The organism is Enterobacter cloacae complex sp. P12RS (genome assembly GCF_014895875.1).
In the GTDB taxonomy this organism is placed as follows: domain Bacteria; phylum Pseudomonadota; class Gammaproteobacteria; order Enterobacterales; family Enterobacteriaceae; genus Enterobacter; species Enterobacter bugandensis.
On record NZ_JADBQO010000007.1, the window covers coordinates 338787 to 393989 of the forward strand.

General features: G+C 57.9%; 60 protein-coding genes (2 of these 60 running past the window's edge). 35 read left to right on the plus strand and 25 right to left on the minus strand.

Annotated elements, in window-relative coordinates; all coding sequences use genetic code 11:
- Together IM284_RS04580 and IM284_RS04585 are read left to right on the plus strand one after the other, a co-directional pair.
- Window positions 1-44 carry the 3' end of a YnbE family lipoprotein gene (locus IM284_RS04580; protein WP_028013019.1) on the plus strand. The gene continues 142 nt to the left of window position 1, outside the view, so the window shows 44 of its 186 coding nt (coding positions 143-186); its start codon lies off the left edge, out of view; it ends in the stop codon at window positions 42-44.
- A gap of 7 nt (window positions 45-51) precedes the next feature.
- A complete protein-coding gene (locus IM284_RS04585) occupies window positions 52-369 on the plus strand; it encodes a YdbL family protein (RefSeq protein ID WP_028013020.1) in 318 nt (105 codons plus the stop codon).
- On the opposite strand, the gene feaR is transcribed toward IM284_RS04585, so the two are convergent.
- Window positions 370-1278: a transcriptional regulator FeaR gene (feaR, locus tag IM284_RS04590; RefSeq protein WP_047368759.1), complete on the minus strand. Its 909-nt coding sequence runs from the start codon at window positions 1276-1278 to the stop codon at window positions 370-372.
- Between the two features lie 241 nt (window positions 1279-1519).
- On the opposite strand from feaR, the gene IM284_RS04595 reads away from it, so the two are divergent.
- Window positions 1520-3019 (plus strand): aldehyde dehydrogenase family protein, encoded by a 1500-nt coding sequence (locus IM284_RS04595; RefSeq protein ID WP_047368471.1) that lies wholly within the window; start codon window positions 1520-1522, stop codon window positions 3017-3019.
- Window positions 3020-3059: 40 nt separating this feature from the next.
- Here IM284_RS04595 and IM284_RS04600 read toward each other — a convergent pair whose 3' ends face one another.
- The 3 genes from IM284_RS04600 to paaZ all read right to left on the minus strand — a co-directional run bounded on the left by IM284_RS04600 (window position 3060) and on the right by paaZ (window position 8804).
- Window positions 3060-4166 (minus strand): GGDEF domain-containing protein, encoded by a 1107-nt coding sequence (locus tag IM284_RS04600; RefSeq protein ID WP_047368472.1) that lies wholly within the window; start codon window positions 4164-4166, stop codon window positions 3060-3062.
- 118 nt (window positions 4167-4284) lie between these two features.
- Window positions 4285-6558, minus strand: coding sequence for a primary-amine oxidase (tynA, locus tag IM284_RS04605; RefSeq protein WP_047368473.1), 2274 nt, complete (start codon window positions 6556-6558; stop codon window positions 4285-4287).
- A gap of 203 nt (window positions 6559-6761) precedes the next feature.
- Window positions 6762-8804 carry a phenylacetic acid degradation bifunctional protein PaaZ gene (gene paaZ / locus IM284_RS04610; RefSeq protein WP_041910195.1) on the minus strand — a complete coding sequence of 681 codons (2043 nt, stop codon included), beginning with the start codon at window positions 8802-8804 and terminating at the stop codon, window positions 6762-6764.
- A 285-nt stretch (window positions 8805-9089) separates the two neighbouring features.
- Here paaZ and paaA point away from each other — a divergent pair, with 285 nt between their 5' ends.
- From paaA to paaY, 13 genes are all read left to right on the plus strand, one after another.
- The gene (paaA, locus tag IM284_RS04615) at window positions 9090-10019 is read left to right on the plus strand and encodes a 1,2-phenylacetyl-CoA epoxidase subunit PaaA (RefSeq protein ID WP_028013027.1); all 930 of its coding nucleotides are present in this window, start codon (window positions 9090-9092) and stop codon (window positions 10017-10019) included.
- Between the two features lie 12 nt (window positions 10020-10031).
- Window positions 10032-10319, plus strand: coding sequence for a 1,2-phenylacetyl-CoA epoxidase subunit PaaB (gene paaB / locus IM284_RS04620; protein ID WP_003857353.1), 288 nt, complete (start codon window positions 10032-10034; stop codon window positions 10317-10319).
- 8 nt (window positions 10320-10327) lie between these two features.
- The gene (gene paaC, locus IM284_RS04625) at window positions 10328-11074 is read left to right on the plus strand and encodes a 1,2-phenylacetyl-CoA epoxidase subunit PaaC (RefSeq protein ID WP_047368474.1); all 747 of its coding nucleotides are present in this window, start codon (window positions 10328-10330) and stop codon (window positions 11072-11074) included.
- A gap of 11 nt (window positions 11075-11085) precedes the next feature.
- Entirely contained in the window at window positions 11086-11583 is a 498-nt protein-coding gene (gene paaD / locus IM284_RS04630; RefSeq protein ID WP_047368475.1) for a 1,2-phenylacetyl-CoA epoxidase subunit PaaD, read from the plus strand.
- Between the two features lie 7 nt (window positions 11584-11590).
- Window positions 11591-12661, plus strand: a complete 1071-nt coding sequence (gene paaE / locus IM284_RS04635) for a 1,2-phenylacetyl-CoA epoxidase subunit PaaE (protein WP_193055735.1) — start codon at window positions 11591-11593, stop codon at window positions 12659-12661.
- Window positions 12658-13425 carry a 2,3-dehydroadipyl-CoA hydratase PaaF gene (gene paaF / locus IM284_RS04640; protein WP_047368477.1) on the plus strand — a complete coding sequence of 256 codons (768 nt, stop codon included), beginning with the start codon at window positions 12658-12660 and terminating at the stop codon, window positions 13423-13425. The genes paaE and paaF overlap by 4 nt, the downstream gene beginning before the upstream one ends.
- Window positions 13425-14213 (plus strand): 2-(1,2-epoxy-1,2-dihydrophenyl)acetyl-CoA isomerase PaaG, encoded by a 789-nt coding sequence (paaG, locus tag IM284_RS04645; RefSeq protein WP_041910183.1) that lies wholly within the window; start codon window positions 13425-13427, stop codon window positions 14211-14213. The genes paaF and paaG overlap by 1 nt, the downstream gene beginning before the upstream one ends.
- Window position 14214: 1 nt before the next feature.
- The gene (gene paaH, locus IM284_RS04650; RefSeq protein ID WP_047368478.1) at window positions 14215-15639 is read left to right on the plus strand and encodes a 3-hydroxyacyl-CoA dehydrogenase PaaH; all 1425 of its coding nucleotides are present in this window, start codon (window positions 14215-14217) and stop codon (window positions 15637-15639) included.
- Window positions 15629-16051, plus strand: coding sequence for a hydroxyphenylacetyl-CoA thioesterase PaaI (gene paaI / locus IM284_RS04655; RefSeq protein ID WP_028013034.1), 423 nt, complete (start codon window positions 15629-15631; stop codon window positions 16049-16051). Before paaH ends, paaI begins: the two co-directional genes overlap by 11 nt.
- A complete protein-coding gene (pcaF, locus tag IM284_RS04660) occupies window positions 16051-17256 on the plus strand; it encodes a 3-oxoadipyl-CoA thiolase (RefSeq protein WP_193055736.1) in 1206 nt (401 codons plus the stop codon). Before paaI ends, pcaF begins: the two co-directional genes overlap by 1 nt.
- A 27-nt stretch (window positions 17257-17283) precedes the next feature.
- Entirely contained in the window at window positions 17284-18600 is a 1317-nt protein-coding gene (gene paaK, locus IM284_RS04665) for a phenylacetate--CoA ligase PaaK (protein ID WP_045261420.1), read from the plus strand.
- Window positions 18601-18684: 84 nt separating this feature from the next.
- A complete protein-coding gene (gene paaX, locus IM284_RS04670) occupies window positions 18685-19620 on the plus strand; it encodes a phenylacetic acid degradation operon negative regulatory protein PaaX (protein ID WP_021241337.1) in 936 nt (311 codons plus the stop codon).
- Window positions 19621-19629: 9 nt separating this feature from the next.
- Window positions 19630-20226 carry a phenylacetic acid degradation protein PaaY gene (gene paaY, locus IM284_RS04675; protein WP_028013037.1) on the plus strand — a complete coding sequence of 199 codons (597 nt, stop codon included), beginning with the start codon at window positions 19630-19632 and terminating at the stop codon, window positions 20224-20226.
- On the opposite strand, the gene IM284_RS04680 is transcribed toward paaY, so the two are convergent.
- The gene (locus tag IM284_RS04680) at window positions 20135-21406 is read right to left on the minus strand and encodes a serine hydrolase (RefSeq protein ID WP_047368480.1); all 1272 of its coding nucleotides are present in this window, start codon (window positions 21404-21406) and stop codon (window positions 20135-20137) included. The genes paaY and IM284_RS04680 overlap by 92 nt on opposite strands.
- A 136-nt stretch (window positions 21407-21542) precedes the next feature.
- Here IM284_RS04680 and IM284_RS04685 point away from each other — a divergent pair, with 136 nt between their 5' ends.
- Window positions 21543-22025 carry a glutathione peroxidase gene (locus tag IM284_RS04685; protein WP_028013039.1) on the plus strand — a complete coding sequence of 161 codons (483 nt, stop codon included), beginning with the start codon at window positions 21543-21545 and terminating at the stop codon, window positions 22023-22025.
- Between the two features lie 117 nt (window positions 22026-22142).
- On the opposite strand, the gene IM284_RS04690 is transcribed toward IM284_RS04685, so the two are convergent.
- The gene (locus IM284_RS04690) at window positions 22143-22934 is read right to left on the minus strand and encodes a sulfite exporter TauE/SafE family protein (RefSeq protein ID WP_047368481.1); all 792 of its coding nucleotides are present in this window, start codon (window positions 22932-22934) and stop codon (window positions 22143-22145) included.
- 109 nt (window positions 22935-23043) lie between these two features.
- Between IM284_RS04690 and IM284_RS04695 the strand changes: the two genes are divergently transcribed.
- Window positions 23044-23838 (plus strand): helix-turn-helix domain-containing protein, encoded by a 795-nt coding sequence (locus IM284_RS04695; protein WP_047368482.1) that lies wholly within the window; start codon window positions 23044-23046, stop codon window positions 23836-23838.
- A gap of 53 nt (window positions 23839-23891) precedes the next feature.
- On the opposite strand, the gene IM284_RS04700 is transcribed toward IM284_RS04695, so the two are convergent.
- Together IM284_RS04700 and IM284_RS04705 are read right to left on the minus strand one after the other, a co-directional pair.
- Complete coding sequence (locus IM284_RS04700) at window positions 23892-24512, minus strand: LysE family translocator (RefSeq protein WP_047368483.1); 621 nt, start codon at window positions 24510-24512, stop codon at window positions 23892-23894.
- A gap of 127 nt (window positions 24513-24639) precedes the next feature.
- Entirely contained in the window at window positions 24640-25242 is a 603-nt protein-coding gene (locus IM284_RS04705) for an XRE family transcriptional regulator (RefSeq protein WP_047368484.1), read from the minus strand.
- A 43-nt stretch (window positions 25243-25285) separates the two neighbouring features.
- Between IM284_RS04705 and IM284_RS04710 the strand changes: the two genes are divergently transcribed.
- Window positions 25286-25981, plus strand: coding sequence for a B3/4 domain-containing protein (locus IM284_RS04710; RefSeq protein ID WP_028013044.1), 696 nt, complete (start codon window positions 25286-25288; stop codon window positions 25979-25981).
- 21 nt (window positions 25982-26002) lie between these two features.
- Complete coding sequence (locus IM284_RS04715; protein WP_047368485.1) at window positions 26003-26896, plus strand: dihydrodipicolinate synthase family protein; 894 nt, start codon at window positions 26003-26005, stop codon at window positions 26894-26896.
- Between the two features lie 45 nt (window positions 26897-26941).
- Here the strand turns inward: IM284_RS04715 and IM284_RS04720 are convergent, their stop codons facing one another.
- The gene (locus tag IM284_RS04720; protein ID WP_052954328.1) at window positions 26942-27379 is read right to left on the minus strand and encodes a VOC family protein; all 438 of its coding nucleotides are present in this window, start codon (window positions 27377-27379) and stop codon (window positions 26942-26944) included.
- A gap of 186 nt (window positions 27380-27565) precedes the next feature.
- On the opposite strand from IM284_RS04720, the gene IM284_RS04725 reads away from it, so the two are divergent.
- Entirely contained in the window at window positions 27566-28492 is a 927-nt protein-coding gene (locus IM284_RS04725; protein WP_193055737.1) for a LysR substrate-binding domain-containing protein, read from the plus strand.
- Between the two features lie 42 nt (window positions 28493-28534).
- On the opposite strand, the gene IM284_RS04730 is transcribed toward IM284_RS04725, so the two are convergent.
- A complete protein-coding gene (locus tag IM284_RS04730; RefSeq protein WP_047368488.1) occupies window positions 28535-29005 on the minus strand; it encodes a hypothetical protein in 471 nt (156 codons plus the stop codon).
- Window positions 29006-29298: 293 nt separating this feature from the next.
- Between IM284_RS04730 and IM284_RS04735 the strand changes: the two genes are divergently transcribed.
- Window positions 29299-29775: a WbuC family cupin fold metalloprotein gene (locus IM284_RS04735; protein WP_028013049.1), complete on the plus strand. Its 477-nt coding sequence runs from the start codon at window positions 29299-29301 to the stop codon at window positions 29773-29775.
- A 51-nt stretch (window positions 29776-29826) separates the two neighbouring features.
- On the opposite strand, the gene IM284_RS04740 is transcribed toward IM284_RS04735, so the two are convergent.
- The 7 genes from IM284_RS04740 to IM284_RS04770 all read right to left on the minus strand — a co-directional run bounded on the left by IM284_RS04740 (window position 29827) and on the right by IM284_RS04770 (window position 37076).
- The gene (locus IM284_RS04740) at window positions 29827-30426 is read right to left on the minus strand and encodes an NAD(P)H-dependent oxidoreductase (RefSeq protein WP_047368489.1); all 600 of its coding nucleotides are present in this window, start codon (window positions 30424-30426) and stop codon (window positions 29827-29829) included.
- A 74-nt stretch (window positions 30427-30500) separates the two neighbouring features.
- Window positions 30501-31094 carry a TetR/AcrR family transcriptional regulator gene (locus IM284_RS04745; RefSeq protein ID WP_028013051.1) on the minus strand — a complete coding sequence of 198 codons (594 nt, stop codon included), beginning with the start codon at window positions 31092-31094 and terminating at the stop codon, window positions 30501-30503.
- A gap of 34 nt (window positions 31095-31128) precedes the next feature.
- Complete coding sequence (locus tag IM284_RS04750) at window positions 31129-34218, minus strand: efflux RND transporter permease subunit (RefSeq protein ID WP_047368490.1); 3090 nt, start codon at window positions 34216-34218, stop codon at window positions 31129-31131.
- The gene (locus tag IM284_RS04755) at window positions 34215-35324 is read right to left on the minus strand and encodes an efflux RND transporter periplasmic adaptor subunit (RefSeq protein ID WP_047368491.1); all 1110 of its coding nucleotides are present in this window, start codon (window positions 35322-35324) and stop codon (window positions 34215-34217) included. The genes IM284_RS04750 and IM284_RS04755 overlap by 4 nt, the downstream gene beginning before the upstream one ends.
- Before the next feature lie 74 nt (window positions 35325-35398).
- Window positions 35399-36013 carry a TetR/AcrR family transcriptional regulator gene (locus IM284_RS04760; RefSeq protein WP_047368492.1) on the minus strand — a complete coding sequence of 205 codons (615 nt, stop codon included), beginning with the start codon at window positions 36011-36013 and terminating at the stop codon, window positions 35399-35401.
- A gap of 196 nt (window positions 36014-36209) precedes the next feature.
- The gene (locus tag IM284_RS04765) at window positions 36210-36524 is read right to left on the minus strand and encodes a PTS sugar transporter subunit IIB (RefSeq protein WP_047365488.1); all 315 of its coding nucleotides are present in this window, start codon (window positions 36522-36524) and stop codon (window positions 36210-36212) included.
- An 84-nt stretch (window positions 36525-36608) separates the two neighbouring features.
- Window positions 36609-37076 (minus strand): nuclear transport factor 2 family protein, encoded by a 468-nt coding sequence (locus IM284_RS04770; RefSeq protein ID WP_047368493.1) that lies wholly within the window; start codon window positions 37074-37076, stop codon window positions 36609-36611.
- Window positions 37077-37177: 101 nt separating this feature from the next.
- On the opposite strand from IM284_RS04770, the gene IM284_RS04775 reads away from it, so the two are divergent.
- Both IM284_RS04775 and IM284_RS04780 read left to right on the plus strand, forming a co-directional pair.
- Window positions 37178-37759: a TetR/AcrR family transcriptional regulator gene (locus tag IM284_RS04775; RefSeq protein WP_047368494.1), complete on the plus strand. Its 582-nt coding sequence runs from the start codon at window positions 37178-37180 to the stop codon at window positions 37757-37759.
- 99 nt (window positions 37760-37858) lie between these two features.
- Entirely contained in the window at window positions 37859-38260 is a 402-nt protein-coding gene (locus tag IM284_RS04780; RefSeq protein ID WP_028013054.1) for a VOC family protein, read from the plus strand.
- Between the two features lie 67 nt (window positions 38261-38327).
- On the opposite strand, the gene IM284_RS04785 is transcribed toward IM284_RS04780, so the two are convergent.
- Together IM284_RS04785 and IM284_RS04790 are read right to left on the minus strand one after the other, a co-directional pair.
- On the minus strand, window positions 38328-39104 hold the full coding sequence (locus tag IM284_RS04785; protein WP_045261405.1) for a hypothetical protein: 777 nt from the start codon (window positions 39102-39104) through the stop codon (window positions 38328-38330).
- 1 nt (window position 39105) lies between these two features.
- Window positions 39106-39303 (minus strand): hypothetical protein, encoded by a 198-nt coding sequence (locus IM284_RS04790; protein ID WP_008502331.1) that lies wholly within the window; start codon window positions 39301-39303, stop codon window positions 39106-39108.
- Between the two features lie 257 nt (window positions 39304-39560).
- Here IM284_RS04790 and IM284_RS04795 point away from each other — a divergent pair, with 257 nt between their 5' ends.
- The 8 genes from IM284_RS04795 to IM284_RS04830 are packed head-to-tail and all read left to right on the plus strand — an operon-like array spanning window position 39561 to window position 45441.
- Complete coding sequence (locus IM284_RS04795) at window positions 39561-39995, plus strand: nuclear transport factor 2 family protein (RefSeq protein WP_041910128.1); 435 nt, start codon at window positions 39561-39563, stop codon at window positions 39993-39995.
- Window positions 39992-40711 carry an SDR family NAD(P)-dependent oxidoreductase gene (locus tag IM284_RS04800; protein ID WP_047368495.1) on the plus strand — a complete coding sequence of 240 codons (720 nt, stop codon included), beginning with the start codon at window positions 39992-39994 and terminating at the stop codon, window positions 40709-40711. The genes IM284_RS04795 and IM284_RS04800 overlap by 4 nt, the downstream gene beginning before the upstream one ends.
- On the plus strand, window positions 40708-41967 hold the full coding sequence (locus IM284_RS04805) for an NAD(P)/FAD-dependent oxidoreductase (protein ID WP_047368496.1): 1260 nt from the start codon (window positions 40708-40710) through the stop codon (window positions 41965-41967). The genes IM284_RS04800 and IM284_RS04805 overlap by 4 nt, the downstream gene beginning before the upstream one ends.
- Window position 41968: 1 nt before the next feature.
- Window positions 41969-42691 carry a DUF1365 domain-containing protein gene (locus IM284_RS04810; protein WP_045630379.1) on the plus strand — a complete coding sequence of 241 codons (723 nt, stop codon included), beginning with the start codon at window positions 41969-41971 and terminating at the stop codon, window positions 42689-42691.
- Window positions 42688-43908 (plus strand): cyclopropane-fatty-acyl-phospholipid synthase family protein, encoded by a 1221-nt coding sequence (locus tag IM284_RS04815; RefSeq protein ID WP_047368497.1) that lies wholly within the window; start codon window positions 42688-42690, stop codon window positions 43906-43908. The genes IM284_RS04810 and IM284_RS04815 overlap by 4 nt, the downstream gene beginning before the upstream one ends.
- Window positions 43905-44390 (plus strand): DUF2878 domain-containing protein, encoded by a 486-nt coding sequence (locus IM284_RS04820; protein ID WP_028013061.1) that lies wholly within the window; start codon window positions 43905-43907, stop codon window positions 44388-44390. The genes IM284_RS04815 and IM284_RS04820 overlap by 4 nt, the downstream gene beginning before the upstream one ends.
- Window positions 44387-44911, plus strand: a complete 525-nt coding sequence (locus tag IM284_RS04825; RefSeq protein ID WP_047368498.1) for a hypothetical protein — start codon at window positions 44387-44389, stop codon at window positions 44909-44911. The genes IM284_RS04820 and IM284_RS04825 overlap by 4 nt, the downstream gene beginning before the upstream one ends.
- Complete coding sequence (locus IM284_RS04830) at window positions 44908-45441, plus strand: DUF3833 domain-containing protein (RefSeq protein ID WP_028013063.1); 534 nt, start codon at window positions 44908-44910, stop codon at window positions 45439-45441. Before IM284_RS04825 ends, IM284_RS04830 begins: the two co-directional genes overlap by 4 nt.
- Here the strand turns inward: IM284_RS04830 and IM284_RS04835 are convergent.
- Complete coding sequence (locus IM284_RS04835; protein ID WP_028013064.1) at window positions 45438-45896, minus strand: DMT family transporter; 459 nt, start codon at window positions 45894-45896, stop codon at window positions 45438-45440. The genes IM284_RS04830 and IM284_RS04835 overlap by 4 nt on opposite strands.
- Before the next feature lie 4 nt (window positions 45897-45900).
- Window positions 45901-46335, minus strand: a complete 435-nt coding sequence (locus IM284_RS04840) for a DMT family transporter (protein WP_028013065.1) — start codon at window positions 46333-46335, stop codon at window positions 45901-45903.
- Window positions 46336-46430: 95 nt separating this feature from the next.
- On the opposite strand from IM284_RS04840, the gene IM284_RS04845 reads away from it, so the two are divergent.
- Complete coding sequence (locus tag IM284_RS04845) at window positions 46431-47363, plus strand: LysR family transcriptional regulator (RefSeq protein WP_193055738.1); 933 nt, start codon at window positions 46431-46433, stop codon at window positions 47361-47363.
- A 5-nt stretch (window positions 47364-47368) separates the two neighbouring features.
- Here IM284_RS04845 and IM284_RS04850 read toward each other — a convergent pair whose 3' ends face one another.
- Together IM284_RS04850 and IM284_RS04855 are read right to left on the minus strand one after the other, a co-directional pair.
- Window positions 47369-48397, minus strand: a complete 1029-nt coding sequence (locus IM284_RS04850) for a methionine synthase (RefSeq protein ID WP_047368499.1) — start codon at window positions 48395-48397, stop codon at window positions 47369-47371.
- Window positions 48398-48420: 23 nt separating this feature from the next.
- On the minus strand, window positions 48421-49395 hold the full coding sequence (locus tag IM284_RS04855; RefSeq protein WP_047368500.1) for a DUF1852 domain-containing protein: 975 nt from the start codon (window positions 49393-49395) through the stop codon (window positions 48421-48423).
- Window positions 49396-49649: 254 nt separating this feature from the next.
- Between IM284_RS04855 and IM284_RS04860 the strand changes: the two genes are divergently transcribed.
- A complete protein-coding gene (locus IM284_RS04860; protein ID WP_028013071.1) occupies window positions 49650-50189 on the plus strand; it encodes a DUF2058 domain-containing protein in 540 nt (179 codons plus the stop codon).
- 7 nt (window positions 50190-50196) lie between these two features.
- Here the strand turns inward: IM284_RS04860 and IM284_RS04865 are convergent, their stop codons facing one another.
- Together IM284_RS04865 and azoR are read right to left on the minus strand one after the other, a co-directional pair.
- Complete coding sequence (locus tag IM284_RS04865) at window positions 50197-50883, minus strand: RluA family pseudouridine synthase (RefSeq protein ID WP_047368502.1); 687 nt, start codon at window positions 50881-50883, stop codon at window positions 50197-50199.
- An 89-nt stretch (window positions 50884-50972) separates the two neighbouring features.
- The gene (gene azoR / locus IM284_RS04870; RefSeq protein ID WP_047368503.1) at window positions 50973-51578 is read right to left on the minus strand and encodes an FMN-dependent NADH-azoreductase; all 606 of its coding nucleotides are present in this window, start codon (window positions 51576-51578) and stop codon (window positions 50973-50975) included.
- 205 nt (window positions 51579-51783) lie between these two features.
- Here azoR and hrpA point away from each other — a divergent pair, with 205 nt between their 5' ends.
- Window positions 51784-55203: the 5' portion of an ATP-dependent RNA helicase HrpA gene (gene hrpA / locus IM284_RS04875; RefSeq protein ID WP_193055739.1), read on the plus strand. 483 nt of this gene lie beyond the right edge of the window; only the first 3420 of its 3903 coding nucleotides appear in the window; the start codon lies at window positions 51784-51786; its stop codon lies off the right edge, out of view.

Consider the following 55203-nt stretch of genomic DNA (forward strand, 5'->3'; position numbering starts at 1 on the left):
AAGACGTTGAAGCCCTGCTGAAATCGCGCAGCGATCTGTTCTGAGGATGCCATGAAACGATTAGCGTTGATTTTACTGGCCCTGAGTATAAACGTGCAGGCGGCTGCGCTGACCTTAAACGATGCCCGCGCGCAGGGGCGCGTGGGGGAAACCCTGAGCGGCTATCTTGCTCCGATCCAACAGGATGCCGAAACGCTGGAGCTGGTGAATCGCATTAACGCAGCGCGCACGGAGAGCTATCAGAAGCTGGCTGACAGCAATAATTTGCCGGTTGATGAAGTGGCGAAAATGGCGGGGCAAAAGCTGGTGGCCCGCGCGCAGCCGGGCGAGTACGTGAAGGGCATTAACGGTAAGTGGCTGAAAAAATAGCTAGCGGTAGCGCTTGCGGTATTCACCCGGCGAGACGCCAAAACGCTGCTTAAAGGCCGTTGAAAAGTGGCTATGGTCGGTGAATCCCCAGCTGTAGCCAATGCCCGCCAGCTTTTCATCGTCGCCGGTTGACTGCAATTCCTGCGCGCAGAGATCCAGACGACGGTTTTTAATGTACTGCGCCACTACCAGCCCCTTCTCGGCAAACATGCGGTAGAGGCTGCGTACGGACATTCCGCTCTCGGCGGCAATCCATTCCGGACGCAGCGATTCAGACTGAATATGGTTGTCAATCAGCGCCACAACGTGCTGGAACTGGCGCTCCTTGCGCGGCTGAATCACGTCGCGCTGCTGGAACGCGGGGCGCAGCAGGCAGACCATCGCCTCAAGCGCCGCTTCACTCTCCCGGTCACTCAGGTCGCGGTTGTTCATACTCTCCATCAGCAGGCGATGGCTCAGCTGGACCGTGGGTAAGGTGCGGGAAAGGGCGAGCGCGCAGCTTATTTCCTGAAAGCGGCACTGCTGCTCGATAATCTGACGGGGAACCAGCAGCGAAATCTGGCGGGACTTTTCCTGCCAGTTGATCGAGCAGGGACGAGAGGCGTCAATCAGCGTAATATCCCCGGTTCTGAGCACCGCGCGATGGTCATCCTGCTCAATTTCCGCACTCCCTTCGAGCTGAAACACGGTATAGAACCAGGCATCGTTACTCTGCTTAATCTCATGACGGGAGCGGAACAGGTTGACGCCTCCGGCGGTGACGGTACTGAGCTTCAGGCTGCGCGCATAGCTGGTCTCCAGCTCGCCGTAGAACTTTCCCTCGGTGGGCTGGGCGTTAAAACGCCCGCAAACCTGGTTAATTTGCGCCAGCCACTGCTGATACTGTTCCTGCTCGCTTGCACACGCCATCGTTTCTCTCGCTGCGCCGTCAACGTTTTCGCATTGTTGCATTTGTGTTGCATTTTGTCAGAGCTATGAGGCTGACTATAGGAAAGAACACTCACCGGTAACAGCGATATAAGCGGCGATTATCGCGATTTGCGGCACCTGTCACAGGTGGCAAAGCGAATGTCACAGAGACAAAAGCGAGAATGCAAAACCCCACATAGACTGGATGAACACCCTGCGAAGAATAACGAAGGAGTATCCTATGTCTGAATCACAGGTGGCTGTTCTGCCTGCCGTGCAGCAGTTTTTAGACCGACACCACGGCCTGTGGATTGAAGGGCGTCAGGCCGCGTCGGACAGTGAAAAACGGCTGAACGTCTACAACCCGGCCACGGGCGAGGTGATTGCCTCGACCGCCGATGCCAGCGTCGATGACGTTGACCGGGCCGTTATGTCCGGCTGGCGCGCGTTTGTCGCCCGCAGCTGGGCCGGAAAATTACCGGCGGAGCGCGAGCGGATCCTGCTCCATTTCGCCGATCTGGTCGAACAGCACGGCGAGGAGCTGGCCCAGCTTGAAACGCTGGAACAGGGCAAATCAATTAACATCTCCCGGGCTTTTGAAGTGGGCTGCACCCTCAACTGGATGCGCTATACCGCCGGGCTGACCACCAAAATTGCGGGCAAAACCCTCGATCTTTCCATCCCGCTGCCGCAGGGTGCGCGCTACCAGGCGTGGACGCGTAAGGAGCCGGTTGGTGTGGTGGCCGGGATTGTGCCCTGGAACTTCCCGCTGATGATCGGGATGTGGAAAGTGATGCCTGCGCTGGCCGCGGGCTGCTCAATTGTCATTAAGCCGTCTGAAACCACGCCGCTGACCATGCTGCGCGTGGCGGAGCTGGCCAGTGAAGCGGGCATCCCGGACGGGGTGTTCAACGTGGTAACCGGGAGCGGCGCAGTCTGTGGCGCGGCGCTGACCTCACACCCGCATATTGCAAAGGTGAGCTTCACCGGCTCAACGGCGACGGGTAAGCAGATTGCCCGTGCGGCGGCGGACACGCTAACCGGGGTGACCCTGGAGCTGGGCGGGAAAAACCCGGCCATCGTGCTGAAGGATGCGGACCCCGCGTGGGTGATAGAAGGATTAATGACCGGCAGCTTCCTGAACCAGGGGCAGGTGTGCGCGGCGAGCTCACGCATCTACATTGAAGCGCCGCTGTTTGACACGCTGGTGAGCGGGTTCGAACAGGCGGTTAAATCCCTGAGCGTCGGGCCGGGCATGTCGCCGGAGGCGTTTATCAACCCGCTGGTGTCGCGCGCCCACTGCGATAAGGTGCAGACCTTCCTCGACGAGGCGACGTCGCGCAATGCGGAGCTGATCGTCGGTAATCGCGGCCCGGAGGGCAAAGGCTATTACGTGTCGCCTACGCTGGTGGTGAACCCGGATGCCGCGCTGCGGTTAACCCGAGAAGAGGTGTTTGGTCCGGTGGTCAACCTGGTGCGGGTATCCGACGGAGAAGAGGCGCTCCAGCTGGCAAACGACACCGAATATGGCCTGACGGCCAGCGTCTGGACGCAGAATATCAGCAAGGCGCTGGAGTACACCGATCGGCTGCAGGCGGGCACCGTGTGGGTGAACAGCCATACGCTGATTGACGCCAACCTGCCGTTCGGCGGGATGAAGCAGTCCGGCACCGGACGTGATTTTGGCCCGGACTGGCTGGACGGCTGGTGCGAAACCAAGTCGGTTTGCGTGCGGTATTAAAAAACAAGCCGGGTAAGGCGTAGCCGCCACCCGGCTTTATTTACAGCGACCACCGATCCCGTCCGGCCTCTTTCGCCCGGTACAGCGCCGCATCGGCGCGGGCAATAATCTCGGTACCCGCAAGCCCCTCGACCATACCCGCAATCCCCATACTCACGGTGACACGATCGCTGACGGATGACGCGCTGTGCGGTATCGACTCCGCGCGCAGGCCGTCCTGAATGCGTACCGCAACTTTTTCCGCGATATTTTCCGGGCAGTTAAACAGGATCACCACAAACTCCTCGCCGCCGTAACGTGACACCACATCGTCGGGCGTTCGCACTGACTGCTTTAACACCCGCGCCACCCGCGTCAGACAGTCGTCACCCGCCTGGTGACCGTAGGTGTCGTTGTAGCGTTTGAAATAGTCAATATCCAGCATAATCAGCGAGAACGGTTTCTTCTGCTCAACCGCGTTCTCCAGCACCACTTCCATCTTCCGGCGGTTGGCGGTTGTGGTTAACGGATCCTGATGCGCCAGCGCATCCAGTCGTGAGATCAGCAGCTGGTTTTGCTGGTTACGTCGCCAGGCCTCATCAAACCAGCTTAAGAGGATGAATCGCCCGCAGATCAGGATCAGCGAAAAGACGCTCCAGATGATAACGAAGTGAAGATTAAGGCCATCATTCAGTGCCCAGCTTGCAATCGGCAGGGTTATCCAGAGCGGGAGCACGAAGGCGAGCAACCCCACAGGGTAAAAGTAGAGGGCCGTTAACCCAGCGAGTAATAAAATAACGCACAGCGGCCAGACGTGGGGCAGCAGTAAATCAGTGATGAACCAGAAGCACGCTATCGACCAGATAGCACTACAGATACACAGCACTACGCTGATACCGGCGATGCGCCGCCAGCCCATAAGGATCAGTGCAGCCGAGAGGATAATAATGCCGAGCATCGAAGCGTCGACCATTTTCATCATATGCGGCAAGTGGGGATAAAGGGGATCGCTGGCGTTAAGCAGAACATGGCGCAGCAGAATCATCACGGCGAAGCTGATGTTGACGAAAGCCAGCCAGGGCAGGTTCATCGCCAGCCCGTGCATAACCATGGCGTGGCGCGTCGGCCAGGTTGCTCGTTCCAGCGTCGGTTTTTTTCTTTTTTCCATAAAGCCCTTTCCCGTCCGGGGGAAAAATCATGCAGGTGAGATATCAGTAACTATAAGCAAGCCAGGACGATCATCAAACGTCAGGGTAAAAAAAACCGGGCAATTGCCCGGCGGGTGGTTATTTTTCGTCTTTTTTCTTCCCGAGCGTTGGCGTCTCGTCGAAGAAGTTCCACGGTTTAAGCAGGGTATGCACCCATTCCGTCGGCATGATCGGCCACTCTTCCGCGCGTGCGACGTGGGTGGTGCCGGTGGTCATCCAGACCACGTCGTCCTGGTCGTTGAGCGACTCGTTATCCTTGCTGTACTGGCCCAGACCCGTATCGTGGATAGAGCGGTTCGGGAATTTCCCTTCCGGATACAGCTCGTCCGGGTGGTAACGCGTCACCCACAGCTGTTTATCCATAAAGCTCAGACGATGGTAGATCCACTCGTCCGGGGCAAATTTCGCGCCTGTCGCCACCGGATGGGTACCGCCCGCGTAAGGGATAATCTGGTACGAGACCGGGTTGCCCATGCGGTTCTCCTTGCTGGTGTTGCTCAGCAGTCGGATGGTGCCCGGGTCAAACTTCTGTGCCGCCTGCTGTTCGGTATCAATATCGTACTGATTGACCTGCATGGTGCTGGTGCGCGGGCCGCCGGCGGTATTCGGCTTCACTTCCGGGTCCATCGCCACCAGCTTGTTGTTGATGCCGTCCACGTCCATATCAAGACGGAAGTTATAGATGTGCTGGTGCGTGGTGCCCACGATATTATGATCGATCAGCGTGCCGTACTTTGTGTCGTCTTTGGCGGTGGCATCATGCATGGTTTTTGCCTGCACGCCTTTCACCGCCTCGATACCCGTTGCACCGGCGTCAATGCCGATGGTGCCGTTTTCGTGGAACACCCAGTCGAAGATGTAATCGTAGTTGCCCACGGTACTCACCCAGCGCACCACCAGCTCGCGGCGTTCGGCGCTGACGTTCGGCTTGCCCATCTCCTGATGTTTATATTCTGGCCCCGCGTAGCGTTCGAAAATGGCGATCGCGCGCGGGATCTCCATCGGCGTGCCGGTGTAGTCCGGGATGGTTTCGTTGAGCATCACGGCGTTGGACGGCACGTCTTTACCGCGCACCAGTGGCGAGGTCAGGGTGCCCATGCCGTAGTCGCCGGAGTCGAGATAGGCCTTGAAGTACCAGCCCACGTCCGGATCGCCGTACGGGACAATCATGCCGCCGAGCGATCCCTGATACATCACCTGACGCTTTTTCCCGTTGTCGTTGTAAGTGACGGTCGAAATCATCGGGCCGACGCGGGAATCCAGGCTCAGGTGGAAATCCCAGTTCTGCCAGTGCACCATATCGCCGGTAATGGTGTAGTTCTTGCCTTCCGGCTCAATGATGTCGAGCGGCTTTTTCGGCGTCTCGACACGGTCGCGGCCGTCATAGGGGCGCGGAGTCATCGGAACCGGCACAACAGCACCTTCTTCAATCTTCTGGATTTTTTTCTGCTCAAGATCGACCACGGCCACGAGGTTCTCGATCGGGTGCGCCCAGTAGTTGCCGTCGCCGACGTCCAGATAGCTCACCACCTTAAGCAGGCGGTCTTCCTGCTTCAGGCCGTCTTTACCGTCGAAGTAGCCGACGGTAAGCGGCGTGGTGATCACTTTTTTCGGGTCGGTGATGCCGTGTTTTTTAAGCACCTCGGCAAACTCCGGGCTCTCGTTAATGATCTGCTGAACCGCGGTGAAATCATCCAGCAGCACCATGCCGTGCGCGTCCTTCACCGGCTCCCAGCGCAGGATTTTTTTATCCTTCAGGTCCACTACGCTTTCGATAACGTGCTTGCCGTCGAGCATGACGATCTTCGCCTGGCGAGGGGCGTCCACTGCCGTACCGTTGAGCACAAAGTCCCACACTTTGGCTTTCTCTGGTTGCGCAAGGGCGATCTGGGTAAAGCGGGTATTGGGTTTAAAATCCGCCGAGGCTTTCACAATCCCGACAGCCTGCTTAATTTCGTCCGCCGTGAGCGCGTTTAGCGGGTGAGGACGTTTTTCAACCTGGAAGGTCTGGTCAAGACCAGACTGGAAAACATCGTTGATGAAGGTCTCTGAGATAAAGGCTTTTTTGTCCTTCATCACTACCGGCACTTCAAGCTTGAGGGGGTGACCGTTGACGATGGCCGTCTTTGCGCCCGGTTTGACCTTCACGAAGGCGCCGTCTTTCGCAATGGTGAACATCTGTGCGTAATCATCCCACTGAACGTCCGCGCCAAAATCCTGCAGTGTTTTGTCCATCGGGACCATATGCGCCTCGCTGCCGTGGGCGAAAGCAGGGGATTGCCAGGCGCAACAGAGCGCAACGGCCATGGCCAGTGCCGTTCTACGGGCAGAAAAAGAAGAATTGCTTCCCATCGTAGACCTCATCTTGTTGTGTTTTTAGGGTTTATTGTGTTGTGACAGCCTTATCCTGACAGGCGCCTGAGAAAAGCGTTTGCCTGCATCTGCCAGGTTATTTGTTGGTCTTGCCAGGTTAAAAAAGGCGCTGAGATAAATCACAGGTCGTGCAGAGCGATCTCCTCTCCCCGTTGGGGAGAGGGGCAGGATGAGGGCGAACGTTAGCTGAAATCACCCCGCTGGCGCGCCACCAGCGTCAGAATGGAGTAGAGCGCCACGGCCTGCTGGTGCTGGTTGAAAATCTCTACCGCCCATTCCACCACGCCGGTCGGTTTTTCCTCGGCAGTACGCTGTTTCTTCAGCGTTTTGCGCTTGCAGGTCAGACGCACCTGGATGGTGTCGCCCGGCTTGACCGGCTCGATAAAGCGCAGGTTTTCCATGCCGTAGTTGGCAATCACCGGCCCGACGCCTGCATCAACGAACAGTCCCGCCGCGGCGGAGATCAGGAAGTAGCCGTGAACCACGCGCTCGCCAAAGATCGACTCTGCCGCCCCGATCTTGTCCATATGGGCGTAGAAGTGGTCACCGCTCAGGCAGGCAAAATTGACGATGTCCGCCTCCGTCAGCGTGCGGCGCGGCGTCAGCAGGCTGTCGCCCGGCTGCAGTTCCTCAAAGTATTTACGGAACGGATGGACGCGATCTTCCTGCACCGCTGCGCCACGCACCCACTGTTTGCCGATGGCGGCCAGCATCGTCGGGCTACCCTGAATTGCGGTGCGCTGCAGGTAGTGCTTCACCGCGCGCAGGCCGCCCAGCTCTTCGCCGCCGCCCGCGCGGCCAGGGCCGCCGTGCATTAGCTGAGGAAGCGGGGAGCCGTGGCCGGTAGATTCTTTTGATGATTCTTCGTTAAGGATCTGAATTCGCCCGTGGGCGCGTGCCGCGCCGGCAATAAACTGGCGGGCAATGTTCAGGTCTGCGGTGACAAGCGTCCCCGCCAGGCTGCCGCCGCCCGCGCGGGCAAGCTGCATGGCGTGCTCTGCACTGCGATACGGCATCAACGTGGCGACCGGGCCGAAGGCTTCGGTATCGTGCACCGCCGGGGTTTCATCCGGCTGCGGGCAGAACAGCAGGGTCGGCGGGAAGAACGCCCCCGCGGCCTGCAAATCCGCTTTGCCGCCCAGACGGATCTGGCAGCCTGCGGCGACCAGCCGATCCACTTTCTCCTGCACGTCTGCGCGCTGTTCAGCGTTGACCAGTGCTCCCATCTTCACCCCTTCCTGCGCCGGGTCGCCCATCACCACCTTTTCCAGACGGGCAATCAGCGCCTGGCTGACGGCATCAACCTGGCTTTGCGGGACGATAATCCGGCGAATGGCGGTACATTTCTGCCCGGCCTTGGCGGTCATTTCGCGGACCACCTCCCGAATGAACAGGGCAAACTCCGGCTGCTCCGGCGTGACGTCTTCACCTAACACGCAGCAGTTCAGGGAGTCGGCTTCCATGGTGAACGGAATCGAATTCGCCACAATATTCGGGTGTACGCGCAGGCTTTGCCCGGTGCTGGCGGAGCCGGTAAAGGTCACCACGTCCTGGCTGTCGAGCTGGTCGAGCAGATCGCCCGCGCCGCCGCAAATCAGGCTGATGGCGCCGTCCGGCACCAGTCCGCTGTCCACGATGGATTTGACCATCGCCTGCGTCACCTGCGCGGTAGCGGTGGCGGGCTTGATGATGGCGGGCATCCCGGCAAGCCAGGTCGGCGCGAGTTTTTCCAGCATTCCCCAGCAGGGGAAGTTGAAGGCGTTGATGTGTACCGCCACGCCGGATTTCGAGGTCAGAACGTGGCGCGCCGCAAAGCCGCCTTCTTTCGACAGCGGGATTAGCTCATCTTCCGGCCACAGCGTGTCGTCCGGCAGCTCGCGGCTGCCCAGGCTGGCGTAAGTGAAGAGGGTGCCGATGCCGCCTTCAATATCGACCCAGCTGTCCGCCTTCGTCGCGCCCGTCTGGGCGGACAGGGCATAAAACGCCTCTTTTTCGCCGAGCAGGTGTTTCGCCACCGCTTTCAGCATGGCGGCACGTTCAATAAAGGTCATGGCGCGCAATGCCTCGCCCCCATGCTCAATGGCATAGCGACGGGCGGCCGCCATGTCCAGTCCTTCGCTGGTCACTTCCCAGAGTGCTTCGCCGCTGATGGCGTGATGAATCGCGCGTTCGCGGCCCCGGCCAGACTGCCAGGTACCGGACAAGAAGCTGGCTAACTGCTGCATCGCTTATCTCCAAATGTTTCGTGATTTCACTATTAATAGTTTGATCGCGAATCATAAAAATCAAGCTGTGTTTTTAATGAATTGTTAACGTTGTGATCTGGCTGGACGAATCGCGTCGCGTAAAGGCGCTTTGCAAAAGGCCTGGCGTAAAAGCCTTGCGAGCAGCATCACAAAACCGGGAAACAATTCTTGGGGTTATATTTAACCTTTGTGTAACTTTTAAAAAACAAAGTGATTCAACATTTCGCTTTAATTTGCAAACTAACGAATCATAAAGGTGATGACGTGACGCAAGAACAACGGTTTGAGCAGCGCATAGCGCAGGAGACGGCGATTGAGCCTCAGGACTGGATGCCGGAAGCCTACCGTAAAACGCTGATCCGCCAGATTGGTCAGCACGCGCACTCCGAAATTGTCGGCATGCTCCCGGAAGGGAACTGGATAGCCCGCGCGCCGACGCTGCGCCGAAAAGCGATCCTGCTGGCGAAAGTGCAGGACGAAGCCGGACACGGCCTTTACCTCTACAGCGCGGCGGAAACGCTGGGCTGCGCGCGGGAAGACATCTACCAGAAGATGCTCGACGGCAAGATGAAATACTCCTCCATCTTCAACTATCCGACCCTGAGCTGGGCCGATATCGGCGTGATCGGCTGGCTGGTGGACGGGGCGGCCATCGTCAACCAGGTGGCGCTGTGCCGTACCTCCTACGGCCCGTATGCCCGGGCGATGGTGAAAATCTGTAAAGAAGAGAGCTTCCACCAGCGTCAGGGCTTTGAGGCCTGCATGGCGCTGGCGCAGGGCAGTGAGGCCCAGCGTCAGATGCTGCAGGACGCCATCAACCGCTTCTGGTGGCCGGCGCTGATGATGTTCGGGCCGAACGACGACAACTCGCCTAACAGCGCCCGCAGCCTGGCCTGGAAAATCAAACGTTTCGGTAACGACGAGCTGCGCCAGCGCTTTGTCGACAACACGGTGCCGCAGGTGGAGATGCTCGGCATGACGGTGCCGGATCCGGACCTGCGTTTCGATGAAGAGAGCGGCCACTACCGCTTCGGCGAGATCGACTGGCAGGAGTTTGACGAGGTCATTAACGGGCGCGGCATCTGTAACCACGAACGTCTGGCCGCGAAACGCAAAGCCTGGGACGACGGGGCGTGGGTGCGGGAAGCCGCGCTGGCGCACGCCGAAAAACAACGTACCCGTCAGGCCGCATAAGAGGAAATAACCATGAGCAATGTCTACTGGCCGCTGTACGAAGTGTTCGTACGCAGCAAACAAGGGTTATCCCACCGTCATGTGGGCAGCCTGCATGCCGCCGACGATCGCATGGCGCTGGAAAATGCCCGTGATGCCTACACCCGCCGCAGCGAAGGGTGTTCTATCTGGGTGGTGAAGGCGAGTGAAATTGTGGCCTCCCAGCCAGAAGAGAGCGGCGAGTTCTTCGACCCGGCGGAAAGCAAGGTTTACCGCCATCCGACGTTCTACACCATCCCTGACGGCATCGAGCATATGTGAGGCAAAGAATGAACTCAGTGACTGCCTATGCCCTGCGTCTGGGCGACAACGGTCTGGTGCTCTCCCAGCGTCTCGGCGCCTGGTGCGGCCACGCGCCGGAGCTGGAAATCGACCTCGCGCTCGCCAATATCGGCCTCGACCTGCTGGGGCAGGCGCGCAATTTCCTGACCTATGCCGCGGAATTAGAAGGCCAGGGCGATGAAGACACGCTGGCGTTTGGCCGCGACGAGCGCCAGTTCCGCAACGTCCTGCTGGTGGAGCAGCCGAACGGCAGCTTCGCCGACACGATTGCACGCCAGTACCTGATGGATGCCTGGAACGTGGCGCTGTACGAACGCCTGACACAGAGCAGCGACGGCCAGCTTGCTGCCATCGCCGCCAAAGCGATCAAAGAGGCGCGCTACCATCTGCGCTTTAGCCGCGGCTGGCTGGTGCGGCTGGGCGACGGAACAGAAACCTCCGCGCAAAAAATGCAGCAGGCCATCGACAACCTGTGGCGTTTTACGGCGGAGCTGTTTGACGCCGATGAGGTCGAGCTTGAGCTGATTGACGCCGGCGTGGCGGTGGATCCGCGAACCCTGCGCCAGCCGTGGGAAAGCGAAGTGTTTGCTGGTCTGAAAGAAGCCTGTCTGCAGGTTCCCGCAGAGGTGGCGTACCGCACCGGGGGCAAGCAGGGGCTGCATACCGAACATCTGGGTCCGATGCTGGCGGAAATGCAGTATCTCCAGCGCGCGTATCCCGGTCAGCAGTGGTAAAGGAGAACGCTATGCAACGCCTCGTCGACATCGCGCCTGCGCAAATTCCGCAGATCTGGTCGCTGTTAAGCCAGATCCCCGATCCGGAAGTGCCGGTATTAACCATCACCGATTTAGGCATGGTGCGCAGCGTGAAAGCGCAGGGGGAAGGCTGGGTGATTGGCTTCACGCCCACCTACTCGGGCTGCCCGGCAACCGAACACCTGCTGGGGGCGATCCGCGAGGCGATGATCGCGCATGGCTTCACTCCCGTGCACATCGTGCTCCAGCTTGAACCTGCCTGGACCACCGACTGGATGACCGCCGACGCGCGCGAGCGCCTGCGGGCGTATGGCATCAGCCCACCCGTGGGGCATAGCTGCCACGCGCACGCCCCGGCAGAGGTGAGCTGCCCGCGCTGCGCCAGCACCGACACCTCCCTTATCAGTGAATTTGGCTCGACGGCCTGCAAAGCGCTCTACCGCTGCAATACCTGCCGCGAGCCCTTCGACTATTTCAAATGTATTTGAGGCTGCCATGACAACGTTTCATTCATTAACAGTGGCAAAAGTGGAACCTGAAACCCGCGACGCGGTAACCATCACCTTCGCGGTGCCGCAGGCGTTGCAGGAGGCCTACCGCTTCCGCCCCGGCCAGCACCTGACCCTGAAAACGACGCTGGGCGAAGATGAGCTGCGCCGCTGCTACTCCATCTGCCGCAGCACCGCGCCGGGTGAGATCAGCGTGGCGGTCAAAGCGATTGAGGGCGGGCGCTTTTCCCGCTACGCCCGGGATGAGATCAAAGCCGGCATGGCGCTGGAGGTGATGGTTCCTCAAGGGCAGTTTGGCTACCAGCCGCAGGCTGAACGTGAAGGCCACTACCTGGCAATTGCCGCAGGCTCCGGGATCACCCCGATGCTGGCGATTATCTCCGCCACGCTTTCAACCGAATCCAACAGCCATTTCACCCTGATCTACGGCAATCGCAGCAGCCAGAGCATGATGTTCCGCCAGGCGCTGGCGGACCTGAAGGACAAATACCCGCAGCGGCTGCAGCTGGTCTCCATCTTCAGCCAGGAGCGGCTGGACAGCGACCTGCTCTTTGGCCGCATCGATGGGGAAAAGCTTCAGGCGCTGGCGAAAACCCTGATCAACTTCCGCCAGTATGACGAGGCCTTTATCTGCGGCCCGTCGGCGATGATGGACGACGCCGAAGCGACGCTGAAAGCGCTGGGGATGCCGGAAAAATCCATTCACCTTGAGCGCTTTAACACCTCCGGAATCACCGTTAAGCGCGCGGTGCACGTGCAGGCGGAAGGACACAAAGTGACCGTGCGCCAGGACGGGCGCGACCGTGAAATCACCCTGACGGCGGACGACGAAAGCATTCTTGATGCTGCCCTGCGTCAGGGAGCGGATCTGCCGTATGCCTGCAAGGGCGGGGTGTGCGCCACCTGCAAATGCAAAGTGCTGCGCGGCAAGGTGGACATGGCAACCAACTACAGCCTGGAGCCGGACGAGCTGGCCGCCGGGTACGTACTGAGCTGTCAGTCGCTGCCGTTAACCGCCGACGTGTTTGTCGACTTTGACGCGAAGGGGATGGCATGAGCGAGCTGATTGTTACCCGTCATGGCCGCGTGCTGCAGCTGACGCTGAACCGTCCGGCGGCGCGCAACGCCCTTAACAATGCGCTGCTGGCGCAGCTTGCGGAACAGCTTGAGGCTGCCGCCGTGGATGCCGACATCGCCGTCTGCGTGATTTACGGCAGCGAGCGCTGCTTTGCCGCCGGGGCCGATCTCAACGAAATGGCGGAGAAGGACCTGCCCGCCACACTGAACGATATCCGTCCGCAGCTGTGGGCGCGCATTAACGCGTTTAACAAACCGCTGATTGCCGCCGTGAACGGCTTCGCGCTGGGCGCAGGCTGCGAGCTGGCGCTGCTGTGCGACGTGATCATTGCTGGCGATAACGCCCGTTTCGGCCTGCCGGAAATCACGCTGGGCATCATGCCCGGCGCGGGCGGCACCCAGCGTCTTATCCGCAGCGTCGGTAAATCCCTTGCCAGCAAAATGGTGCTGACCGGCGAGAGCATTACCGCAGAGCAGGCGCTGGGCGCCGGGCTGGTGAGCGATCTCTTCCCGGCGTCTCTGACACTGGAGTACGCCCTCAAGCAGGCGGCGCTGATGGCGCGCCACTCTCCGCTGGCGCTGCAGGCGGCGAAGCAGGCGCTGCGCCAGTCCCAGGAGGTGCCGCTGCAGGCCGGGCTCGCGCAGGAGCGCCAGCTGTTTACGCTGCTTGCCGCCACCGAAGACCGCCGGGAAGGTATCGACGCCTTCTTACAAAAACGCACCCCCGACTTTAAAGGACGCTAATTGTGGAATTTATTCTCAGTCACGTAGAACAGGGCGTAATGACCATTACGCTGAACCGTCCGGAGCGTCTGAACAGCTTTAACGACGTGATGCACCAGCAGCTTGCCGAGTGCCTGAAGCAGGCCGAACGCGATGATGCCATCCGCTGCCTGCTGATCACCGGGGCAGGACGCGGGTTCTGCGCCGGTCAGGATCTGAACGACCGTAACGTCGACCCCAACGGCCCGGCGCCGGATCTGGGGATGTCTGTCGAAACCTTCTACAACCCGCTGGTGCGCCGCCTGGCAAAGCTGCCGAAGCCGGTCATCTGCGCGGTTAACGGGGTGGCGGCTGGCGCGGGAGCTACGCTGGCGCTCGGCTGTGACATGGTGATTGCCGCCCGGTCGGCCAACTTCGTGATGGCCTTCAGCAAGCTCGGCCTGGTGCCGGACTGCGGCGGCACCTGGCTGCTGCCGCGCGTGGCCGGACGCGCCCGCGCCATGGGGCTGGCGCTGCTCGGGGACAAACTCAGCGCCGAGCAGGCGCAGGCATGGGGGATGATCTGGCAGGTGGTGGACGACGACCAGCTCTCCGCCACGGCGCAGCAGATGGCGCTGCACTTTGCCTCGCAGCCGACCTTCGGCCTGGGCCTGATCAAGCAGGCGATCAATGCTGCGGAAACCAACACCCTCGACGCGCAGCTTGACCTGGAGCGCGACTATCAGCGTCTGGCCGGTCGCAGCGACGACTACCGCGAGGGCGTCAGCGCTTTCCTCGCGAAGCGCGCGCCTAACTTTACGGGGAAATAAGATGCTCAACATACGGACTGTCGCCGTGATTGGCAGCGGCACGATGGGCGCGGGGATTGCAGAAGTGGCGGCCAGCCACGGGCATCAGGTGCTGCTCTACGATATTTCCAGCGATGCGATATCCCGCGCTATCGACGGGATCCGCCAGCGTCTGGCCTCCCGGGTGACGCGCGGAAAACTTTCCGCCGATGCCGGGAGCCAGATCCTCGCCCGGCTGCTTCCCGTCACGGATATCGACGCGCTCTCCGCGGCCGAACTGGTGATTGAAGCGGCCTCGGAACGGCTGGAGGTTAAAAAGGCGCTGTTTTCGCAGCTGGCGGAAATCTGCCCGCCGCAGACGGTGCTGACGAGCAATACCTCTTCGATCTCCGTCACGGCGATTGCTGCGGACATCCACCATCCGGAGCGCGTCGCCGGGCTGCACTTCTTCAACCCGGCGCCGGTTATGAAGCTGGTGGAGGTGGTCAGCGGGCTGGCGACCTCCCCGGAAGTGGCCGACGCGCTGTGCGAGCTGGCGCTGAACTGGGGCAAGCAGCCCGTGCGCTGCCAGTCGACGCCGGGGTTCATCGTCAACCGCGTCGCCCGTCCGTTCTATTCCGAGGCCTGGCGCGCGCTGGAAGAGCAGGTGGCCGCGCCGGAGGTGATTGACGCCGCCCTGCGCGAAGGCGGCGGCTTCCCGATGGGGCCGCTGGAGCTGACCGACATGATTGGTCAGGACGTTAACTTCGCGGTGACCTGCTCGGTATTTAACGCCTTCTGGCAGGAGCGTCGTTTTCTGCCCTCGCTGGTGCAGCAGGAGCTGGTACTGGCTGGCAGGCTGGGCAAAAAAAGCGGGAAGGGCGTTTATGACTGGCAGGGCGACAGGCCCGGGGTGCGCTGGGCTGATACCGTGAACGACAGCTACAGCCCGATGCGCGTGGAAAAAAGACGTGACGGTGTCACGGAAATTGATGATGTGTACCTGATTGAAACGCAGGGCGAAACCGCGCAGGCCCTGGCGCTGCGGCTTAACGGCCCGGTGGTGGTGGTGGACCGCATCGAGCGCGACGTCGCGGTCATCGCCGCAGCCGCCAGCAACCCGCATACGGCGACGCAAAAGGCCATCCGCTACCTGCAGCAGCAGGGGCTTCGGGTGGTGCAGATTGCCGATTATCCCGGCCTGCTGGTCTGGCGCACAGTGGCGATGATTGCCAACGAAGCGCTGGATGCTCTGCAAAAAGGGGTCGCCAGCGAGAAGGACATCGATACCGCCATGCGCCTGGGCGTCAACTACCCGAGCGGGCCGATCGCCTGGGGCGAGCGTCTGGGCTGGCAGCGCCTGCTGACGCTGCTGGAGAACCTGCAGCGCCATTACGGCGAAGAACGCTATCGCCCCTGTTCCCTGCTGCGCCAGCGCGCGCTTCTGGAGAGTAGCTATGAGTCATAACGCCTGGCACAACGCCCGCGCCATGTACGAACGGGACGCCTGCGCGCAGGCGATGGGGATGGACATTGTCGATATGGACGACGGCTACGCGGTGGTGTCCATGACCATCACCCCGCAGATGCTCAACGGCCACCAAACCTGCCACGGCGGACAGCTGTTTTCGCTGGCAGACACCGCCTTTGCCTACGCCTGCAACAGTCAGGGGCTGGCGGCGGTGGCCTCCGGCTGTTCGATTGACTTTCTGCGTCCGGGCTTTGCCGGGGACACGCTCACCGCCACCGCGCGGGTCAAGCATCAGGGCAGGCTGACCGGCGTGTACGACATTGAAATTCAGAACCAGCAACAGAAAACCGTCGCCCTTTTTCGCGGAAAATCTCACCGCATCGGCGGCAATGTGACAGGAGAGGCCTGATGCGTGACGCATTTATTTGTGATGGCGTTCGAACCCCGGTGGGGCGCTATGGCGGGGCGCTTTCCGCCGTTCGGACTGACGATCTCGGTGCCGTGCCGCTCCGCGCGCTGCTGGCACGCTATCCGCAGCTCGATCTGGAGCGGATTGCCGACGTGATCTTCGGCTGCGCGAACCAGGCGGGTGAAGATAACCGCAACGTGGCGCGTATGTCGTCGCTGCTGGCCGGGCTGCCGCAGACGGTGTCCGGAACCACCATTAACCGCCTGTGCGGGTCGGGGCTGGACGCGATTGGTTTTGCCGCACGCGCCATTAAGGCGGGCGACGGCGACCTGCTGATTGCGGGCGGCGTGGAGTCCATGTCCCGCGCGCCGTTTGTGATGGGCAAAGCCACCGCCGCGTTCCAGCGACAGGCGGAGATCTTCGATACCACCATCGGCTGGCGATTTGTGAATCCGCTCATGCATCAGCAATTCGGAACTGACAGCATGCCGGAAACGGCAGAGAATGTAGCTGAATTGTTAAATATCAGCCGTGCCGATCAGGACGCGTTCGCGCTGCGCAGCCAGCAGCGTACCGCGCAGGCGCAGCAGAACGGCATTCTGGCGCAGGAGATTGTGTCGGTGCAGGTGCCGGGGAAAAAAGGGGCGGTCAACGAGTTCAGCGAGGATGAACATCCCCGCGCGGACACCACGCTTGAGCAGCTTGCCGGGCTAAAAACGCCGTTCCGCAGGAACGGGGTGGTCACGGCGGGAAATGCCTCCGGCGTCAACGACGGCGCAGCGGCGCTGATCGTCGCCAGCGAGCAGATGGCGCTGGCGCAGGGGCTGGTCCCGCGCACGCGGATCGTGGCGATGGCGACGGCAGGCGTGGAGCCACGTCTGATGGGGCTCGGTCCGGTCCCGGCCACGCGCAAGGTGCTGGAGCGCGCCGGACTCAGCATTAACGAGATGGACGTGATCGAGCTTAACGAAGCTTTCGCCGCGCAGGCACTGGGCGTGCTGCGTCAGCTGGGATTGCCGGATGATGCCGCGCACGTCAACCCGAACGGTGGCGCGATAGCGATTGGTCACCCGCTGGGGATGAGCGGCGCCAGACTGGCGCTGGCCGCGAGTAATGAACTGCACCGACGCGGCGGGCGCTACGCGCTGTGTACGATGTGCATCGGTGTGGGTCAGGGCATTGCCATGATCCTTGAGCGTGTTTGAGCATAAAAACAATGTGAGTACCCTACAATGACAAATACAACAAAGCTTGATCCGATTGAAACGGCCTCCCTTGACGAACTGCAGGCGCTGCAGACCGCGCGTCTGAAATGGACGCTGCACCACGCCTATAACAACGTGCCGATGTACAAACGCAAGTTTGACGCTGCGGGCGTTCACCCTGACGATTTCAACGAGCTGGCGGATATTCGCAAATTCCCGTGCACCACCAAGCAGGACCTGCGGGACAACTACCCGTTTGATACCTTTGCCGTGCCGATGGAGCAGGTGGTGCGCATTCACGCGTCATCCGGCACCACCGGCAAACCGACGGTTGTCGGCTACACGCAGGGCGACATCGACAACTGGGCCAACCTGGTGGCGCGCTCCCTGCGCGCGGCGGGCGGCAGCGCGAAGGACAAAATTCACGTGGCCTATGGCTATGGCCTGTTTACCGGCGGGCTGGGCGCGCACTACGGCGCCGAGCGTTTGGGGGCGACGGTGATCCCGATGTCCGGCGGCCAGACAGAGAAACAGGCGCAGCTGATCCGTGATTTCCAGCCGGACATGATTATGGTGACGCCATCCTACTGTCTCAACCTGATTGAGGAGCTGGAGCGCCAGATGGGCGGCGACGCCAGCACCTGCTCACTGCGCGTTGGCGTTTTCGGCGCGGAGCCGTGGACGCAGGCCATGCGTCGCGAAATCGAAAAACGCTTAGGCATTACGGCGCTGGATATTTATGGCCTCTCCGAGGTGATGGGGCCGGGCGTGGCGATGGAGTGTATCGAAACCGCCGACGGCCCAACCATCTGGGAAGATCATTTCTACCCGGAGATCGTCAACCCGAACGACGGCACGCCGCTGGATGACGGCCAGCAGGGCGAACTGCTGTTCACCACGCTGACCAAAGAGGCGCTGCCGGTGATCCGCTACCGCACCCGCGACCTGACGCGTCTGCTGCCGGCAACCGCGCGCAGCATGCGGCGCATGGACCGGATCAGCGGCCGCAGCGACGATATGCTGATCATCCGCGGCGTCAACGTTTTCCCGTCGCAGCTGGAAGAGGAGATCGTGAAGTTCGAACACCTTTCTCCGCACTATCAGCTGGAGGTGAACCGGCGTGGGCATCTTGATTCACTTTCCGTGAAGGTGGAGCTGAAAGAGAGCAGCTTAACGCTGACGCACGAGCAGCGTTGCCAGGTGTGCCACCAGCTGCGCCACCGCATAAAGTCGATGGTCGGGATTTCCACCGACGTGATGATTGTGAACTGCGGCAGCATCCCGCGCTCGGAGGGGAAAGCCTGCCGGGTGTTTGATCTGCGTAAAGCGGCGGCGAACGGTTAAAACACCTGACCCTCTCCCCTTTAGGGAGAGGGCCAGGGTGAGGGGCTTATGCTATGATTCATCCAGGCCAAAAATAACAACAGAATGAATCACATGAATAAACTCGACGCCTTTATCCAGCACGCGGTCAGCTCGGTTCCCGTCAGCGGAACGTCGCTTATCTCCTCGTTATACGGTGACGCACTTTCCCACCGCGGCGGCGAGATTTGGCTCGGCAGCCTGGCCGCTTTACTGGAAGGCATGGGATTTGGCGAGCGCTTCGTGCGCACCGCGCTGTTTCGCCTCAACAAAGAGGGCTGGCTGGACGTCTCCCGCATCGGGCGACGCAGCTTTTACCGCCTGAGCGATAAGGGGCTGCGGCTGACGCGTCGCGCGGAGAATAAGATCTATCGCGCAGAGCTGCCCGCCTGGGACGGCAAATGGCTGCTGCTGCTTTCCGAAGGGCTGGATAAAACTACGCTCGCGGATGTGAAAAAACAGCTCATCTGGCAAGGATTTGGCACGCTGGCACCGAGCCTGATGGCCTCGCCGTCCCAGCATCTGGCGGACGTGCAGTCCCTGCTTCACGATGCCGGCGTGGCGGAAAACGTGATCTTCTTCGAAGCCCACTCGCCGCTGGCGCTCTCCCGCGCCGCGCTGCGTTCGCGGGTGGAAGAGTGCTGGCAGTTAACCGAGCAAAACGCGATGTACGAGTCGTTTATCAACTCGTTCCGCCCGCTACTGCCGCTGCTGAAGGAGGCCGCGCCGGAGGAGCTGACGCCGGAGCGCTGCTTCCAGATCCAGCTGCTGCTGATTCACTTTTATCGCCGCGTGGTGCTGAAAGACCCACTGTTGCCGGAGGAGCTACTGCCCGCGCACTGGGCGGGGCAAAGCGCCCGACAGCTCTGCATTAATATCTATCAGCGTGTCGCGCCGGGGGCGCTGGCGTTTGTCAGCGAGAAGGGCGAAACCTCCGTGGGCGAACTGCCCGTGCCCGGCACGCTCTATTATCAACGCTTTGGTGGTCTTACAAGCGCATAAGGAGTGAAGATGCCAGTTTATCAAATTGACGGTCTGACGCCGGTGGTACCTGACGAGAGCTATGTTCACCCAACGGCGGTGCTGATTGGCGACGTAATTCTGGGTAAAGGCGTTTATGTTGGTCCGAATGCCAGCCTGCGCGGTGATTTTGGCCGTATCGTGGTGAAAGATGGCGCGAACATTCAGGATAATTGCGTGATGCACGGTTTCCCGGAGCAGGACACGGTGGTGGAGGAGGAGGGGCATATCGGCCACAGCGCCATCCTGCACGGCTGTATCATCCGCCGCAACGCGCTGGTGGGTATGAACGCGGTGGTGATGGACGGGGCAGTGATTGGTGAAAACAGCATCGTCGGCGCGGCGGCGTTCGTGAAGGCGAAAGCGGAGATGCCTGCCAACCACTTGATTATCGGCAGCCCGGCCAAAGCGATTCGCGAGCTGAGCGAGCAGGAGATGGCGTGGAAGCGGCAGGGCACGCGGGAGTATCAAGTGCTGGTGGAGCGCTGCAAGCTAACTATGCACCAGGTTGAGCCGCTGCGCGAGGCTGAGCCTGACCGGAAACGGCTGGCGTTTGACGAGAACTTAAGGCCGAAGTCGGCGATGTAGCGGTAAGGCCGTCTTTTTTCGCCATATCCATCAGTAGCGCGATGCCAATATAGTTGCTCCAGTTAAAGATATTTTGCAGCACCACCACCGCATTGCCTTTCTCTTTGTCATAGCCGATGAAGCTGGAGTAGCCGCCGATATAGCCGACCTGATAGGTGATTTTTTCCAGACCGATAAAGTCGGTGGTCCAGGCAATGCCCTGCACCCCGTCGGGGCGTTGAATATCGGTATTTCTGACTTCGTCAAAGACGCTGTCCAGCAAGGGATTGTGGGTCGTAGAGACGTGATAGCGGGCATAGGCCGCCAGATCTTCGGCGTTACTGTAAAGGCTTGCCGCCGCCACCATGTTGTTGGAAAAATGCCAGTCTGGCGTCAGTTGCCCGCGCGGGATGAATTTTGGTTGATCGCCCGCGTGGCCAAGCGCCCGCTGGGGGTATCCTTTGAGCTTCTGGGGCGTAAAGCTGCTGTTAGCCATATGCAGCGGACGGAAAATATAGCGCGAGGCTAAACTCTGAATATCTTCGCCGGTTTTGTGCTTCAGGATATAGCCAATCAGGGCGTAGCCGGTATTGGAGTATTGCGGCGTTTTATTTCTCGGCGCGCGCCAGTTCGCCAGATAACGCAGCACATTATCGCTGTCCAGTTCACCGTAGAAATTATCACCCGTGCCTAAGTAGCGGATGAATTTTCCGAGCATCGGAACATCCATATTCTGGCGCGGAAGGCCGGAGGTGTGGGTTACCAGCTCCAGCAGGGTGATTTTTTGTGCATCCTTACTTAGCGGTGTTCCCGGCGGTAGCAATGTCGCCAGGCTGTCGTTCCAGTTCAGTTGCCCCTCACTCACCAGACAGGCCACCACTTCCGCCGTGATCCCTTTGCTGAGCGAGCCGAGCGCAAACAGGGTATCGGGCCTGACCGGGTAGCGGTTGACCGCATCGGTAACGCCCCAGGTGTAAAACTGAGGCGAGCCGTGATTATGGATTACCGCGACCGTCATTCCTGGAACGGACTTTTGCGCCATGTAGTGGCGCACCACGCTGTCAACGTCGCCATCCAGCGATTCATGGGTGAGGAGTTCCTGGGTACCTTCCGGGGAGGACATTTGCGAGAGCGTGCCACAACCGCTGAGTAATGGGATAGCAAGCAGAAGCCAGCGAATTTTTTTTGTGATGTTCTGCATACCTGATAGCGAGTGTGGTGGTCATTGGCGCGGCGGGAATGTATCACACTTAGCCTGTTTGAATGTAAACTTTCTGTACGGAGGCCGCCGCGTGGGTGGTCATAGCAGCTTTTCGGCCTGCTTTGAGGATTTCAGCATGACACGCTTTCATCAGCTAACCGCCACCCGCCTGGATGGCAGTCTTATCTCAATGGCCGACTATGCGGGGAAGGTGGTTTTGGTCGTCAATACCGCCAGCCAGTGCGGCTTTACGCCCCAGTATGCGGGTCTCGAAGCGCTGTACAAGAAATACGCCGAGCAAGGGTTAGTGGTGCTGGGCTTCCCCTGCAACCAGTTCGGTAAGCAGGAACCCGGCGACGCCGATGAAATCTCAAAGACCTGTTACATTAACTACGGCGTCAGTTTTCCCATGTTCGGGAAAGTTGAGGTCAATGGCGCTGAAGCACATCCGATGTTTCGTTATCTGAAAAGCGAATTGCCTGGCGTGCTGGGTGGGCGGATCAAGTGGAACTTTACCAAGTTCCTGGTCGGACGCGACGGAAAGCCGCTCAAGCGTTTTGCACCGATGACGACGCCAGAGAAAATGGAGGGGGCAATTGTTGCGGCACTGGGAAGGTGAGTGTTTTTGTCGCCAGAGCCATCCATTTGCCGGGTATAGCCGAAATTCATTATGTCCGCTCTGTGCCAGGAGCGGACGTTGGTACAGGTAGCCCAGTAGTCGCCGCGATGGATGAGTTTACTGGAGCAGCATCGCCAGTAGCACCAGGCACAGCAGTATTACATAGATTCGTGCGTGCCATATGTCAGGTAAAGCAGGTATAACCCGACGGCTAAAAACTATTCCAGCCCAGCCCGTCAGTACCAACAGGCCTAAAATTTTCAGGCTGATAAAACCGAGAAATCCGTTCACCGGAATATTTTGCCAACCAATGACCGCATACGTCACGGCACCACACAGCGCGACAGGCAGAGAAAGCGGGTTAGAAGCGCTAATACATTCACCCATCGCATAGCCGTGTCGCCGTAATAATGGCACTGTCATCACGCTGCCACCCACGCCCAGCAATGCGGCTATCATGCCGATGATCACTCCGCCGCCCGTTACCACAGAAAGTGACAAGCGACGCGGGGAACTGCAGCTAAAAAAACCTTTGCGCAACAAACAATCGCCAATGGTTACCAACATATAAAGAATGAACAGTGCGCGAACAATATTCTCGCTGAAGACTCCCGCCAGACAGGAACCCACGACAGCCCCGATGGCGATAAACCATAATAATGGGAACAATGTCTGCGCTGAAAGTTTGCCGGCGCGCCAGTTTCGATAGCTGACCCAGCCCGCGTTAAATATCATCACCGCCGTTGAGGTAGCAACCGCGATATGCATGGCGTTTCCTGCCAGCTCAGACTGCCGCAGCATCAGTTGATAAACAAATGGCACCACGACAAAACCGCCCCCAAAACCAAAGAGCACCGTGGTGATACCGGTAGTAAAGCCTGCCAGTGCAATAATTGCGATATCGTTCAAAAGAATATCCCCGACCTGAAAATGAGCGAGCAGCTTATACCGGTAGCATCCTGCTTCCCATTTGCGCAGCGCTCAATTACCTTTGTAAATCGTTCAGACGGAGACCGGTGTGCGCAACGTAAAAATTGAAGATGTCGATAAGCTCGATCGTGAAGTGGTGGCGTTAGGCAATGACTATGCGCAGGGATTTATACTGCCACAACACCAACATCGCCGCGCGCAGCTGCTGTATGGCGCAACGGGTCTCATGTACGTCTCAACCTGTAACGGAGAGTGGGTTGTTCCCCCACAACATGCAGTATGGATCCCACCCGAAACCCCTCACGCTGTCCGGTTTGTAGGCGTGACCACGCGTAGCTTATATATTGAACCAACATGCGTGACGGGATCGATTAAGTATCAACACTGTAAGGTGATCAGCGTATCGCCATTGTTACGTCAGTTGTTGCTTGATGCCGTGGATTTGCCGCTGATGTATGACAGCGCACGCGATCGTGCGCTGGTAAATTTGCTGTTACTGGAACTGGCGGAAATGCCGGTTCGCGAATTCGATATTCCGCTGCCACAACATCCGGCTCTGTTGGCTCTTTGTCAGGCGTTTTTACTCAACCCCTCAATCCATGATCCTGCTGAGCGCTGGGCCAGTACGCTGTTTATGAGCGCCAGTACCTTTCGTCGACTTTTCTTACGGCAAACCGGCATGTCATTTTCTGCATGGCGACAGCGAGCCTGTGTCGTCAGTGCACTGACGTTGCTGATAACAGGTAAACCGGTGAATGAAGTGGCACTCACTCTCGGATACGACAATGCATCATCTTTCGCCACGATGTTCCGCCGTGTCACGGGACAGCCGCCTTCGTATTATCGGCTTGATTTCAAAAGCTTCACAGGGCACCGTTCATAACGTCAGTTATGTGACCACAGCGGACGTTCTGAGCTGTGTTAGCGTTAATCAGGTTATCTTGTGCTGAGTGCAAGTTTAGCCGCAAAGCACAAAAACAATCCTCCTGTAGCTCTGTCCATTCCCCTGACAACACTGCTTTTCTTCAGTATGGCTGATGCAAAGTGAGTGGATAAAATGAGCGTGACTGACCACATTGTCCCTATTGCGACATGAATGCTGACAAGTATAAAAGTCCATACAAAAGGGGAATACCCGGCAGGTATGAATTGAGGTAAAAAAGAGACATAGAAAATACCCATTTTAGGATTGAGTACATTTCCCAGCATTCCTTTTATAAACCAGTTCCCCGCTGAAGGATTAACGCCATCGCCGTGATTGAAAGATGAACGTGGCCGCCTCAGCAGTTGTAAACCCAGCCAGCAAAGGTAAGTCGCACCACAAATTTTCAGCATGGTATAAGCGAGCTCTGACACCGCCAGCAGCGCTCCCAGTCCCAGCGCAACAAGTGCGCCCCAGATAAAACAGCCAGTATCAATTCCAAGAGCTGCCTGAAAAGCCTTCTTTCCACCTTCAGCACATGCCGTTCGTAGAATGAGTGCCGTATCCAGGCCCGGAGTAAGGGTGAGCAGTAGTGCAGCGAGAGAGAAGGCAAGGAGAGAATCAGTAACAGACATTTTCTTTATCCGAAAGAGTGGATGTTACCCCCTTACTTTGCGCCAATCAATTAGACAAAGGCAGTTATGTGAATAAATTGTAAATTGCTTTAATGAGACAAGCCCTGCTGGCATACCGGGCTACAACTCAGGACGCTTTCTCATGCACTGTCATGATGAATACCAATGGGTGCTTCTCCCGGTTTTCATAGAAATGAGGAACGTCCGTTCTGGCAGTTGCCGAACAACCAGTTTTTACACGATACACGTGATCCTGTACGCCGAGTGTAAGCGTGCCCGACTGAACATAAAACAGTTCAAGCGTTCCTTCCGCGTGGCCGGGTGACGCAAACTTTTCCCCGGGCTGCATTTCCCACATCCAGAGCTCGGTCATATCAGGGCCACCCGACCCTGCGAGCAATCTCGCTCTCCCGCCTGTTTCACCTTGCCACAATTCTGGGATCTCATCTTCAGCAATGAGATGCACGGTCGGTTTGGCACTGACATCCACAAAATCAGCCACCGAAACCCCCATCGCGGCAGCCAGGCGACATAACAGGGCAATGCTGGGATTCGCCCGGCATCCCTCTATCTCAACCAACGCTCCCTTACTTACACCCGCCTGACGCGAGAGTTCATCAAGGGAGATTTTCTTTTGCTTACGATACAGTTTAATTCGCTGCGATACGGCTTCATTCACGGAGCTGGCGATCGAATTTGCATCGGTCATTAAATTGACTTTTTTGGTCATTGGTCATTATCATGGAATAAATTGGTCATTACAGGATTATCACGTGTTAACAGTATCTCCGTCAATTTCTCCTGAAATTTATCGTATTGCTCCCGGTTTTCGGGCGCTCAGTATCCGCGTAAAAGCTGCGCCAGTGCTTAATCCCGGCACTGGAGAAACGGCGCTGCGAGAAGCCTGTGAGGCGGTTCTGGCCGGTGAGCCTGCCTGGGCGGAATCTCATCTGGCGGCATGGGCCGACGTTTTTCAAAAATTTGGGGCTAAACCTAAACGCACCCCTTGCTCAGCGGATGCGTTACGCAAGCGCGTCTTACGTGACGGAACGATGCCAGCGCTCGATCCTGTCGTTGATCTTTATAATGCCGTCAGTCTCCGCTATGCCGTTCCGGTTGGTGGAGAGGATCTCTCTGCCTATCAGGGGGCGCCGCGTCTGACTGTGGCAAAAGGAACAGAACCTTTTGATACGGTCAAAGAGGGAGAGAGCGCCGTTGAGTATCCTTCACAAGGCGAGGTTATCTGGTGTGATGATATCGGCGTGACCTGCCGTCGCTGGAACTGGCGACAGGGGATCAGAACCCGCTTAGGCGTGGAAGCGCAGCAAATGTGGTTCATTCTGGAGAGTCTCCCGCAGATGCCGCTGGAGACGCTTCACGAAGCCGGAAAAATGCTGACCGACGGCCTGGAAAAAATGATGCCCGGTCTGTGGTTTGACGTTGCTCTCATCGAAGAACAACAGCAGTAATATCCTTCAGGAGAAACATGTATGTTTACCGGCTTGTCGGCATTTCCATTAACCCCAGTCACAGCCAGCGGCGTGGATGAAAAGGGTTTCAGCCATATCCTTTCCCGTCTTACAGACGCTCGGGTTGATTCTATGGGCATCCTGGGGTCAACCGGAAGCTACGCCTATCTGACCCGGGAGCAGCGCAAGCGCGTAGCAACGCTGGCCAAACAGCATGCAGGGAACATCCCCGTGATGGTGTGTGTGGGAGCGGTCAGTACCGATGCCATTCTGCATCTGGCAGATGATGCACAGGCCGCTGGTGCAAATGCGCTGTTACTCCCGGCGGTCAGCTACCAGCCACTCCGTGACGAAGAAGTCTTCTCACTCTTTGAGACCGTTACCCGGCACGTGTCTGTACCGGTGTGTATCTATGATAATCCGGGCACGACGCATTTTACCTTTACGGATGAACTCCACGGTCGTCTCTCATCACTTGAGGGTGTTCGCTCGGTCAAGATCCCTGGCGTCCCGAATAGCCCTGCTGCAGCAACTGAGCGGGTGAAGGCGTTACGTCAACATCTGCAACCTGGCGTAACAATCGGTATCAGTGGCGACGCTTATGCGGGACTGGGACTTAACGCCGGTTGTGAAGTGTGGTATTCCGTGTGTGGCGGTCTGTTCCCTGAGATGGCGAAACAAATCACTGAAGCCGCGGCGGCAAACGATCGTCAACGCGTTACAGCCCTGACAACCCGCCTTGAGCCATTGTGGTCGCTGTTCCGTAAACATGGCGGCAGTATTCGCGTTATTGCCGCTGCTGCTGGCGTGCTTGGTCTTACCGACATGGATTGCCTGCCTCGCCCTCTGCAACCATTGTCAGCTGGCGACATCGCGGATATTGCCCATGTGATAAGCACGCTGGAGCTGAAGTGATCTCCGCAGGACTGGGTGTCTACCGGTCCTTACAGCAAAATTTTATTATTGAAGTGACTCTTCTTCGCCTGATAGCTTATCTGCATCAGGAGAATAATGCTGGCAAACGCACGCCAGTTTATGTCCGTCAGGATCGCGCAGATAGGCAACATAAAAGTCGGGGCCGTAGGCGGTTCGTGTACCGGGCACGCCTTCATTTTTCCCACCCGCACGGAGGCCCGCTGCATGGAAGCGTCTGACAATGTCCGCGTTATCTGCTCTGAAAGCGAACATTGTCCCGTTTCCCGCCGTCGCGGATTGCTGGTCAAAAGGAGGACAAATGCAGAAGCTAAATTCGTCATCCGGATGATTTTCGTTTCCCCACATTGCCCAGCTATCAGTCCAGGCGGGCAGACGTGTATAGCCCAGCACGTTAAAAATAGCGTCATAAAAGTTCACGGCGCGCTGAAAGTCATTTGTCCCAATCGTGATATAAGCCAGCACTTTAAACATCCTCTTTTCCGTCAGTCTGAACAGAGATTATCGCAAAGTAGCTATCTTCATCACCACCCAGGCCAGGATCATCGGCATGCCTCAGCAGGACGCCTCGGCGATAAAAAATGTTGGCTGACGTCATCGTGTGCCGATAATACAAAAACTGTATGATTACACCTTCCAAAAAGGGAACGTATGTCTTTACCGCCACTGTATGCGCTGCGCGCGTTCGAAGTTGCCGCACGGCTGAACTCGTTCAGCAAAGCGGCTGAAGTCCTGAATATCACGCCGGGGGCGGTCAGCAGGCATGTCCGCACGCTTGAGATGTGGTTCGACTGCGAGCTGTTTAAACGGCAGGGACCGAGAGTGGAGGTCAGCGACGCCGGGCGTATTCTGGCCGGGCAGCTTAGCGAAAGTTTCTCGAATATTGAGTGGGCCTGTCGCGCATTCAAAAGTGAAAACCACCTTCTGCGCCTCAAGGCCCCCAGCACACTGACGATGCGATGGCTTCTCAATGTGCTTAAATCCTTTCGGGAGAATCATGCGAAGCCGAAAATCGAAATCGCCAGCGTCTGGATGGACTTCGACACCGTTGACTTCAGCCGCGAGCCCTACGATTGTGCGATCCTCCTCGGTAACGGCTATCTCGGCGAGTCAACGGAGAGCAGGCTACTGTTCAGTGAATGGCTTATTCCGGTTTGTACGCCGTCTTTGCTGGAGTCTGCCCGGCATCAGCTTCCAGAATGCGATCTTATTCATCCGTCACCGGACCGACGGGACTGGAAGCGCTGGCTGAAAAGGACGGGCTTATTCCCCGGCCTCGACATGAGCGGCGGGATCGTGTTCGACACCCTGGAGCAGGGAAGCCTTGCGGCCATGCACGGACACGGCGTGGCGATGGCCGATCTCCGGCTCACGCTCGACGCGCTGAAAAGCGGCTTGCTCGCGCTGCCCTTCCGGGAGGCGATAGCAACAGGGGACGGATACTATCTTGTCTGGCCGAAAAATTCGCTCAGAGGACAGAGTATTGAACGGTTGCTGGCCTGGCTAAACCTCAATTCGCCGGTCGTTCCTTCGCTGGATATCGTCTGTCTTGAGTATAATGAAAATCGGCTGTCTTAAAGTAAACAGGATATTCCTTACGGACTATCCTGTTTAATAAGTTTACGCGTAGGGTATATTCGCCATCTTCTTATATTTTTCCGGCAGTGCGCTATTCAGGTTAAGTAATTTATCCAGAATATAAAGCGCTGGCGTCCCCTTTGCGCGCTCTTCGTCGATCAGCGAAGAACGTAGCACATTGGCAGCCGAGGTCATTTTACGAAAATACTCTTCTGATTCCGGCGTCTGTACTTCACCGGACTCGGCGTAACGCACCCGTGGCCAGTCCGCGAAGTCAGGCTGGGGGGAAAGTCCGTCGTCTTTTGTAATATGTGCTGAGAGTAGCTCCTCGGCATTGCCAGGAGCGTTCTGGGCAAATGAGAGCAGGTGCAGTCGATGTATAAATGGCGAAAGCGCTTCTGAACGATGACTTTCTGAGGAAAGTAAGGTGATTAGCGCAGGTATTTTTTCATCAGCGGTGCTTTTTTCTGGTGAGAGGGTTTTCAATAAATGGAATAAAACATCGAGTGTCATAGGTGCTCCATATCCGCACATTATTATTTATTGTTTTTACGTCGCTATCTGTTTTTGACAGCGGTATACCAGGGGTAAATGGATGGTATTTCAGTGCGGTTATGTTTGAAAAACGATAAATAGTTGGCATTAATGTGAGTTTTACTCAATGTGGCGCTCTGGGCTCCAACATTGCAGATCCTCTCACGGCAGCGTTTTGTTTCACAAATGCCTTAGCTTATCGGCTTTTCAGGATGGTATAACGTCGTGCAGCAATCGGCTTGCCGTTAATCGCCACATTCTCAAAGGCTTATATGAAACAAATTACTTTTAGTGACCTGCAACAGCAAAGCGAGCAGGCCGCACATTCTCCTCGCTTACGCGCACACCGTAATTTACACCCTGACCTGAGCGACCCGGTGCAGCGCCTGGCCATTGCAATGGAACCCGGTACCTATGTCCGCCCCCATCGCCATCCGCACACGTTTGAACTGCTGACGGCGCTGAGCGGCCGCTTTCTGGTGCTGAATTTTGACGACAGCGGAAACGTGACCCGGCGCGTGGTGTTAGGCGAAGAGTGTAAAGTCCTGGAGATGGATGCCGGAACCTGGCATGCCGTGCTGTCGCTGGATAAAGGCGGCGTCATTTTTGAGGTAAAACACGGGGCGTATCAGCCCGTGCCTGAGCACGATACCGCCCCGTGGTCGCCTGCTGAGAACGCGCCAGGTACTGTAGAGTTGATGAAATGGTACGCCCAGGCGCAGGTGGGTGATAGGCGTTTTACCCTGTAATTTTCCTGTAGTGTTCCCGGCGCGCAGAAAAGCGCGCCAGCACCGTATGGTTTACTGGATGTCGCCGAGTCTTTGCAGGAATTCCTCAACCTGCTCAGGCGTAGCCGTGTCTGCCTGGTAAAGGATTTCGAGCTTAACGTTCTTCAACCCGCAGAAGCCAAATACCCCTTCGATTATCTGCGTCTGAATCGCCGTCGAATAGCCGTGTTTGTCGAACCCGGTAAGATCGCTACCGCCGGTGGCAATCAGGCGGACGGGAACATCACGTAAGTTGCCCACAATCCGGCCGTCGTCGGCCACCTTATACGCCCAGTTCAGGGTTAACACGCGATCGAACCAGCCTTTCAACAGCGCGGGAACCGACCACCAGTACACCGGGAAGACGAATACCAGCATATCCGCGCGCTCGACGCGCTTTTGCTCGCGCAGAATATCGTCGGGGAGGGCGCTCGGATCGCCGTGATACAAACCGAGATCGGCGCGGGTCATCGCCGGATTAAACCCTTCAGCATGCAGATCGGCGATCTCAATCTGCGTACCTTCCTCGCGTAATTTCCCGGCAATACGGGCTGCCAGCGTATGGGATAACGAATTGTCGATCGGGTGTGCCGTCACGATCAGCGCGTTTTTAATGGCATGGGTTGCAGACATAGCGACCTCCAGATGGGGGAGAAGTGATGCCTATATTACTATTGGTAACTTAGGTGTCAATCCGCCCCCGGCGATCATTTTGTGCTATTCGCGTAGGTCTCAAGCACCCCGGTCATGGCGCCGCAGAGCATATCTTCTGCCACATTCCGGGCGAGCACGCCGTTGCCCGCCGAGGTGCTGAGGGCCTCCGCCGCGCCAATGATGGCCGTCAGTACCGCTTCTCCCTGAACACCTTTTAAGACGATAAAAGGAGAAAGCGCGGTGCGCAGGCAGTCGGCGCATTCGGCCACGCATGCTTCCCGAAACGTCTGCAGCGCCCGGGAACCGGACAGCGCCGCGGCGATTGGCCCGGTTTCAGGCCCGGCGGCAATGGCACAGTCGATATAGGCCGCGCTGAAAAAGCGGATCGTCTTCTCCAGCGTTTTGCTGTCTACCGCCAGCGTCTCGCGGAATTTCGCCAGCTGCCGATCGCTATAGTCCTGATACAGTGCCATCAGCAGCCCCTCACGATCGCCAAAGTGGTCGTAGGGGATAGGCTTGGTCACGTTGGCCCGTTCTGCCAGATAGCCAAGGGTCAACGCCTCCGTGCCTTGCTGACGCACGATCCCTCGCGCAACCTCCAGCAGCTGCACGCGGCGGTCCTCTTTTCTTAAGCGCTTAACAACCATGCTTGCCTCAGGTCAGTTATCTACTGATGGTAGTTTACACGTTTTCCGTGGCATGCTGCACACGTTGTTCAGCCGGGCGGATCTGGAACCAGATCGCATACATCGCAGGCAGGAAGACGAGCGTAATGATCGTCCCGCCCAGCGTGCCGCCGATCAGCGTCCAGGCCAGCGTGCCCCAGAATACCGAATGCGTCAGGGGAATGAACGCCAGCACGGCCGCCATGGCGGTGAGTAAGACCGGCCGCGCTCGCTGTACCGTCGCCTCGACCACCGCCTGGAACGGATCGAGGCCGTCCCTCTGGTTATGATCGATTTGACCGATCAGGATCAGCGTATTGCGCATCAGAATGCCAGAAAGGGCGATCAGGCCGACCAGAGCGTTGATGCCAAACGGCTGATTAAATATCAGCAGGGTCGGCACAACGCCAATCAGCCCCAGCGGCGCGGTTAAGAACACCATGACCATCGCGGAGAGTGAGCGCACCTGCAAAATGATGATCAGCAGCGTCAGGGCAATCATGATCGGGAACAGCGGTAACATGGCCTGCGTGGCTTTGCCCGACTCCTCAATCGACCCCGCCATGTCAATGCGGTAGCCGACCGGCAGCGTATCAACGATCGGCTGGAGCTGCTTCATGATGGCGACCGACACGTCCGGCGGCTGAAGATTGTCGGCGATATCGCCCCGTACGGTAATCGTGGGGGTGCGATCGCGACGGCGAAGGACCGGGTCTTCCATGCCGACCTCTATCTTGCCAATTTGAGACAGTGGCACGCGCTGTCCCGCATTGCCGACCAGGGTAAATCCTTCGATTTTTGCCGGGTCAAGGCGGATATCACCCGCCGCGCGGGCAACGACCTCTACCGATCGAATATCTTCCCGCACGGAGGTGACAGGCACGCCTGAGAGCAGGAACTGAAGCTGCCCGGCAACGGCGCTGGAAGTTAAGCCGGTCGCCTGCAGGCGGTTCTGATCGAGAGTGAAATGGAGCACCGGAACGCGCGAGCCCCAGTCGGTGTTAACGGTTCGCATCATCGGGCTTGCCTGAAGCACGGCTTTCACCCGTTCGGCGATGTCCTGCACCTGTTTGACATCCGGCCCTGACACGCGCCAGGCAACCGGGAAAGGCGAGTAGGGGCCAAACACCAGCTGCGTCACCCGCACGCGGGCTTCGGGGGCAAGGCCGCTGGCGACGGCCTCCCTGAGCCTGAACTTGAGCGCCTCGCGTGACGTCTCGCTGTCCGTCAGGATCACGATTTTCGCAAAAGAGGGATCGGGCAGCTCGGGGGCCATTGCCAGATAGAAACGGGGCGAGCCCTGACCAATATAGGCCGTGACGATTTTGGCTTCTGGCTGCTTGCCCAGCCACGCTTCTATTTTTGCAGTAGCGGCGCTGGTTTGCGCAATCGAGGTACCATAAGGCATCTGTACTTCAACCAGCACTTCCGGGCGATCGGAGGTCGGGAAGAACTGTTTTTTTACCAGCCCCATGCCGAGCACGGCCAGAATGAAAATGGCGACCACGGACCCGGCCACACGCCATTTTCTGGCGATAACGCGGCCAAGCAGCTGGCGAAAACGGTTATAGCGAGGCGTGTTATAGATGGCGGCATGGCCGCCTTCCACTTTGGGGATCGCCGGCAGGATCTTCACCCCCAGATACGGCGTGAACACCACCGCAACAAACCATGAGGCAATCAGGGCGAGGCCGACAATCCAGAACATATTGCTGGTGTATTCCCCGGCGGTCGACTGGGCAAACCCATTCGGCATAAAGCCAATCGCCGTCACCAGGGTACCGGCCAGCATCGGCGCGGCGGTGTGGCTCCAGGCGTAGGCTGAGGCTTTGATTCTGTCGTAACCTTCCTCCATCTTCACCACCATCATTTCGATGGCGATAATGGCATCGTCAACCAGCAGGCCGAGGGCGAGGATCAGGGAGCCCAGCGTGACGCGGTCAAAGTTTATTCCCGCGGCCTCCATCACCACGAAGACGACCGCCAGCGTCAGCGGGACCGCCGCCGCGACTACCACGCCCACGCGCCAGCCCATGCTGATAAAACAGACCACCATAACCACGAGCAGGGCGACGAAGAATTTGATCATAAACTCATCGACCGACGAGCGGATATTCACGGACTGGTCGGTGACCTTGGTCAGGGTCATGCCAAGCGGCAGGCTATCATTGATTTTCGCCGTCTCCGCATCCAGCGCTTTACCCAGCGCCAGGCCATTCCAGCCCTCACGCATGACAACACCCAGCAGCAGGGCGGGTTCATGCTGATTGCGTATCAGCATCGTCGGGGGATCTTCATAGCCTCGTTCAACCGTTGCCACATCCGACAGCGTGAGCGTTTTGCCCTGAGCGACTAAAGGCGTATCGCGGATTTTCTGCAGTTCATCGAACGCGCCGTCCAGGCGGATAAAAATCTGCGCGCCCCGGGTCTCAATGGCGCCCGCCGCGGCCAGGGCATTCTGGTCGTTGAGGGCATTGAAAATATCCTGCGGTGAGAGGCCCATCGTCGCCAGACGGTCATGGGAGAAGGCGATATAAATCCGCTCGGCCTGTTCACCGATGATATTCACTTTTTTGACCCCTGGAACGTGCAGAAGCTGCTGGCGCAGACCTTCGGCATCGCGTACCAGCTGCCGCTGCGGTTCGCCTTTTGCTTTCAGAGCAAAGAGGGCAAAGGTGACATCCGAGAATTCGTCATTGATCATCGGGCCGATGACGCCCGCCGGGAGACGCTGGGATTCATCCCCAAGCTTTTTACGCGCCTGATAGAACTCCTCCTGCACCTCAGAAGGCGGGGTTTTGTCCTGCAGTGACAGGGTGATAAACGCCATGCCGGGGCGGGTATAGGTTTCCGTACGGTCATACCATTTGAGTTCCTGCAGGCGCTTTTCCAGCGGTTCGGCCACCTGATCCTGGATCTCCTGCGCGGTTGCGCCCGGCCAGACGACAATTGCCGTCATCTGCTTCACGGTGAAGGGCGGATCTTCCGCGCGTCCCAGTCCAAAAAAAGCGTAAATACCGGCAATCGTCACCAGAACGATCAGAAACAGCGTGACGGAACGCTCGCGGACGGCCAGCGCGGACAGGTTGAAGCGACTTTGGCTCATGGCGCGTTCTCCGCCGGAGCGGCATGGCGTTGTTCTGCCAGCCTGACAACTTCACCTTCGTGCAGAAGATGGGCGCCTAACGCAACAATTTTCTCCCCGGGCTTCACGCCGCCCGTGACCTGGACCGCATCTTCTCCCACGCTCAGCACCTTAACCGGCGTCCATGTGACCTTTGCCGGCTGGGCGGAAATACGCCAGACGCCGGGCCCTTTACCCGCATCATAGAGTGAGGCCAGCGGGACCTGCATGGCCTGACCTTCCGCTTTCGGGTCTTCAAGGCTGAGCGTGACGGTCGCCCCCAGCGGCGCGTTCGCCAGCTGGCCAGCCAGCACGTAGCGTGCTTCATACGTCCGGGTTGTGGCATCCGCGGAGTCAGACAGCAGGCGCAACGTGGCGGTGATCGGGTGTTGTTCACGGCCATAAAGCGTGGCTCGTGCTTCGCTGCCGACGGCAGGGCGCAGCGTCTCCGGAAGCTGCACGAGCGCTTCGCGCTGTCCCGCTCTGGCAAGGCGGATCGCCACCTGCCCGGCGCTGACCACCTGACCGGGTTCGGCAAGCGTCTCCATCACCACGCCGTCTGAATCCGCCAGCAGGACGGCATAGCCCGTGGCGTTTTGCGCCACGTTGGCCTGCGCCCGGGCGGCGCTGAGATCCGCCCTGGCCGTATCGGCCGCCGCTTTAATCTGATCGTACTCCGCGGCGGACACCGCGCCGGATGCCACCAGACCGCGATAACGCGCCTCATCGCTGGTGGCTTTTCTCGCCCGCGCCTGGGCAGCATCCACCGCGCGCTGCTGCGCCTGAGCCTGTAATTTCAGGTCAACCGGATCCAGGCGCAGTAAGGGCTGGCCCTGTTTGACAGTCTGCCCGGTATCCACCAGACGTTCGAGGATTTTACCCTGAACCCTGAAGCCCAGGTCGCTTTGCGTTCTTGCCACCACCACGCCCGTAAAGGTGCGAGCCGCTGGATTCGCCATCTCGACGGAGGCGGATCTGACAAGCGGTGGCCTGGTGCGCGGATCGTCACTCGCGGAAATATCGCCGCATGCCGCGAGGGCAAACGGCAGAAGACATATGGCAAGGCGGGCTGAAGTGAGCCTGAGCATGGGAAACCCTTTTGAAGTAACAGGACAGTTTCCGCATTCTGTGATTAGTGACCAATAAAGTCAATGGTCACTAATCAGGGGGCCAGGCTTCTTAAAATCAGTGAGGAGAGGAGTACCGCTGCCGTTGGGGCAGTTTCAAGGTTGTACTGCAGCTGAACGGGGTTAATGTAAGGGCACATCACCATGTAAACGGCGCAGGTGACCTCATCCAGCGGCGTCTTCCTTTCGAACTCTCCAGCCTGTCTGCCTTCGATAATGATGCTCTCAATCAGCTTCAGGAGGCTTTCGGTATACCTTTCCGTCGAAGGCCACTTCTCCCGTGACGCGACGGCGGCGATGTCGTAGAGCTTGCGATCGTGGAAAAACAGCTCGCTTCCGGCCTCGGTAAGTGCTTTGAAGAGACGGCGGATTTTTTCGCTGGCTGACGGCGCATCCGCAATGGCGGAAAGCACGGCCGTCATGATCAGCTCCAGGCGGTTAGCGCAGATCACCTCGCCGATAGCCTGCTTGGAATCGAAGAACTTATAAATGTAGGATTTTGAAAAACCGATAGATTTCGCCAGCTCGGCGACGGTGGTTTTTTCATAGCCGTAGTGACCGAAGTGCTCAAAGGCCGCTTCGACGATTTGCTCTCTGACAGAATGGTCAAGTGGACCACGTATTGATGGGGCGTTCATAGTTTTAGTCATTATGTAAGCTTAGCGTGACGAGCTACGATTGACAACGAGTGACCATTTCGTATTTTGGTTACATCCGTTTTCGTCGTGAGCCGTTCAGACGGGACGATCAACCAGGTGGGGTAAGTGTATCACTGTTTTTCGCGCGCTATGGCATCTATCTGTCTGCGGGGGCGAGGAGGCCGCAATAGCGATGCGGCCTTGTCTGTCAGGCAGCCAGTTCAGGCATTTGCTCCTTTACGAAATTCAACACCTTCTTCGCGTCCAGAGACGCGTAGGGAAGACTCTCAATGATAGCGATTGAACGTGTATTGCCCACCGTTGCGTGTATCTCGTCGAGTTTGTACTGAATGTGCGGCGCGATAAGAAAACCGTCGAAAGCGGGGGCGACGCTGGCGAAGTTATCCAGCCCAACGGCGCTAATCATCAGTGGATAGCCTTCTTGTTCTGCCAGGGACTGCATTTTTTTGGCAAGAGCGTTTGCGGTATTACCGAACAAACAACATATCAGAAGCTTTTTCATATTTTGTTCCTCCTGAAAACCGCTCATAAGGTAGTCCTGAGGTGGTCACCGAAATGCGCGCTATCTCTGATTTTGGTGACAAAACTATAACCCCAGATCGCTCAATGAGGGATGATCGTCCGGGCGTCTACCCAACGGCCAGTGGAACAGTCGCTCGGATTCTTTTATCGGCATATCGTTAACGCAGGCAAAACGGCGCTTCATCAGTCCGTCCGGTGCAAACTCCCAGTTTTCATTGCCGTACGAGCGGAACCAGTTGCCGGAATCATCATGCCATTCATAGGCATAGCGAACGGCGATGCGGTTATCCGTAAACGCCCAGAGCTCTTTAATCAGACGATAGTCGAGCTCTTTTTTCCATTTCCGCGCCAGAAACGCCTGGGCTTCTTCACGGCCATTGGCGAATTCCGCACGGTTGCGCCACTGGGTATCCAGCGAATAGGCCAGCGCGACTTTCGCCGGATCCCGACTGTTCCAGCCATCTTCTGCCAGTCTGACCTTTTCGATCGCGCTTTCACGGGTGAAGGGCGGTAAGGGTGGGCGTGTGTTCATGGCGATTACCTCTGTATGATGAAGTAGACAGGTCTGTCTACTTGCGCTAATCTATGCCTGAAAAATAACGCTGTCAACATCCGTTTTGAGGCTACCGAAAAGTGAAAACCGAGCACGCAGGCAACGAAGCAAAAATCAGCGTCAGGGATAAAATATTACTGACGGCGCACGATCTTTTTTATTCCAATGGCTTCAGGGCGACGGGGGTGGATACGCTGATTAAAGAGGCGAAGGTGACCAAGGTGACGTTTTATCGCCATTTTCCGAGTAAAAGTTTACTGATTCTCGCCTACCTGCACTATCGACATGAAATATGGATTAACTGGTTTGAGACCACGCTGCGTCGACATCTTGATGAAGGCGAAATACCTTCTGATGCGATATCTGCAACCCTTTATGAATGGTTTATTTCGCCCGAGTTCCACGGCTGCGCGTTTATTAATGCCAGCGCAGAAGCCAAATCCGAAGATATAGAAAACGAAATAAAAGCGATATGCCGCGATCATAAAATCGAAACTAAAAATATGATTGCGTCGCTGACGAAGATCGCTGATGAGCGCGTCGTCAATGAAATCACGCTGCTTATTGACGGCGCCATTATTCATGCACAGATGGGCATGGATTCAGAGACGGTAATAAATGTGTTAAAAAGTGGGTTAGAGGCGTTGACCGGTCAGAAATAAATCCTGAATCTGCCGCAAGCGGCGTGGAGCAAGTATTACGGTAGCTGGAATATCGACTCACCGAATCGGTAAGCTATTTATGCAAAGGAAACGAAAAATATGAGAACGCAGAAACGATGCCTGGGATGCGTGGCTATCGTGGTTGATGACTACGATCGCGCCATTGAATACTACACCGACAGGCTGGGTTTTACCCTCGTAGAGGATACGCCCCAACCGGGGAAACGCTGGGTCGTCGTCTCACCCAACCCGGAAAGCGACTGCAATATCCTGCTGGCTCGTGCCTCTAACGAAAGGCAGGAAGGTTTTATCGGTAATCAAAGCGGTGGCAGAGTTTTCCTGTTCCTTCAGACGGATGACTTTTGGCGCGATTACCATGCCATGAAAGCAAAAGGCGTTCATTTCTGCGAAGAACCTCGTGAGGAAGAGTACGGTACGGTGGTGGTGTTTGAAGATATTTACGGCAACCGCTGGGATCTTTATCAAAATGCGCAACCGTGAACATCACCGTAAATGATGTGTCATTCGCCTTTCGTCGTGCACGCTTCCCAGCAGAGCGTACTCAAAATTATGGGGACGTCTGGCTCTCGTCCCGCTGTGCCAGCGACAGCGCGCTGGCGCTGGCAGGATCGAACAGCGAGATGCTCTCAATCTGATTAAGCAAAATCACCTTGCGGAATGACATGGCGCTGCGGGGTTCAGAGTCGAGCGTAATGTCATGCTCCGCATACCACCTGCTGTAATTATTCTCGATACGCAGATTCATCGTCTTCGCATCCCGGTACCCGCTCAACATTGGGATCAGCACGATATTGGCCGTTTTTTCATATTCCAGCGTCGCGGTGTGGATCATGCCGACGTAAATCCGCCGCGACCGGAGTGTGACCTGCGCCAGCTCGCCTTGCTCCATACACTGATAGAGCAGTTGTTCAATCCCGCTCGCCTGCGCAAGCCGTTTGTAGAGCTTTTTCCGGCTCTCGCCGTCCAGCCTGGCGCTGCCTGCCCAGTTAGAGCGGTAGAGGCAAAACAGAATGGCAAACGCCAGCATTACGACCACCGGCGCCTGAATGCCTAAAAAACTCCAGTTCATAAAGTCGATTTGCCAGTCGGTGTATTTCGGTGAGGCAAAGTGAAAAGCGTTGTTGGCGGCGGAAAGGGCGAACAGCAGCAGCCAGAGCAATCCCGTGGCGATTACGCCCTGCAAAACGAAAATACAGCCGTAAAGCGCGACGAGAAAATAGACGTCCCAGCCAAAGGAACGCTTAATTTTAAAGCGGGTCGACAGGTCGCGGCTGGTGTACCAGTACCCGCAGACCATCAGCACCATAAATATCGCCGTTCCCATATCAGGCCCTCTTCAGCGCGTTAACGTGACGCAGAAAGTCCTGCCGCACCTCGTTGCTCTTGTAGTTCACCGAGGCGTTCCCGTCCTGGTCGATAATGATGCGGTCGCCATCTTCCACGGCTTCAATAATTTCCTGCTGACTCATCACCTGCAGTAAGGATTCCGGGCTTGAGAAAAGGGAGAGAAAGAAACGTTTCATGTCAGGCATCCTTATGAATAAAAAGGATAAGCCTGGAAGATGACGGCTGAATTTGCCTTAAGGATAACCTGAAAGTGAAAGCCGGGTGGCGGCTACATCTTACCCGGCCTACAAAACCGTCAAGTGATTGTGTTTTCAAATTGTTGATATTTATTGGTAATAAAAAATAAATTTGCACAAACTTGGACAAATAACGTTAATTGTGTAAGTTTTAATTATGCGATTACGCCACGTTGTTTACAGCCAGGATGTGACCCATGAGCACTTTGCCCTCTGTCGTGAGTCGGTTTATTGAGTACTACGCCGCACTGGATAGCCAGCCGCCGACCGCGCTGGTCGGGCTTTACCATTCGAATGCCACCCTTATCGATCCGTTCGGCGAGCACAACGGTATTTTCGCGCTTCAGCGCTATTTCACCCATCTGCTGGCAAACGTCGAGAAGTGCCGTTTTGTCATCGATCCGCCGCTCTGCAGCGGGAACCGGTTTGTTGTCACCTGGGTAATGCACTGGTCGCATCCGCGCATTGCCGGAGGCGAGCCGCTTGAACTGCCAGGATGTTCGGTTGTGGACACCGAAAACAATCTCATCACGCGTCAGCGGGACTTCTACGATGCGGGAGAGATGATCTACGAACACCTCCCTCTGCTGGGCTGGGCGGTACGCGGCGTGAAGCGGAGGGTCAAATCATGAAGACGGTGCTGATTACCGGCGCAAGCTCGGGCATCGGCGCGGGGCTGGCGAAGTCCTTTGCCGCTGACGGCTACCACGTGATTGCCTGCGGGCGCGATCCGGCGCGGCTTGAAGCGCTACATCAGACCTGTCCCAATCTCACCGTTCGCCCGTTCGATATGACAGACAGGGACGCCTGTCGCAAGGCGCTCAGCAGCGTTTACGCCGATCTGGTTATTCTCTGCGCCGGTACCTGCGAATACCTCGACGGCGGCGTGGTGGATGCGGCGCTGGTGGAGCGGGTCATGACCACCAATTTTCTCGGGCCAGTGAACTGCCTGGCCGCGCTGCAGCCGCAGCTGGTTGCCGGTAACCGCGTGGTGTTGGTGAGCTCGATGGCCCACTGGCTTCCCTTCCCGCGGGCAGAGGCCTACGGTGCGTCCAAAGCGGCGCTGAGCTGGTTTGCCGACAGTCTGCGTCTGGACTGGGAGCCAAAGGGGATTGCCGTGACGGTCGTCTCTCCGGGATTTGTCGATACCCCGCTGACGCGCAAAAACGATTTTGCCATGCCGGGTAGGGTGAGCGTTGACGAAGCGGTCAAGGCGATCCGTACCGGGCTGGCGAAGGGCAAAATGCATATCGCGTTTCCGGCCGGGTTTGGCCTTATTTTGCGGCTGCTCTCCGGGCTGCCCGCGTTTTTGCAGCGCACGCTTCTGCGCAGGATGGTGCGCTCATGAACATTGCAATTATCGGCAGCGGCATCGCCGGGCTGACCTGCGCCTGGCGGCTGGCAGGGCATCATCAGGTAACCCTGTTTGAAGCGGGCACCACGCCCGGCGGCCATACCGCGACGGTTGACGTCTCAACGCCCCAGGGCACATACGCGATCGATACCGGGTTTATTGTCTACAACGACCGCACCTACCCGCGCTTTATGGGCCTGCTCAGCGAGCTCGGCATCAGCGGGCAAAAAACGCAGATGAGCTTTTCAGTACACAACCCCGAGACGGGGCTTGAGTACAACGGACACACGCTGACGTCGCTGTTTGCCCAGCGCCGAAACCTGGTAAATCCGGCATTCTGGCGGCTGCTCGGTGACATCGTCCGCTTTAACCGCCTGGCGAAACAGGCGCTTGAAGGGGAGGTCGATCCGAACGCAACGCTGCAGACGTTTCTGGACCAGCACGGCTTCACGCCGTTTTTTGCGCGCCACTACATTCTGCCGATGGGGGCTGCGATCTGGTCGTCGTCGCTGCAGGAGATGAAGCGTTTCCCGTTGCCGCTCTTCCTGCGCTTCTTTCATCACCACGGCCTGCTGGATATCACCCAGCGTCCGCAGTGGTACGTGGTGCCGGGCGGCTCGCGGGAGTATATCCGCGCCATGCTGAAAAAACTGGGCGACCGCCTGACGCTGCACCTGAACGCGCCTGTTCTGCGGGTGAGCCGCCACGCGCACGGGGTCACGCTTCAGCTTGAAAACGGCAGCCACACCTTCGACCAGGTGATATTTGCCTGCCACTCCGCCCAGGCGCTGGCCATGCTTGATGATCCTACGCCCGCGGAGCGCGAAGTGCTGGGCGATATCGGCTGGCAGCGCAACGAGGTTGTTTTGCACAGCGATCCGCGCTGGCTGCCGGTGCGGCAGCGCGCCTGGGCCAGCTGGAACTACCGCCTGAGCGCGCAGGAGCAGGCCAGCGCCTGCGTCACCTACAACATGAACATTCTGCAGGGTCTGCCTGCGGGCAGCCCACTGTTCTGCGTCACCCTGAACCCGGACGAGCCGGTGGATGAACGCTTCGTCCTGCAACGCTTTGTCTATGAGCATCCGCTGTTTAACCCGCAAAGCTGGCGTGCGCAGGCGCGCCGTGGAGAGATCAACGGTCATCACCGGAGCTGGTTCTGCGGCGCTTACTGGTACAACGGTTTTCATGAAGACGGCGTGCGCAGCGCGCTGGACGTTGTCAATGAAATAGCCGCCGGGGAGGGGAACTGACATGAACAGCTGCCTCTATCACGGCGTATTGCGCCACCGCCGCCTTCAGCCGAAAACGCATGAATTCAGCTACGGCGTTTTTATGGCCTGGCTGGATCTTGATGAACTGCCGCTGCTTGCGTCCGTCGGCGTGCGGCGCAACCGCTTTGCCGCCGCCGCGTTCCATGACGCGGACTACCCGCTCGGCACGCCGCTTAAAGAGAACGTGCTGAACAGGCTGGAGAGCCTGACCGGGGAACGTCCCGCAGGGCGGGTCATGCTTCTGACGCAGCTGCGCTACTTCGGGTTTCATTTCAATCCGGTCAATTTTTACTACTGCTATGACCAGGAAAACACGCTTCGCTGGGTGCTGGCGGAGGTGCGCAATACGCCGTGGAACGAGCGCCATTATTACGCGGTCGACGGGCAAAATGCCCGGCCCACGGAAAAAGCGTTTCACGTTTCCCCCTTCAACCCGATGGACATGGTCTACCACTGGCGCTTCAACAACCCGGACAACACATTGCATATGCACATTGAAAATCATCAGGAAGCGAAGGTCTTTGACGCCACGCTGGCCCTGCGCCGGGAGCCTCTGACCCGCCCGGCGCTGCGCGCGCTGCTGCTGCGCATCCCGCTGATGACTCTGAAAACCGTTTTCGCCATTTACTGGCAGGCGCTGAGGCTATGGCTCAAGCGCGTGCCGCTGTATAACCATCCCGTCAGCAGGAGTGAACGCTCATGACCGATCCCGTCTTTGCGCTAGAACCCGATATCCCGCGCAACGTCCGCATCGCGCGATGGCTGCTGTTTCGTCTGTTAAGCGGCATTCGCGGCGGCTCACTCACCCTGCGTGAAGGGGCGCAGACCTTCCATTTTGGCGAGACATCCTCCGCGCTGCACGCCGACGTGCAGATCCTCACGCCCGGCGTCTACTGGCGCGTCTTAACGGGCGGGAGCCTTGCCGCCGCAGAAGCCTGGATGGACGGCGAATGGGAGACTGCGCAGCTTACGCCGCTTCTGCAAATTCTGGCCCTCAACGGCGAGGTGCTTGGTCGTCTGGAGAACGGGTTCCGGCTGCTTGGCCGACCGCTGGAGCGGCTGCGCCACTGGACGCGGCGCAACTCTCGTGCCCAGGCCCGCGAAAATATTGCCGCCCATTACGATCTGGGCAACGCTTTCTATGCCCATTTTCTGGATAAGGAACTGCTTTACTCCAGCGCGCTGTTTACCGCGGACGAGCAGGATCTGACGGCGGCTCAGCAGGCCAAAATGGCGCGCCTGTGCGACCAGCTGGCACTAAACCCGGATGATCACCTGCTGGAAATTGGCACCGGCTGGGGGGCGATGGCGGAATACGCCGCCCGTCACTACGGCTGTCGGGTGACCACTACCACGCTGTCGCAGGAGCAATATATCTGGGCGACCGAGCGCATTGCCCGCGCCGGGCTGCAGGACCGGGTTGAGGTACTGCTCTGCGACTATCGCGACCTCACCGGGCAGTATGACAAGCTGGTCTCGATAGAGATGATTGAAGCCGTCGGGCAACGCTATCTGCCCACGTTCTTCCGTACCTGTCAGGCGCGGCTGCGCCCCGGTGGACGGATGGCGATTCAGGCCATCACCATTCAGGACCAGCGCTATCGCGACTACAGCAAAAGCGTCGATTTTATCCAGCGCTACATTTTCCCCGGCGGCTTCCTGCCGAGCATTACGGCGATGAACGAGCTGATGACGCGCCACACCGATTTCGTGGTGCGCAATCTCTTCGACATGGGACCGGACTACGCCCGCACGCTGGCCCACTGGCGGCAGCGCTTTGTCCACGCCTGGCAGGAGATTGAAAAGCTTGGCTTTGATGAACGCTTCCGCCGCATGTGGCTGTACTACTTCGGCTACTGCGAAGCCGGGTTTAACGCCCGCACTATCAGCGTGGTGCAGCTGACCGCCGAGCGCGTATGAGACGCTACCTTCAGGTCTTTCTGCTGGCCGTCGCGTTCGATCTCTACTGGGCGCTGGTAGTACTGTTTCGCGAACAGGGCCTGATTATCTGGCTCGGGCTGGCGATCCTGGCGTGCCTGCTCTTGCCGTCAGCATACCGTCTTTACGCCATTGGGCTGGCCGCGGCGGGCAGCCTGCTGGATGCGCTCTGGGCGCTGACGGGGCTGATTGCCTTCACGGGCGACTCCCTGATGCCACTCTGGATGGTGGCATTGTGGTTGATGTTCGCCGTGGTCTGGACGCAGCTTGCGCGTACCACCACGTTACCCGGCTGGCTGCTGACCCTGCTGGCGGCTGTGGGAGGCCCGGTGGCCTACCTGATTGGCGAGCGGTTGGGCGCCATCACGTTTCTGGAGCCAACCTTTATCGTCGTCAGCTGGATGGCGCCGGGCTGGCTGGTGCTGATGCTGTTTTTCCACCTGCTGATGGGGAGACAAAAATGAGGGCTGCGGTTCTGCTGTTTTGGCTCATGCTGGTTGTTCCTGGTGCTCAGGCCGCCGACTGGCTGGCCTGGCGCAAGGTGGGCGACGCCACGCTCACCTGGGGGCCGTTCACGGTCTATACCTCTCAGCTCCGCACGCCGGATGGCCGTTACAGCCGGGACGATCAGGATCAGGCGCTGATTATTACCTACGCGCGCGACATAGATCGCGATGAACTGGTTGAGGCGACCCGTGACCAGTGGCAGGCGCAGGGGATCCTGACGCAGGAACCGCAAAGTGAAGCCTGGCTAAGGATGCTCCAGTCCCTGTGGCCGGATGTCCGGCAGGGTTCACAGCTGGCGTTTGTTCTCAACGATAAGCAGGGGCAGTTCTGGTACCGCGCGTCGTCGGCGCAAAAATCCTTTATTCCGCTCGGTCCGCGCCAGTCAGAAGCGTTCAGCACCCGCTTTCTGGCCATCTGGCTCGATCCCCGCACGCAATATCCTGAGCTGCGTCAGCAGCTAATCGGAGGCAAAAAATGAAACGAATCCTGACGCTGGCGCTGGCATTCACGATGCTGCTGGCCGGCTGCAGTACGGAGGTGTCCGAGTATCGTCAGCAGCAGCCGCGGCTTGATATCTTCCACTACTTCCAGGGCAAAACCGAAGCGTGGGGCATGGTGCAGGATCGCAGCGGCAAGCAGATCCGCCGCTTTCACGTTGAGATTGCCGGGGACGTCATCGGCGATACGCTGACGCTGAACGAGCGCTTCGTTTACGACGACGGCGAGAAGCAGCAGCGGGTATGGCACATTCGCCGCGTGGGGAACGACCGCTACGAGGGAACGGCAGGTGATATTGAAGGGGTTGCCACCGGGCAGGCCGCAGGGAACGCCTTTAACTGGCATTACAGCATGAACGTGAAGGCCAACGGCAAAACGTGGCTGCTGAACTTTGATGACTGGATGTACCTGCAGGATGAGACGCATCTGTTCAATAAAACCGAGATGAAGAAATTTGGCGTCACCGTCGCCACGGTGACGCTGTTCTTTACCCGGAATACGGAAGCTTAGTCGCGAACATCGCCGGTTTTGCTGCTGGAGTAAATGAAGTACAGGGCAATCCCCAGGCACACAACCGCGCCCAGACGGCTCGGTGAAAACGGAATAGCGGGATTGTTCAACCAGCCAAAGTTATCTATCAGCATGCTCATGGCGAGCTGGCCGAAAATCACCGCCACCGTGGCGACGGCGGTGCCGATGCGCTGCACGGCAAGCACCATGATCACAATGTAGGGCACGCCGAACATCGCCCCGAGAAGCTGCCATTTCGGCACGTCCAGCAGCGTGACCGTCTGCTTAGGCTCAAAGAAGAAAATGAGCAGGGCGGTCACCAGCGCGCCGACGGAAAACGTCAGAAATGCGCTCTTGAAAACGCCCACGCTGCTGCCGAGCTGTCCGTTAATTGCGGCCTGTATGCTCAGCGTCGCGCCGCCGCAGATGGCCAGAATTATCATCATCAGTGTCATGTGCTTACCCCTTTGCGACCAGTACCAGTGCGGCAATAATAAAAACCAGCGCCACGATGCGTCTTGCGTTTATCTTCCTGTGCGGCGTACCCAGCAGGCCAAAGTGGTCAATGATCAGGCTTTTAAAAACCTGACCTGCCAGAATGCCGATCATCGTCAGAGCGATGCCGATAGCGGGGGTGGCGATAGTCAGAATGACAACGTAAACAGGACCCAGCACGCCGCCAAGCAGCTGCCAGCCGGGCTGTGCGAAAAACGACGGACCGTTGCGCGGGCTGAAAAACAGCATCAGCAGAAAGGTCAGCGCAGCGCCGACCCCGAAAATGCTGAACGTGGCCCATAAATCGCCTACTTCTCCCCCTAACGGCCCCAGCAAACCCGCCTCGACGGAGAGGCCCATCCCGCCGGCAATCACCAGTAAAATCAATACAAACTGCATTATGCTTCCTCCGTTTTCAGGCGAAGAAGATTACGTCGGTAGACATGTGAGAAAAATGCCATAATGCAGGAAACACCTTTGCAGGAAATGCATTAATGTCAGATGCCGGAAGCATGAACCTTCGCTCACTGCTGCTGTTTATTGCCGTCTATGAAACGCAGAACTTTTCCGTCGTTGCGCGACGGGAGGGAATTTCTGCATCGCAGGTGTCGCGGATTATTCATCAGCTTGAGGACGCGCTCGGCCAGCAGCTGTTCTATCGCAATACCCGGGCGGTGATCCCCACGGAAAACGGGCATCTTTTTATCCGGTATGCCCGGGCGATGGTGGATAACTTCGAAGAGGCGCGTCGGGAGCTGGATGAACGTTCGACCGAACCCTCCGGCACGGTACGCATTAACGGGCCGGTATTTTTTGGACAGAGGCACGTTGCACCCGGCCTGGCAGGCCTGGCCGAGCGTTATCCACGGTTAACCATAGAGCTGACGCTGACCGATGACTTTATCGACCCGCACCGGGATGCCGCCGACCTCATTTTTCGCATCGGCACGCTGACGGACTCGACGTTCCACGCCCGCATCTTCGGGCAGCAGCGCTACCATCTTGCCGCGTCGCCCGCGTATCTGCGTCAACACGGCGTACCGGCCGACCCGGCCGAGCTGAGCCAGCATAAATGCCTGGTGTATCGCGGTTCGTCTGGCCCTAATCGCTGGCTTGTGCGACGCAAGGGGGAGAATTGGGTGCACTATCCCGTGGCGCCGCTGATGACGTCCAATAATGCGGAGTCGCTGCTCATTGCCGCGCTGGGTGGAATGGGGATCGTCCTGTTTCCGGACTGGCTGATTGGCGACAGGCTGCAGCGGGGGGAGCTGGTCGCTCTTATGCCGGAAATGGCGTGCGCTATCAATACGGAGCCGCTGAATATTGCGGCGATCTATCCTCACGCACGTCATCCGCCCCTGAACTTCAGGGCGGTGATTGATTATTACGTGGCGTTTTTCGGCTCGCCGCCGTACTGGCAAACGTAAGGCAATTACGCGCCGAGCTCCTTGCGGATAATTTCTGCGCCAGCGCTGAGCGCTTTCAGCTTACCGTTAGCCACCTGACGGGAGAGGGGAGCCATGCCGCAGTTGGTTGAGGGGTAAAGCTTGTCGGCGTCGACGAACTGCAGCGCTTTACGCAGGGTGTCGGCGACCTCTTCTGGCGTTTCGACGGTGTTGGTTGCCACGTCAATCGCCCCAACCATCACCTTTTTACCGCGAATCAGCTCCAGCAGATCCATCGGTACGCGGGAGTTGTGGCACTCCAGGGAAATGATGTCGATGTTAGAGGTTTGCAGCTTAGGGAAGGCCTCTTCATACTGGCGCCATTCTGAGCCGAGCGTCTTTTTCCAGTCGGTATTGGCCTTGATGCCGTAGCCGTAGCAGATGTGTACCGCGGTTTCGCATTTCAGACCCTCAATGGCGCGCTCGAGCGCGGCGATACCCCAGTCGTTGACCTCATCAAAAAAGACGTTAAACGCCGGCTCGTCGAACTGGATAATATCCACGCCCGCGGCTTCTAATTCGCGCGCTTCCTGGTTGAGGATTTTGGCGAATTCCCAGGCCAGCTTTTCGCGGCTTTTATAATGCGCGTCGTAAAGGGTGTCGATCATGGTCATTGGCCCTGGCAGGGCCCATTTGATCGGCTTTTCCGTGAGCTGGCGCAGGTACTTTGCATCGTCCACGAATACCGGCTTCTGACGCGCAACGGCAGAAACCACGGTCGGCACGCTGGCGTCGTAGCGGTTACGAATGCGCACCGTCTGGCGATTTTCAAAATCGACGCCGCTCAGGTGTTCAATAAAGGTGGTGACGAAGTGCTGACGGGTCTGTTCCCCGTCGCTGACAATATCGATTCCCGCACGGATCTGCTCGTCAAGAGACAGGCGCAGTGCATCCTGTTTACCCGCCAGTAATTCCTGATCCTGCAGTTTCCACGGAGACCAGAGCGTTTCAGGTTGCGCAAGCCAGGTCGGCTTAGGCAGGCTGCCAGCCGTAGACGTCGGGAGCAATGTTTTCATAATAAAAGACCTTTTTTGATGAATTAAAGCGTGTAGTTATCAGACCACTGCTCGAGAATGTGTTTATAAGGCTTAATGAAATATTCTTCGGTAAATCGACCCTGTTCAATCGCCAGCCGGCTTCGCTCTTCGCGGTCATAAACAATTTTGGTTAATGAATGATCCTGCTGGTTCAGGTCCGGGCGATAAAACAGTCCCGCCGCCGAGTTCGCGTTATAAATTTCCGGGCGATAGATTTTCTGGAACGTCTCCATCGTGCTGATGGTGCCGATCAGTTCCAGATCGGTGTAATCGCTCAGCAAGTCTCCGGTAAAGAAGAACGCGAAAGGCGCCACGCTGTTCTCAGGCATGAAGTAGCGGACCTTCAGGCCCATTTTGGCGAAGTACAGTTCCGTTAACGATTCGCCATCCGGCGCGTACTCAATACCCAGAACAGGGTGCTGGTTACCGGTGCGGCGATAGGTGTCTTTGCTCGAGACGCTCAGGCAGATCACCGGGCCCTTTCTGAAGTTCTCTTTGTATTCCGGCGAGTTCACAAAATGGCGGAAAATATTGCCGTGCAGTTCGCCAAACTTTTCCGGAATACTGAAGTGCTGCTGGTTCTTGTTGTGCTCCAGCAGCAGGACGCTGAAATCATAATCCCGCACGTAAGAGGAGAAGTTATTCCCGACAATGCCTGCGATACGCAGGTTATTTTTTTTGTCGACAATATACGTCTGCAAAATCTCAATGGCCGGGAACGGCTTTTCCGCGCCAATGTTCAAATCGACAGAGATGATTTCAAGCTCAACCGCGTAGCGATCGGCGGTCGGGTTATCCCAGCGCGCCAGGGCATTGAAGCGGTTGTTGATCATCACCAGCGTATTGCGCAGGTTTTCCTGACGTTTTTCCCCACGCGCCAGGTTGGCAAAGTTGGTGGTTGTACGCGTATTTTCTGACGGGTTGTAATTCTCATCGAAGCAACTGCGCTTAAGGGTATATGTGAAAGCTTTGCTCATTGTGGTTATGCATCCTAAGTTCATGTTGCTAAGAAGTTACCAATGCATAATTTATGCCTGAGCCCGCGGCGCAGGGGAAGTGACTTAATTTCAATGCAACATGAGGGAAGTTCATGAAGTGTAATGCTCGCGGTGTTGCTGTCTTTCTTGCCGGGTGGCGCTGCGCTTACACGGCCTACGATTCTCCTAATGTCGCACTCTTTCCTCAATTCCCGCTATAATCCCCAAAATTTCCAACCGGTTTAGAAACGATCATGACAAAACTCACCTTACAAGAGCAGATGCTGAAAGCGGGCCTGGTCAGCAGCAAGAAAGCGGCGAAAGTGCAGCGCACGGCAAAGAAATCACGCGTTCAGGCACGTGAGGCTCGGGAAGCGGTAGAAGAGAACAAGAAGGCGCAGATCGAGCGAGACAAGCTGCTGAGCGAGCAGCAGAAGCAGGCCGTACTCGCGAAAGAGTTTAAAGCGCAGGTGAAGCAGCTGATCGAGATGAACCGCATCACCGTGGCGAAGGGCAACATCACCTTTAACTTCACCGACGGTAATCTGATCAAAAAAATTGAGGTCGACAAGCAGACGCAAACCCAGCTGATCAACGGCCGTCTGGCCATTGCGCGCCTGGTGCTCAATGCAAACGGCGATTGTGAATACGCGATCATTCCGGCGGTGGTGGCTGATAAAATTGCCCAGCGCGATGCCGACAGCATCGTGTTAAACAGCGCGCTCAGTCAGGAAGAGCAGGACGAAGACGATCCGTACGCGGACTTCAAAATTCCTGACGATTTGATGTGGTAAACCGCGTTCAAAACGGGGCGGCGTGGCGGGCGTTAACCGGCTCTCCGCTCACGGGATGAATAAAATTCAGCTCGCTGGCATGCAGCATCAGCCGGGGCGTTTCCTTAGCCCCCGGCGCGTCAAGACCGCCATACAGATCGCAGCCCAGAATAGGGTGCCCCAGCTGTTGGCAGTGGATGCGCAGCTGGTGGGTTCGCCCGGTTTCCGGCGTCAGTTCCACCCGCGTTAACGGCACTCCTGTCCCCCGAAAAAAACGTTTCACCACCCGATAGCGGGAACGGGCGGGTTTACCGTTGATGGCGCAGATCGACATCAGCGGGAACAGCGCTGGGTCTTTGGCAATGGGCGCGTCTATTATTCCCTCGTCGTTTTCCAGATGCCCATAAAGCAGGGCGCTGTAGACTTTCTCCACGCTGCGCTTGCTGAACTGCTGGCAAAGCGCCGCGTTGATGGCCTTATTGCGCGCAACCACCATCAGCCCGGACGTGCCGAAATCCAGACGGTGTACCAGCGTGCAGCCGGGGAACGTCTGGACCAGACGATAATGGACAGAATCGAGGTTTTGCGGCTTTTTGCCCGAGAGGCTGAGCAGGCCAGAAGGCTTATTAATCAGCAGCAGATGTTCATCCTGCCAGAGGATCTCAATGTCGTCGTGACACTGTGGGGCAATAAAAGAATCGATAATCGCAGACATCAGGCCGCCCGGCTGGAGAGTGGATGCGGATGATAGCGAAATGCGGGGAAAAGAAAAACCCTCCCACCGGGCGGTGAGAGGGAGAAATCTTACGCGGCTACCAGGCTGTCGATGGCGGCTTTCGCGTCGGACTGTGCTTTGGTCGCCACTTCCGGACCGTAAGCGATACCTTCCGCGAACACGAAGTTCACGTCGGTAATGCCGATGAAGCCCAGGAACAGGCTCAGGTACGGCGCAACCAGGTCAGTTGGGGTATCTTTATGGATACCGCCACGGCTGGTCAGGACGATCGCACGCTTGCCTTTTACCAGACCTTCCGGGCCGTTCTCGGTGTAGCGGAAGGTTACGCCAGCGCGCGCCACCAGGTCGAAGTAGTTCTTCAGCTGGGTAGGAATGTTGAAGTTGTACATTGGAGCGTTGATGACGATAACGTCGTGCGCCTGCAGCTCAGCAATCAGCTCGTCGGACAGGGCCAGGGCTTCCTGCTGACGCGGGGACAGTGGCGCATCGCTTGGGCGCAGCGCGCCAACCAGCTCGCCGTCCAGCACAGGAATTGGGTTTGCTGCCAGGTCACGCACGGTGATTTCGTCCGCAGAATGCTGTTCACGCCACTGTTCAACGAAGTAATCAGACAGCTGACCAGACTGAGAGTACCCTGCCAGAATACTGGATTTCAAAACTAATATTTTGCTCATGGGTGATTCCTGTTGTTGCATTTGATTGAAGGGGGGTGCCCCGTTGCTTGTTGACACTTTATTCACAATCCTGCCACAGAGATAGCGCAATATATCGAAGCCTATGTTCGAATTTTTTGAATAAGGCGCTAAAAGCGTCAATGTGGTACTCTATAGCAATCATTAAAAAGAGATTTTATCCGGCAGAGCACTGCCCGTTAACGCTATGACAGAACAACCCAAAATCACCTTCCCGATGCTCCTGCAACAGCTTGATTCCCTGATGCTGCGCGATAAACAGCGGTTTTCCCGCCGGCTGCACGGCGTGAAGAAGGTTAAAAATCCTGATGCACAACAGGCCATTTACCAGGAGATGGCCAAAGAGATTGAACAGGCGACAGGGAAGGTTGTGCTGCGCGAAGCCGCGCGTCCGGCGATCACCTACCCGGAAAACCTGCCTGTCAGCCAGAAGAAACAGGACATCCTTGAGGCCGTCCGCGACCACCAGGTGGTGATTGTCGCGGGGGAAACCGGTTCAGGCAAAACCACCCAACTGCCGAAAATCTGTATGGAGCTGGGCCGCGGGGTGAAGGGGCTGATTGGCCACACCCAGCCGCGTCGTCTGGCGGCGCGCACCGTGGCGAACCGTATTGCCGAAGAGCTGCAGTCGGAGCCGGGCGGCTGCATCGGCTACAAGGTACGATTCAGCGACCATGTCAGCGACAACACCATGGTCAAGCTGATGACGGACGGTATCCTGCTGGCGGAAATACAGCAGGACCGCCTGCTGATGCAGTACGACACCATCATCATCGATGAAGCGCACGAGCGCAGCCTGAACATCGACTTCCTGCTTGGCTACCTTAAAGAGCTGCTGCCGCGTCGCCCTGATCTGAAAATTATCATCACCTCCGCGACCATCGACCCGGAGCGCTTCTCAAAACACTTCAACAATGCGCCGATTATTGAAGTGTCGGGCCGCACCTATCCGGTGGAAGTGCGCTATCGCCCGATTGTGGAAGAGGCGGACGATACCGAGCGCGATCAACTGCAGGCCATCTTCGACGCCGTTGACGAGCTGGGCAACGAGAGCGCGGGCGACATCCTGATCTTCATGAGCGGCGAGCGCGAAATTCGCGATACTGCCGATGCGCTCAGCAAGCGCGACCTGCGCCACACCGAGATCCTGCCGCTGTACGCGCGCCTGTCGAACAGCGAGCAAAACCGCGTCTTCCAGCCACACAGCGGACGCCGCATCGTGCTGGCGACCAACGTGGCGGAGACCTCGCTGACCGTACCGGGGATTAAATACGTGATCGACCCGGGCACGGCGCGCATCAGCCGCTACAGCTACCGCACCAAGGTTCAGCGCCTGCCGATTGAGCCGGTCTCCCAGGCGTCTGCTAACCAGCGTAAGGGCCGCTGCGGCCGCGTGTCGGAAGGGATCTGTATTCGTCTTTATTCCGAAGACGATTTCCTGTCGCGCCCGGAGTTTACCGACCCGGAAATTCTGCGCACCAACCTGGCGTCCGTTATCCTGCAGATGACCGCGCTGGGGCTGGGCGACATCGCGGCGTTCCCGTTCGTGGAAGCGCCGGACAAGCGCAACATTCAGGACGGCGTGCGTCTGCTGGAAGAGCTCGGGGCGATTACCACCGACGAGCAGGCGAGCATCTATAAGCTGACGCCGCTGGGCCGCCAGCTCAGCCAGCTGCCGGTCGACCCGCGCCTGGCGCGCATGGTGTTGGAAGCGCAAAAGCACGGTTGCGTGCGCGAGGCGATGATCATCACCTCGGCGCTCTCCATTCAGGACCCGCGCGAGCGTCCGATGGATAAACAGCAGGCGTCGGACGAAAAGCACCGTCGCTTCCACGACAAAGAGTCCGATTTCCTCGCCTTTGTGAACCTGTGGAACTACCTCGGCGAGCAGCAGAAAGCGCTCTCCTCGAACCAGTTCCGCCGCCAGTGCCGCGTGGATTTCCTTAACTACCTGCGCGTGCGTGAATGGCAGGATATCCACACCCAGCTGCGCCAGGTGGTGAAAGAGCTGGGCATTCCGGTGAACAGTGAACCGGCGGAGTACCGCGAGATTCATATCGCGCTGCTGACTGGCCTGCTGTCCCATATCGGGATGAAGGATGCGGATAAGCAGGAATATACCGGCGCGCGTAACGCGCGTTTCTCCATCTTCCCGGGTTCCGGCTTGTTCAAGAAGCCGCCGAAGTGGACCATGGTCGCGGAGCTGGTGGAAACCAGCCGCCTGTGGGGGCGCATTGCCGCGCGCATCGACCCGGAATGGGTTGAGCCGGTGGCGCAGCACCTGCTGAAACGCTCGTACAGCGAGCCTCACTGGGAGCGCGCGCAGGGCGCGGTGATGGCGACCGAAAAAGTGACCGTTTACGGCCTGCCGGTGGTCGCCGCGCGTAAGGTCAACTACAGCCAGATCGATCCGGCGCTCAGCCGCGAGCTGTTTATCCGCCACGCGCTGGTGGAGGGGGACTGGCAGACGCGCCACGCGTTCTTCCGTGAAAACCTGAAGCTGCGCGCCGAGGTGGAAGAGCTTGAGCACAAGTCCCGACGCCGCGACATTCTGGTGGACGATGAAGCGCTGTTTGAGTTTTACGACCAGCGCATCAGCCATGATGTTATCTCCGCCCGCCACTTTGACAGATGGTGGAAGAAGGCCAGCAAAGCGACGCCGGACCTGCTCAACTTCGAAAAGAGCATGCTGATTAAAGAGGGGGCGGAGTCGGTCAGCAAGCTCGACTACCCGAACTTCTGGCATCAGGGCAACCTCAAGTTGCGTCTGACCTACCAGTTTGAACCGGGCACCGACGCGGACGGCGTAACCGTCCACATTCCGCTGCCGCTGTTAAACCAGGTCGACGAGAGCGGGTTTGAGTGGCAGATCCCCGGCCTGCGCCGCGAGCTGGTGATTGCGCTGATCAAATCCCTGCCGAAACCGGTGCGGCGCAATTTTGTGCCAGCGCCAAACTATGCGGAAGCGTTTCTGGGCCGCGTCACGCCGCTGGAACTGCCGCTGCTGGACGCGCTGGAGCGTGAGTTCCGCCGCATGACCGGCACCACCATCGACCGCGAAGACTGGAACTGGGATCAGGTGCCCGATCACCTGAAAATCAGCTTCCGCGTGGTGGATGATAAAAACAAAAAGCTGCTGGAAGGGCGTTCCCTCAGCGAGTTGAAAGAGGCGCTGAAAGGCAAAGTTCAGGAGACGCTTTCTGCGGTGGCGGACGACGGCATCGAGCAGAGCGGGCTGCATATCTGGAGCTTTGGCCAGCTTCCGGAAAGCTACGAGCAGAAGCGCGGCAACTATAAGGTCAAGGCCTGGCCGGCGCTGGTGGACGAACGTGACAGCGTGTCGATCAAACTGTTTGATAACCCGCAGGAACAGCAGCAGATGATGTGGCGCGGGCTGCGCCGCCTGCTGCTGCTCAACATCCCGTCGCCGATCAAGTATCTGCACGAGAAGCTGCCGAACAAAGCCAAGCTGGGGCTCTACTTTAACCCGTACGGCAAAGTGCTGGATCTGATTGACGACTGCATCTCCTGCGGCGTGGACAAGCTGATCCACGAGGCGGGCGGCCCGGTCTGGACGGAAGAAGGTTTTGCGAAGCTGCATGACAGG

Coding starts and splice junctions, on each gene's coding strand:
- paaX (WP_021241337.1), top strand. CDS start 18,685: ATGAATCACATGAATAAACTCGACGCCTTTATCCAGCACGCGGTCAGC.
- paaK (WP_045261420.1), top strand. CDS start 17,284: ATGACAAATACAACAAAGCTTGATCCGATTGAAACGGCCTCCCTTGAC.
- IM284_RS04595 (WP_047368471.1), top strand. CDS start 1,520: ATGTCTGAATCACAGGTGGCTGTTCTGCCTGCCGTGCAGCAGTTTTTA.
- paaB (WP_003857353.1), top strand. CDS start 10,032: ATGAGCAATGTCTACTGGCCGCTGTACGAAGTGTTCGTACGCAGCAAA.
- IM284_RS04800 (WP_047368495.1), top strand. CDS start 39,992: ATGAAGACGGTGCTGATTACCGGCGCAAGCTCGGGCATCGGCGCGGGG.
- IM284_RS04865 (WP_047368502.1), bottom strand. CDS start 50,883: ATGTCTGCGATTATCGATTCTTTTATTGCCCCACAGTGTCACGACGAC.
- IM284_RS04765 (WP_047365488.1), bottom strand. CDS start 36,524: ATGAAAAAGCTTCTGATATGTTGTTTGTTCGGTAATACCGCAAACGCT.
- IM284_RS04705 (WP_047368484.1), bottom strand. CDS start 25,242: ATGACCAAAAAAGTCAATTTAATGACCGATGCAAATTCGATCGCCAGC.
- IM284_RS04850 (WP_047368499.1), bottom strand. CDS start 48,397: ATGAAAACATTGCTCCCGACGTCTACGGCTGGCAGCCTGCCTAAGCCG.
- tynA (WP_047368473.1), bottom strand. CDS start 6,558: ATGGGAAGCAATTCTTCTTTTTCTGCCCGTAGAACGGCACTGGCCATG.
- IM284_RS04835 (WP_028013064.1), bottom strand. CDS start 45,896: ATGACACTGATGATGATAATTCTGGCCATCTGCGGCGGCGCGACGCTG.
- IM284_RS04760 (WP_047368492.1), bottom strand. CDS start 36,013: ATGACTAAAACTATGAACGCCCCATCAATACGTGGTCCACTTGACCAT.
- paaD (WP_047368475.1), top strand. CDS start 11,086: ATGCAACGCCTCGTCGACATCGCGCCTGCGCAAATTCCGCAGATCTGG.
- IM284_RS04745 (WP_028013051.1), bottom strand. CDS start 31,094: ATGGTTGTTAAGCGCTTAAGAAAAGAGGACCGCCGCGTGCAGCTGCTG.
- IM284_RS04770 (WP_047368493.1), bottom strand. CDS start 37,076: ATGAACACACGCCCACCCTTACCGCCCTTCACCCGTGAAAGCGCGATC.
- IM284_RS04700 (WP_047368483.1), bottom strand. CDS start 24,512: ATGTCTGTTACTGATTCTCTCCTTGCCTTCTCTCTCGCTGCACTACTG.
- IM284_RS04750 (WP_047368490.1), bottom strand. CDS start 34,218: ATGAGCCAAAGTCGCTTCAACCTGTCCGCGCTGGCCGTCCGCGAGCGT.
- IM284_RS04845 (WP_193055738.1), top strand. CDS start 46,431: ATGTCAGATGCCGGAAGCATGAACCTTCGCTCACTGCTGCTGTTTATT.
- pcaF (WP_193055736.1), top strand. CDS start 16,051: ATGCGTGACGCATTTATTTGTGATGGCGTTCGAACCCCGGTGGGGCGC.
- IM284_RS04795 (WP_041910128.1), top strand. CDS start 39,561: ATGAGCACTTTGCCCTCTGTCGTGAGTCGGTTTATTGAGTACTACGCC.
- IM284_RS04755 (WP_047368491.1), bottom strand. CDS start 35,324: ATGCTCAGGCTCACTTCAGCCCGCCTTGCCATATGTCTTCTGCCGTTT.
- IM284_RS04735 (WP_028013049.1), top strand. CDS start 29,299: ATGAAACAAATTACTTTTAGTGACCTGCAACAGCAAAGCGAGCAGGCC.
- IM284_RS04830 (WP_028013063.1), top strand. CDS start 44,908: ATGAAACGAATCCTGACGCTGGCGCTGGCATTCACGATGCTGCTGGCC.
- IM284_RS04815 (WP_047368497.1), top strand. CDS start 42,688: ATGACCGATCCCGTCTTTGCGCTAGAACCCGATATCCCGCGCAACGTC.
- paaI (WP_028013034.1), top strand. CDS start 15,629: ATGAGTCATAACGCCTGGCACAACGCCCGCGCCATGTACGAACGGGAC.
- paaZ (WP_041910195.1), bottom strand. CDS start 8,804: ATGCAGCAGTTAGCCAGCTTCTTGTCCGGTACCTGGCAGTCTGGCCGG.
- IM284_RS04790 (WP_008502331.1), bottom strand. CDS start 39,303: ATGAAACGTTTCTTTCTCTCCCTTTTCTCAAGCCCGGAATCCTTACTG.
- IM284_RS04730 (WP_047368488.1), bottom strand. CDS start 29,005: ATGACACTCGATGTTTTATTCCATTTATTGAAAACCCTCTCACCAGAA.
- IM284_RS04810 (WP_045630379.1), top strand. CDS start 41,969: ATGAACAGCTGCCTCTATCACGGCGTATTGCGCCACCGCCGCCTTCAG.
- feaR (WP_047368759.1), bottom strand. CDS start 1,278: ATGGCGTGTGCAAGCGAGCAGGAACAGTATCAGCAGTGGCTGGCGCAA.
- IM284_RS04860 (WP_028013071.1), top strand. CDS start 49,650: ATGACAAAACTCACCTTACAAGAGCAGATGCTGAAAGCGGGCCTGGTC.
- IM284_RS04820 (WP_028013061.1), top strand. CDS start 43,905: ATGAGACGCTACCTTCAGGTCTTTCTGCTGGCCGTCGCGTTCGATCTC.
- paaE (WP_193055735.1), top strand. CDS start 11,591: ATGACAACGTTTCATTCATTAACAGTGGCAAAAGTGGAACCTGAAACC.
- paaY (WP_028013037.1), top strand. CDS start 19,630: ATGCCAGTTTATCAAATTGACGGTCTGACGCCGGTGGTACCTGACGAG.
- paaF (WP_047368477.1), top strand. CDS start 12,658: ATGAGCGAGCTGATTGTTACCCGTCATGGCCGCGTGCTGCAGCTGACG.
- IM284_RS04840 (WP_028013065.1), bottom strand. CDS start 46,335: ATGCAGTTTGTATTGATTTTACTGGTGATTGCCGGCGGGATGGGCCTC.
- IM284_RS04725 (WP_193055737.1), top strand. CDS start 27,566: ATGTCTTTACCGCCACTGTATGCGCTGCGCGCGTTCGAAGTTGCCGCA.
- IM284_RS04740 (WP_047368489.1), bottom strand. CDS start 30,426: ATGTCTGCAACCCATGCCATTAAAAACGCGCTGATCGTGACGGCACAC.
- IM284_RS04780 (WP_028013054.1), top strand. CDS start 37,859: ATGAGAACGCAGAAACGATGCCTGGGATGCGTGGCTATCGTGGTTGAT.
- IM284_RS04825 (WP_047368498.1), top strand. CDS start 44,387: ATGAGGGCTGCGGTTCTGCTGTTTTGGCTCATGCTGGTTGTTCCTGGT.
- paaH (WP_047368478.1), top strand. CDS start 14,215: ATGCTCAACATACGGACTGTCGCCGTGATTGGCAGCGGCACGATGGGC.
- IM284_RS04805 (WP_047368496.1), top strand. CDS start 40,708: ATGAACATTGCAATTATCGGCAGCGGCATCGCCGGGCTGACCTGCGCC.
- IM284_RS04855 (WP_047368500.1), bottom strand. CDS start 49,395: ATGAGCAAAGCTTTCACATATACCCTTAAGCGCAGTTGCTTCGATGAG.
- azoR (WP_047368503.1), bottom strand. CDS start 51,578: ATGAGCAAAATATTAGTTTTGAAATCCAGTATTCTGGCAGGGTACTCT.
- paaC (WP_047368474.1), top strand. CDS start 10,328: ATGAACTCAGTGACTGCCTATGCCCTGCGTCTGGGCGACAACGGTCTG.
- IM284_RS04680 (WP_047368480.1), bottom strand. CDS start 21,406: ATGCAGAACATCACAAAAAAAATTCGCTGGCTTCTGCTTGCTATCCCA.
- IM284_RS04715 (WP_047368485.1), top strand. CDS start 26,003: ATGTTTACCGGCTTGTCGGCATTTCCATTAACCCCAGTCACAGCCAGC.
- IM284_RS04685 (WP_028013039.1), top strand. CDS start 21,543: ATGACACGCTTTCATCAGCTAACCGCCACCCGCCTGGATGGCAGTCTT.
- IM284_RS04785 (WP_045261405.1), bottom strand. CDS start 39,104: ATGGGAACGGCGATATTTATGGTGCTGATGGTCTGCGGGTACTGGTAC.
- IM284_RS04585 (WP_028013020.1), top strand. CDS start 52: ATGAAACGATTAGCGTTGATTTTACTGGCCCTGAGTATAAACGTGCAG.
- IM284_RS04600 (WP_047368472.1), bottom strand. CDS start 4,166: ATGGAAAAAAGAAAAAAACCGACGCTGGAACGAGCAACCTGGCCGACG.